Origin of the sequence: Rahnella sp. 2050, assembly GCF_040544515.1 — a bacterium.
Taxonomy (GTDB): Bacteria; Pseudomonadota; Gammaproteobacteria; order Enterobacterales; family Enterobacteriaceae; genus Rahnella; species Rahnella aceris.
In genome coordinates, this window is the sequence record NZ_JBEPKE010000010.1 from 57,672 (window position 1) to 115,342 (window position 57,671).

General features: G+C 52.1%; 54 protein-coding genes (2 of these 54 cut by a window edge). 25 read left to right on the plus strand and 29 right to left on the minus strand.

The features are described 5' to 3' along the window. The 3 genes in view from rfaC to rfaD are tightly spaced (at most 30 nt apart) and all read right to left on the minus strand, a layout consistent with a single transcriptional unit that may run on beyond the window. Nucleotides 1-262: the beginning of a lipopolysaccharide heptosyltransferase RfaC gene (rfaC, locus tag ABIC79_RS23420; protein WP_112152577.1), read on the minus strand. Its footprint begins 728 nt before the window's first position; the window shows 262 of its 990 coding nt (coding positions 1-262); the start codon lies at nt 260-262; its stop codon lies off the left edge, out of view. Further along, on the minus strand, nt 262-1,311 hold the full coding sequence (rfaF, locus tag ABIC79_RS23425; protein ID WP_112152576.1) for an ADP-heptose--LPS heptosyltransferase RfaF: 1,050 nt from the start codon (nt 1,309-1,311) through the stop codon (nt 262-264). Before rfaF ends, rfaC begins: the two co-directional genes overlap by 1 nt. A gap of 30 nt (nt 1,312-1,341) precedes the next feature. Next, nucleotides 1,342-2,274 (minus strand): ADP-glyceromanno-heptose 6-epimerase, encoded by a 933-nt coding sequence (gene rfaD / locus ABIC79_RS23430; RefSeq protein ID WP_013577612.1) that lies wholly within the window; start codon nt 2,272-2,274, stop codon nt 1,342-1,344. 242 nt (nt 2,275-2,516) lie between these two features. Here rfaD and kbl point away from each other — a divergent pair, with 242 nt between their 5' ends. Further along, nucleotides 2,517-3,713: a glycine C-acetyltransferase gene (kbl, locus tag ABIC79_RS23435; RefSeq protein WP_013577611.1), complete on the plus strand. Its 1,197-nt coding sequence runs from the start codon at nt 2,517-2,519 to the stop codon at nt 3,711-3,713. Between the two features lie 9 nt (nt 3,714-3,722). Then, entirely contained in the window at nt 3,723-4,745 is a 1,023-nt protein-coding gene (gene tdh, locus ABIC79_RS23440; protein WP_013577610.1) for an L-threonine 3-dehydrogenase, read from the plus strand. 67 nt (nt 4,746-4,812) lie between these two features. Here tdh and ABIC79_RS23445 read toward each other — a convergent pair whose 3' ends face one another. The 5 genes from ABIC79_RS23445 to gpmM all read right to left on the minus strand — a co-directional run bounded on the left by ABIC79_RS23445 (nt 4,813) and on the right by gpmM (nt 11,064). Continuing rightward, nucleotides 4,813-5,742: a hypothetical protein gene (locus tag ABIC79_RS23445; RefSeq protein WP_013577609.1), complete on the minus strand. Its 930-nt coding sequence runs from the start codon at nt 5,740-5,742 to the stop codon at nt 4,813-4,815. Between the two features lie 2 nt (nt 5,743-5,744). Beyond that, nucleotides 5,745-6,968, minus strand: coding sequence for a glycosyltransferase (locus tag ABIC79_RS23450; protein WP_037035334.1), 1,224 nt, complete (start codon nt 6,966-6,968; stop codon nt 5,745-5,747). Nucleotides 6,969-7,149: 181 nt separating this feature from the next. Further along, nucleotides 7,150-8,079 carry a divergent polysaccharide deacetylase family protein gene (locus ABIC79_RS23455; RefSeq protein WP_112152575.1) on the minus strand — a complete coding sequence of 310 codons (930 nt, stop codon included), beginning with the start codon at nt 8,077-8,079 and terminating at the stop codon, nt 7,150-7,152. Nucleotides 8,080-8,081: 2 nt separating this feature from the next. Then, nucleotides 8,082-9,374: a murein hydrolase activator EnvC gene (envC, locus tag ABIC79_RS23460; protein ID WP_015690600.1), complete on the minus strand. Its 1,293-nt coding sequence runs from the start codon at nt 9,372-9,374 to the stop codon at nt 8,082-8,084. Nucleotides 9,375-9,519: 145 nt separating this feature from the next. Next, nucleotides 9,520-11,064 carry a 2,3-bisphosphoglycerate-independent phosphoglycerate mutase gene (gene gpmM, locus ABIC79_RS23465; protein ID WP_013577605.1) on the minus strand — a complete coding sequence of 515 codons (1,545 nt, stop codon included), beginning with the start codon at nt 11,062-11,064 and terminating at the stop codon, nt 9,520-9,522. Nucleotides 11,065-11,368: 304 nt separating this feature from the next. Here gpmM and ABIC79_RS23470 point away from each other — a divergent pair, with 304 nt between their 5' ends. The 5 genes from ABIC79_RS23470 to cysE all read left to right on the plus strand — a co-directional run bounded on the left by ABIC79_RS23470 (nt 11,369) and on the right by cysE (nt 14,568). Next, nucleotides 11,369-11,800: a rhodanese-like domain-containing protein gene (locus tag ABIC79_RS23470; RefSeq protein WP_013577604.1), complete on the plus strand. Its 432-nt coding sequence runs from the start codon at nt 11,369-11,371 to the stop codon at nt 11,798-11,800. Nucleotides 11,801-11,853: 53 nt separating this feature from the next. Further along, the gene (gene grxC / locus ABIC79_RS23475) at nt 11,854-12,105 is read left to right on the plus strand and encodes a glutaredoxin 3 (protein WP_013577603.1); all 252 of its coding nucleotides are present in this window, start codon (nt 11,854-11,856) and stop codon (nt 12,103-12,105) included. A 64-nt stretch (nt 12,106-12,169) separates the two neighbouring features. Then, nucleotides 12,170-12,640, plus strand: a complete 471-nt coding sequence (gene secB, locus ABIC79_RS23480) for a protein-export chaperone SecB (RefSeq protein WP_013577602.1) — start codon at nt 12,170-12,172, stop codon at nt 12,638-12,640. Then, on the plus strand, nt 12,640-13,659 hold the full coding sequence (gene gpsA, locus ABIC79_RS23485; RefSeq protein WP_013577601.1) for an NAD(P)H-dependent glycerol-3-phosphate dehydrogenase: 1,020 nt from the start codon (nt 12,640-12,642) through the stop codon (nt 13,657-13,659). Before secB ends, gpsA begins: the two co-directional genes overlap by 1 nt. An 87-nt stretch (nt 13,660-13,746) precedes the next feature. After that, nucleotides 13,747-14,568, plus strand: coding sequence for a serine O-acetyltransferase (gene cysE, locus ABIC79_RS23490; protein ID WP_013577600.1), 822 nt, complete (start codon nt 13,747-13,749; stop codon nt 14,566-14,568). A gap of 52 nt (nt 14,569-14,620) precedes the next feature. Here cysE and trmL read toward each other — a convergent pair whose 3' ends face one another. The 3 genes from trmL to cpxR are packed head-to-tail and all read right to left on the minus strand — an operon-like array spanning nt 14,621 to nt 17,200. Then, complete coding sequence (trmL, locus tag ABIC79_RS23495; protein WP_013577599.1) at nt 14,621-15,094, minus strand: tRNA (uridine(34)/cytosine(34)/5-carboxymethylaminomethyluridine(34)-2'-O)-methyltransferase TrmL; 474 nt, start codon at nt 15,092-15,094, stop codon at nt 14,621-14,623. A gap of 37 nt (nt 15,095-15,131) precedes the next feature. Then, nucleotides 15,132-16,502, minus strand: a complete 1,371-nt coding sequence (cpxA, locus tag ABIC79_RS23500) for an envelope stress sensor histidine kinase CpxA (RefSeq protein ID WP_119262198.1) — start codon at nt 16,500-16,502, stop codon at nt 15,132-15,134. Next, complete coding sequence (gene cpxR, locus ABIC79_RS23505; protein ID WP_013577597.1) at nt 16,499-17,200, minus strand: envelope stress response regulator transcription factor CpxR; 702 nt, start codon at nt 17,198-17,200, stop codon at nt 16,499-16,501. Before cpxR ends, cpxA begins: the two co-directional genes overlap by 4 nt. Before the next feature lie 152 nt (nt 17,201-17,352). Between cpxR and cpxP the strand changes: the two genes are divergently transcribed. From cpxP to ABIC79_RS23520, 3 genes are all read left to right on the plus strand, one after another. After that, the gene (gene cpxP / locus ABIC79_RS23510) at nt 17,353-17,862 is read left to right on the plus strand and encodes a cell-envelope stress modulator CpxP (RefSeq protein WP_013577596.1); all 510 of its coding nucleotides are present in this window, start codon (nt 17,353-17,355) and stop codon (nt 17,860-17,862) included. Between the two features lie 347 nt (nt 17,863-18,209). Further along, nucleotides 18,210-19,196: a 6-phosphofructokinase gene (pfkA, locus tag ABIC79_RS23515; protein WP_013577595.1), complete on the plus strand. Its 987-nt coding sequence runs from the start codon at nt 18,210-18,212 to the stop codon at nt 19,194-19,196. 184 nt (nt 19,197-19,380) lie between these two features. Further along, nucleotides 19,381-20,370, plus strand: coding sequence for a sulfate ABC transporter substrate-binding protein (locus tag ABIC79_RS23520; protein WP_112197345.1), 990 nt, complete (start codon nt 19,381-19,383; stop codon nt 20,368-20,370). 69 nt (nt 20,371-20,439) lie between these two features. Here the strand turns inward: ABIC79_RS23520 and tpiA are convergent, their stop codons facing one another. Both tpiA and ABIC79_RS23530 read right to left on the minus strand, forming a co-directional pair. Continuing rightward, nucleotides 20,440-21,207 carry a triose-phosphate isomerase gene (tpiA, locus tag ABIC79_RS23525; protein WP_119262197.1) on the minus strand — a complete coding sequence of 256 codons (768 nt, stop codon included), beginning with the start codon at nt 21,205-21,207 and terminating at the stop codon, nt 20,440-20,442. Nucleotides 21,208-21,334: 127 nt separating this feature from the next. Next, nucleotides 21,335-21,943 (minus strand): DUF1454 family protein, encoded by a 609-nt coding sequence (locus ABIC79_RS23530; protein ID WP_013577592.1) that lies wholly within the window; start codon nt 21,941-21,943, stop codon nt 21,335-21,337. Between the two features lie 158 nt (nt 21,944-22,101). Here ABIC79_RS23530 and ABIC79_RS23535 point away from each other — a divergent pair, with 158 nt between their 5' ends. After that, complete coding sequence (locus ABIC79_RS23535) at nt 22,102-22,524, plus strand: DUF805 domain-containing protein (RefSeq protein WP_013577591.1); 423 nt, start codon at nt 22,102-22,104, stop codon at nt 22,522-22,524. Between the two features lie 16 nt (nt 22,525-22,540). Here ABIC79_RS23535 and fpr read toward each other — a convergent pair whose 3' ends face one another. Beyond that, nucleotides 22,541-23,287: a ferredoxin--NADP(+) reductase gene (fpr, locus tag ABIC79_RS23540; RefSeq protein ID WP_112152574.1), complete on the minus strand. Its 747-nt coding sequence runs from the start codon at nt 23,285-23,287 to the stop codon at nt 22,541-22,543. A 323-nt stretch (nt 23,288-23,610) separates the two neighbouring features. Here fpr and emrD point away from each other — a divergent pair, with 323 nt between their 5' ends. After that, on the plus strand, nt 23,611-24,804 hold the full coding sequence (gene emrD, locus ABIC79_RS23545) for a multidrug efflux MFS transporter EmrD (RefSeq protein WP_119262196.1): 1,194 nt from the start codon (nt 23,611-23,613) through the stop codon (nt 24,802-24,804). A 56-nt stretch (nt 24,805-24,860) separates the two neighbouring features. Here the strand turns inward: emrD and glpX are convergent, their stop codons facing one another. The 3 genes from glpX to ABIC79_RS23560 form a co-directional block, all read right to left on the minus strand. Beyond that, nucleotides 24,861-25,871, minus strand: coding sequence for a class II fructose-bisphosphatase (gene glpX, locus ABIC79_RS23550; protein WP_013577588.1), 1,011 nt, complete (start codon nt 25,869-25,871; stop codon nt 24,861-24,863). 143 nt (nt 25,872-26,014) lie between these two features. Beyond that, nucleotides 26,015-27,538: a glycerol kinase GlpK gene (gene glpK, locus ABIC79_RS23555; RefSeq protein ID WP_013577587.1), complete on the minus strand. Its 1,524-nt coding sequence runs from the start codon at nt 27,536-27,538 to the stop codon at nt 26,015-26,017. 45 nt (nt 27,539-27,583) lie between these two features. After that, the gene (locus tag ABIC79_RS23560; protein WP_013577586.1) at nt 27,584-28,432 is read right to left on the minus strand and encodes an MIP/aquaporin family protein; all 849 of its coding nucleotides are present in this window, start codon (nt 28,430-28,432) and stop codon (nt 27,584-27,586) included. A 577-nt stretch (nt 28,433-29,009) separates the two neighbouring features. Here ABIC79_RS23560 and zapB point away from each other — a divergent pair. After that, nucleotides 29,010-29,249, plus strand: a complete 240-nt coding sequence (gene zapB, locus ABIC79_RS23565) for a septal ring assembly protein ZapB (protein WP_013577585.1) — start codon at nt 29,010-29,012, stop codon at nt 29,247-29,249. A 64-nt stretch (nt 29,250-29,313) separates the two neighbouring features. Here the strand turns inward: zapB and rraA are convergent, their stop codons facing one another. The 7 genes from rraA to priA all read right to left on the minus strand — a co-directional run bounded on the left by rraA (nt 29,314) and on the right by priA (nt 37,402). Further along, nucleotides 29,314-29,799 (minus strand): ribonuclease E activity regulator RraA, encoded by a 486-nt coding sequence (gene rraA / locus ABIC79_RS23570; protein WP_013577584.1) that lies wholly within the window; start codon nt 29,797-29,799, stop codon nt 29,314-29,316. Nucleotides 29,800-29,919: 120 nt separating this feature from the next. Then, entirely contained in the window at nt 29,920-30,846 is a 927-nt protein-coding gene (locus tag ABIC79_RS23575; RefSeq protein ID WP_013577583.1) for a 1,4-dihydroxy-2-naphthoate polyprenyltransferase, read from the minus strand. A 94-nt stretch (nt 30,847-30,940) separates the two neighbouring features. Next, nucleotides 30,941-32,275 (minus strand): ATP-dependent protease ATPase subunit HslU, encoded by a 1,335-nt coding sequence (gene hslU, locus ABIC79_RS23580; RefSeq protein ID WP_013577582.1) that lies wholly within the window; start codon nt 32,273-32,275, stop codon nt 30,941-30,943. A gap of 12 nt (nt 32,276-32,287) precedes the next feature. Continuing rightward, a complete protein-coding gene (gene hslV, locus ABIC79_RS23585; protein WP_015690599.1) occupies nt 32,288-32,818 on the minus strand; it encodes an ATP-dependent protease subunit HslV in 531 nt (176 codons plus the stop codon). A 115-nt stretch (nt 32,819-32,933) separates the two neighbouring features. Further along, entirely contained in the window at nt 32,934-33,875 is a 942-nt protein-coding gene (ftsN, locus tag ABIC79_RS23590) for a cell division protein FtsN (RefSeq protein WP_071823634.1), read from the minus strand. Between the two features lie 99 nt (nt 33,876-33,974). After that, on the minus strand, nt 33,975-35,003 hold the full coding sequence (cytR, locus tag ABIC79_RS23595; protein WP_015690598.1) for a DNA-binding transcriptional regulator CytR: 1,029 nt from the start codon (nt 35,001-35,003) through the stop codon (nt 33,975-33,977). Nucleotides 35,004-35,206: 203 nt separating this feature from the next. Then, on the minus strand, nt 35,207-37,402 hold the full coding sequence (gene priA / locus ABIC79_RS23600; protein ID WP_015690597.1) for a primosomal protein N': 2,196 nt from the start codon (nt 37,400-37,402) through the stop codon (nt 35,207-35,209). Nucleotides 37,403-37,603: 201 nt separating this feature from the next. Here priA and rpmE point away from each other — a divergent pair, with 201 nt between their 5' ends. Then, nucleotides 37,604-37,816: a 50S ribosomal protein L31 gene (gene rpmE, locus ABIC79_RS23605; RefSeq protein ID WP_013577577.1), complete on the plus strand. Its 213-nt coding sequence runs from the start codon at nt 37,604-37,606 to the stop codon at nt 37,814-37,816. A gap of 170 nt (nt 37,817-37,986) precedes the next feature. Here the strand turns inward: rpmE and metJ are convergent, their stop codons facing one another. Then, nucleotides 37,987-38,304 carry a met regulon transcriptional regulator MetJ gene (metJ, locus tag ABIC79_RS23610; RefSeq protein WP_004392248.1) on the minus strand — a complete coding sequence of 106 codons (318 nt, stop codon included), beginning with the start codon at nt 38,302-38,304 and terminating at the stop codon, nt 37,987-37,989. Between the two features lie 330 nt (nt 38,305-38,634). On the opposite strand from metJ, the gene metB reads away from it, so the two are divergent. The 3 genes from metB (at nt 38,635) to metF (ending at nt 43,389) form a co-directional block, all read left to right on the plus strand. After that, nucleotides 38,635-39,795, plus strand: a complete 1,161-nt coding sequence (metB, locus tag ABIC79_RS23615; protein ID WP_013577576.1) for a cystathionine gamma-synthase — start codon at nt 38,635-38,637, stop codon at nt 39,793-39,795. Nucleotides 39,796-39,797: 2 nt separating this feature from the next. Beyond that, nucleotides 39,798-42,233, plus strand: coding sequence for a bifunctional aspartate kinase/homoserine dehydrogenase II (locus tag ABIC79_RS23620; protein ID WP_013577575.1), 2,436 nt, complete (start codon nt 39,798-39,800; stop codon nt 42,231-42,233). A gap of 247 nt (nt 42,234-42,480) precedes the next feature. Next, complete coding sequence (metF, locus tag ABIC79_RS23625) at nt 42,481-43,389, plus strand: methylenetetrahydrofolate reductase (protein WP_013577574.1); 909 nt, start codon at nt 42,481-42,483, stop codon at nt 43,387-43,389. A gap of 72 nt (nt 43,390-43,461) precedes the next feature. Here metF and ppc read toward each other — a convergent pair whose 3' ends face one another. Together ppc and argE are read right to left on the minus strand one after the other, a co-directional pair. Continuing rightward, complete coding sequence (gene ppc / locus ABIC79_RS23630; RefSeq protein WP_013577573.1) at nt 43,462-46,107, minus strand: phosphoenolpyruvate carboxylase; 2,646 nt, start codon at nt 46,105-46,107, stop codon at nt 43,462-43,464. A 290-nt stretch (nt 46,108-46,397) separates the two neighbouring features. Beyond that, nucleotides 46,398-47,549, minus strand: coding sequence for an acetylornithine deacetylase (argE, locus tag ABIC79_RS23635; protein WP_041673179.1), 1,152 nt, complete (start codon nt 47,547-47,549; stop codon nt 46,398-46,400). Nucleotides 47,550-47,687: 138 nt separating this feature from the next. Between argE and argC the strand changes: the two genes are divergently transcribed. The 3 genes from argC to argH all read left to right on the plus strand — a co-directional run bounded on the left by argC (nt 47,688) and on the right by argH (nt 51,054). Next, nucleotides 47,688-48,692 carry an N-acetyl-gamma-glutamyl-phosphate reductase gene (argC, locus tag ABIC79_RS23640; protein ID WP_015690596.1) on the plus strand — a complete coding sequence of 335 codons (1,005 nt, stop codon included), beginning with the start codon at nt 47,688-47,690 and terminating at the stop codon, nt 48,690-48,692. A gap of 131 nt (nt 48,693-48,823) precedes the next feature. Then, nucleotides 48,824-49,597: an acetylglutamate kinase gene (gene argB, locus ABIC79_RS23645; RefSeq protein WP_013577570.1), complete on the plus strand. Its 774-nt coding sequence runs from the start codon at nt 48,824-48,826 to the stop codon at nt 49,595-49,597. 83 nt (nt 49,598-49,680) lie between these two features. Then, nucleotides 49,681-51,054, plus strand: a complete 1,374-nt coding sequence (gene argH / locus ABIC79_RS23650) for an argininosuccinate lyase (RefSeq protein ID WP_013577569.1) — start codon at nt 49,681-49,683, stop codon at nt 51,052-51,054. A gap of 54 nt (nt 51,055-51,108) precedes the next feature. Here the strand turns inward: argH and ABIC79_RS23655 are convergent, their stop codons facing one another. Then, the gene (locus ABIC79_RS23655; protein ID WP_013577568.1) at nt 51,109-51,870 is read right to left on the minus strand and encodes a glutathione peroxidase; all 762 of its coding nucleotides are present in this window, start codon (nt 51,868-51,870) and stop codon (nt 51,109-51,111) included. A 160-nt stretch (nt 51,871-52,030) separates the two neighbouring features. On the opposite strand from ABIC79_RS23655, the gene oxyR reads away from it, so the two are divergent. Next, nucleotides 52,031-52,954 (plus strand): DNA-binding transcriptional regulator OxyR, encoded by a 924-nt coding sequence (gene oxyR, locus ABIC79_RS23660; protein WP_013577567.1) that lies wholly within the window; start codon nt 52,031-52,033, stop codon nt 52,952-52,954. Here oxyR and sthA read toward each other — a convergent pair. Further along, entirely contained in the window at nt 52,937-54,337 is a 1,401-nt protein-coding gene (sthA, locus tag ABIC79_RS23665; protein WP_013577566.1) for a Si-specific NAD(P)(+) transhydrogenase, read from the minus strand. The genes oxyR and sthA overlap by 18 nt on opposite strands. Nucleotides 54,338-54,549: 212 nt before the next feature. Between sthA and fabR the strand changes: the two genes are divergently transcribed. The 4 genes from fabR to bglB form a co-directional block, all read left to right on the plus strand. Then, nucleotides 54,550-55,230 (plus strand): HTH-type transcriptional repressor FabR, encoded by a 681-nt coding sequence (gene fabR, locus ABIC79_RS23670; protein ID WP_013577565.1) that lies wholly within the window; start codon nt 54,550-54,552, stop codon nt 55,228-55,230. Continuing rightward, entirely contained in the window at nt 55,205-55,564 is a 360-nt protein-coding gene (locus ABIC79_RS23675; protein ID WP_013577564.1) for a YijD family membrane protein, read from the plus strand. Before fabR ends, ABIC79_RS23675 begins: the two co-directional genes overlap by 26 nt. A gap of 274 nt (nt 55,565-55,838) precedes the next feature. Continuing rightward, nucleotides 55,839-57,425 carry an MFS transporter gene (locus tag ABIC79_RS23680; protein WP_013577562.1) on the plus strand — a complete coding sequence of 529 codons (1,587 nt, stop codon included), beginning with the start codon at nt 55,839-55,841 and terminating at the stop codon, nt 57,423-57,425. A 24-nt stretch (nt 57,426-57,449) separates the two neighbouring features. Beyond that, nucleotides 57,450-57,671, plus strand: partial view of a beta-galactosidase BglB gene (gene bglB, locus ABIC79_RS23685; protein ID WP_112152604.1) — the beginning only. It continues 918 nt past the right edge of the window; only the first 222 of its 1,140 coding nucleotides appear in the window; it begins with the start codon at nt 57,450-57,452; its stop codon lies beyond the right edge, outside the window.

The window sequence follows — 57,671 nt, forward strand, 5'->3', positions numbered from 1 at the left end:
CATAGGTTTGAGACTGAACTTCGCGTTTGAAGTCGCAGCGTTGCTGACGGGTTTCAGAGCCGAACCAGTTTTTACGCCAGCGGCGGATGGCGACAGGTATCACGCGATCAACGGCAGGATGCCAGCCGGGGATCTGGCTAAATCCTTCTTCCACGACCCAGTCAAAGCGGATCCCGGCAATGGCCTGCATAGCATCCGTCAACGCCGGAAGGGTATGCAGAACGTCGCCCATGGACGACGTTTTGACAATGAGAACCCGCATTAAAGCTCCTTCCTTGCGCTCAGCAACTGGGTGAGTTCCTGATAAACTTGTCCGGGTTGAATATCAATTAAACTTTGGTGATAGCCTTCTTCAGCATCGCCTTTACGGACTTTATGATAGCCAGTGATCAGACGTATAACTTTTGCCTGATGGCTGAGGGGCGGTGTGAAGTCCGGGCTGCTGGGCCCGTAAAGTGCTATCAGCGGTTTATCCAGCGCGGCGGCAACGTGCATCAGGCCTGAATCATTACTGACGACCGCATGACAGGCGGCAATCATCACCACCGCCTGATCCAATGAGGTTTTCCCCGCCAGATTGAGACAGAAAGGTTGCGCGTTTTCTGTCAGTGCCAGGCGGATTTGTTCACCTGCTGCGTTATCTTTTGCAGAGCCAAAGAGCACCACCTGATAGCCTTCGCTGATCAGTTTTTCAGCCAACACCGCGTAGTGATAATGAGGCCAGCGCTTTGCCGGACCAAACTCTGCGCCAGGGCAGAAACCAATCAGCGGCCGGGTGTTATCCACAGAGAATGAGGTTTTAACCGCGGTGACTTCAGCGTCGCCGACCTCTAATTTAGGCCAGAGAATGGGTTGTGGAAGATCAGCGGCAGTTTTGATTTGCCGGGCATCGTAGCCCAGAGCAGCATAACGCTGAACCATCAGTGGAAAAGCGGGTTTATCCAGCACCCGCAAATCATTGAGCAGACCATAGCGCATTTCGCCACGCCAGCCGGTGCGTTGCGGAATACGGGCAAAGAAAGGAACCAGCGCCGATTTAAACGAGTTAGGCAGAACGAATGCACGCTGATATTTCTCATTGCGCAATGAAATACCCAGACGACGACGTTCGCCCAATTCCAGCGCACCGTGGCCCAGCGGCATGGCCAGCGCCTGATGTACTTCCGGCATGCGATCAAGTAAAGGACGGCACCATGCAGGTGCCATCACGTCAATCTGAGCGTCGGGGTGCGCAGCTTTCAGGGTGCGATAAAGACTTTGTGACATCATCATGTCACCGACCCATGACGGCCCAATTACCAGTATTTTCATACCGTTAATCCATTCCTCAATGTGCAGGGCTTAAACTGTGCGGTTAAGCCAGCTCATGTATTCCGTAACACCTTCGGCAACCGTTTTGAACGGTTTGTCGTAACCGGCGTTACGCAGGGCTGTCATGTCGGCCTGTGTGAAGGACTGGTAACGGCCTTTGAGTTTTTCCGGGAATGGAATGTATTCGATATCGCCCGACTTGTGGTATGCCACGACAGCATCTGCCACAGCCTGGAAGGATTCCGAACGTCCGGTACCGCAGTTAAAAATGCCCGAAACACCGTTTTGCCAGAACCACAGGTTCACGGCTGCCACATCACCCACGTAGATAAAATCGCGTTTGAAGCCTTCGCTGCCCGAGAACAGTTTTGGGTTCTCCCCGGCCTTGATCTGATTATTCAGATGGAACGCTACGCTCGCCATGCTGCCTTTATGGCCTTCACGCGGTCCGTAAACGTTGAAATAACGGAAACCACAAATTTGAGATTCAGCGTGCGGCAGAATTTCGCGAACATACTGGTCAAACAGGAACTTAGAGTAACCATAGACGTTCAGCGGTTGCTCGTATTTACGCTCTTCAACAAAGCTGGTGCTCTGGCTACCATAAGTGGCTGCGGAAGACGCATAAAGGAAGGGAATGCTGCGATCTAAACAATAATGCAGGACATCTTTAGAGTACTGATAGTTGTTATCCATCATGTACTTGCCGTCCCACTCGGTAGTGGAAGAGCATGCGCCTTCGTGGAAAATGGCGTCGATATCACCCAGATCGTCGCCAGCCACGATACTGGCGATAAAATCTTCTTTGTCGCAATAATCCGCAATATCCAGATCCACCAGATTGACGAACTTGGTGCCATCTTTCAGATTATCCACCACCAGAATATCGCGGTATCCCATATCATTGAGCGATTTAATAATATTGCTGCCGATAAAACCAGCGCCGCCAGTGACGATTATCATGGGATTCACCTTTAATCATTTGAAGAACTGCGCACCATGCACAGCCTGTATATTGGGTAATATCATAACACTTCATTATGAAGCTCACATTGGGAAGGTGTCCGATAACAGGGATTCTTATGTTTCAGAGCGTAAGGCGTGAACTATGCTGCAAAACAAAGATATTGTGAGCACTTCCATCGTTATTTTATATGCAGATTAGTAAGGTATTCCGTGAATGAGTCATTTCAGGAGAATACTGTATGTCTGTTTCGTTTTATCGCCAGCTGGAAGATCAGCTGGAGCAGGCCCGGGTTGAAGGGCTGTTTAAAGAAGAACGCATTCTCACCACGCCCCAGCAGGCTGAAGTCTCCGTCGCTGGCGGCCGTCCGGTCATCAATTTTTGCGCCAACAACTACCTTGGCCTGGCGAATCATCCCGAACTGATCCGTGCTGCAAAAGCCGGTCTCGACAGCCACGGTTTCGGCATGGCTTCGGTCCGCTTTATCTGCGGCACACAAGATACGCACAAAGAACTTGAACATCGTCTGGCTGACTTTCTCGGTATGGACGATGCGATCCTCTATTCCTCCTGCTTTGATGCCAACGGTGGGTTATTTGAAACACTGCTGGGTGAAGAAGACGCCATCATTTCGGATGCGCTGAATCATGCCTCAATAATCGATGGTGTTCGCTTATGCAAAGCGAAACGCTATCGGTATGCCAACAACGATATGTCTGAACTGGAAACCCGTTTGCAGCAGGCAAAAGATGAGGGTGCCCGTCATATTCTGGTGGCAACTGACGGCGTATTTTCAATGGATGGCGTGATAGCCAACCTGAAGGGCGTGTGCGACCTGGCCGAACGGTTCGACGCGCTGGTGATGGTCGATGATTCCCATGCGGTAGGTTTTGTCGGTGCCGAAGGGCGGGGAACGCACGAATATTGCGATGTGATGGGGCGCGTGGACATCATCACTGGCACGCTTGGCAAAGCGCTGGGCGGGGCTTCCGGCGGTTATACCGCTGCGCGTCAGGAAGTGATCGACTGGTTGCGTCAGCGTTCGCGGCCCTATCTCTTCTCTAATTCCCTGGCACCGTCGATTGTTTCTGCCTCCCTGAAAGTGCTTTCCATGCTCGAAGAAGGCAGCGAACTGCGTGAGCGTTTGCTCAGCAATTCAAAATTGTTCCGCGAGAAAATGACCGCCGCGGGTTTCACGCTGGCGGGGGCTGATCACGCCATTATCCCGGTGATGCTTGGCGAGGCTCGTCTGGCTCAGGAGTTTGCGTCGCTTTTGCAGCAGGAAGGGATTTACGTCACCGGCTTCTTTTACCCGGTGGTGCCTCAGGGGCAGGCGCGCATCCGTACTCAAATGTCAGCAGCGCACAGCACGGAACAAATCGAAAAGGCCGTTGAAGCCTTCACCCGTATTGGCAAAAAACTTGGCGTGATCGCCTGAGGAATGTCGATGAAAGCTTTAGCAAAACTCAAACGTGAAGAAGGCATCTGGATGACGGATGTGGCCGTGCCGGAATTAGGGCACAACGATTTGCTGATCAAAATCCGTAAAACCGCCATTTGCGGAACCGATGTGCACATCTACAACTGGGACGAATGGTCACAAAAAACCATTCCCGTACCAATGGTGGTCGGACACGAATATGTCGGCGAAGTGGTGGGCATCGGGCAGGAAGTTAAAGGTTTCAGTATCGGTGACCGGGTGTCGGGCGAGGGGCATATTACCTGCGGACACTGCCGTAATTGCCGGGGAGGACGTACGCATTTGTGCCGCAACGCACAGGGCGTGGGGGTAAACCGTCCGGGCGCTTTTGCTGAGTATCTGGTATTACCTGCTTTTAATGCGTTTAAAATCCCAGACAATATTTCTGATGATCTGGCTGCCATTTTTGATCCCTTTGGTAATGCTGTGCATACCGCATTGTCGTTTGATCTGGTCGGCGAGGATGTTCTGATCAGCGGTGCCGGGCCGATTGGCATCATGGCGGCAGCCATCTGCAAACATGTTGGTGCCCGCCATGTGGTGATCACGGATATGAACGAATACCGTCTGGAACTCGCGCGCAAAATGGGTGTGACGCGGGCGGTGAATGTCAGCCAGCAAAGCTTGCAGAATGTGATGGATGAGCTGGGCATGACGGAAGGGTTTGACGTCGGGCTGGAAATGTCAGGTGCACCTGCGGCATTTCGCAGCATGCTTAACGCCATGAATCATGGCGGCCGGATTGCGATGCTGGGCATTCCATCGACCGAGATGGCAATCGACTGGAATCAGGTGATTTTCAAAGGACTGTTTATTAAAGGGATTTACGGAAGGGAAATGTTCGAAACCTGGTACAAAATGGCCGCCCTGATCCAGTCAGGATTAGATCTTACACCTCTGATTACGCACCATTTTCCGATTGATGAATTCCAGAAAGGGTTTGATGCGATGCGCTCCGGGCATTCCGGCAAAGTGATACTTAACTGGTAATCTGGCGCTCTGAAAATGCAAAAGCCCGCTGAAAATAGCGGGCTTTTGCTGATAGCGGGCGCAGTCTTTACGCCGCAGGACCGGCCATTTGTTTCTCGTCATCCGTCAGATAACGCACTTTACGGGTGTAATCCTGACCTTTGAATAACAGTTCATTATCCGGTGAAGCCAGATACTTTTGCCATTCTGTCAGCGGGAAGCCGCCATGAGCGCCGATCACTTCTTTAGGGATAACCGACGGTGTGCCGCCAATTTTTTTCGATACCGGCCAGTTCATCCAGTCGCCCAGATTGACGCTTTTGATGTCCAGCGTATCCAGCATGGCCGCCAGAGGCAGTTGATCTGTCGGGGGCTGGTTGTCTGGCAGAATGTTCCATGTATCGATGAAAAACATAATCCACAGCGGGCACAAACGCTCCCAGGTTTTACGCGTGGCGGCTAAAAAAGCGCCGTTCACGTGATCGACAATATAAGGACGCACGCTGTTTTTGTAATACGCCGGGATGATCTCAGGATCACAACCGTCCAGTTTGGCAATCATCTTGCCCTGACGGAAACTTGAATAAATATGATTTTCATGTAACTGAATTTCCGGCATTTTAAGCAAATTAAGATCGGAATCGATCATCAAAATACCGTCAGTTCTGGCCTGCAAAGGCGCCATCAGTTTGATCAGGCGGCTGAGATAAATTTGTTTATAACGATAATCACCGGATTTGGTTTCAGGGTGAAGCGTGACGATCCGGACTTTCTCCGGTAACGGGCGAAACTGGCTGGCAGCCTGATCGGTAACAATCACGATTTCCTGTAATGCGGTCGCAAATTTATCGGCAAACTCTGCACACAGACAAGCTTCTTCAATATAGTCAGCCCCCGCGGAAGGGATCACCACAGACGTCACGCTGTTCTTTGGTTTTCCTGCCATGACGGTCCCGTCATACGGCAAATTATGGCGTGAAAGAATGTGACGATATTTTGGATTTAGAAATTTGAACATATTCAGCCTTGTTTCTTTTTCACACTGCTTAAAACGGTTTCAACGCCTGAGACATATTTTTCAATTGCAAATTTTTCGCGAACAGTCAGATTTGCCTGCTCTGCAATTTCATTTCTCAGATGGGCATTGAGATACAGTGTTTTCATATGATTAAAGAGCATATCAATATCGCCATACTCAAATAACATGCCGGTTTCTGCATTTTTAATCAGTTCGGCTGTACCGGTGACATTCGAACCAATCACCGGCGTTTTCAGCAGCATGGATTCCAACACGACCCGCGGAAGCCCTTCACTTTTTGAGCCTAATATAAAGGCATCAAACGCGGACAGATATTCCAGCGCATTGCTCTGGAAGCCTGTAAATACCACTTTATCCATCATATTCAGAGCCGAAGTTTGCTGAATGAGACGGCGTAAATTCGGGCCTTCACCCACAAACACCATTTTCCATTTGGCTTCCGGAAATGCGCGATTAAATTTGTCTAGTGCCAGTAATGTGAAGTGATGAGCTTTGCGGTTAATCAGAGAACCTATACTGCCAAAGATGAACGTGTCGTTGTCGGCTGCTAATTCTTCCCGGATTTTTGTGCCTTCGGGCAATGGCTGATGGATATCAATGCCATTAAAAACGGTAAAACATAACTCTTTGCGTACACCACGTTTGAGCAGTTGTTCCTGAACGCCTTGAGAAACAGAGATAATGCTGTGGCAGAACCGGTTAACGATGCGCACAACCTCCCGGTTGAGCACCGGTTCAATGCGACAATGCTGTACGATTTCTGTGGGTAAACCGGCAGTAGAATAATAGCCTTCGACGTTAGAGCTGGGCTGATTATTCATATAGAGAATGTCAAACTGACCGAGTTCAAGCAGGGAGTGAATTTTGCGGATATTGGGATTAATACGCCAGATTTTGTCGATAGAGTAAATGGCTTTCTGACGCAAATTACTGCTAAAGAAAAACAGCGTTCTTAATACTTCTTTAGCTATTTTCGCCCAGGCAGGTTGCTTAACCTGCGGAATAAAAAATACCGGTACATTCAGTGAGTTTAAAATCTGACTGATAGTTTCGCCGTTGTCCCGGGCGTAATCGTTGTAAAAGCAGCAGCTGATTTCAAATTTTTCACGATCGATTCTTTTCAGCAGTTCTAACATGCTGTTAGTCCCGCCTCCCCATTCCTTGCCACTATCCAGTAGCAGAATTTTAGATCGATCTTGTCCCATCGGTTAGCGCCCTTGCTCAGTCCGGTCAAAAAAATATACAGCGCCCATTATATGAGGCAAAACCCAGAAGCTCTACTTTTTAGTTTGGCTATGAAATCAATTGATATCAATAAGTTAGTTGGTGATGCCAAATATATGCGTACCACCAATATAATCAGGAAACCGCCAATGAGTGCGATTTCTACTTTTTAGTAAAAGTTGTTATCACAGAATACTGCCGTTCAACAAATGCCGCAGCGGGTGAAGATTTCAGGCTTTCCCCGAGAATTTTAAACATGCTGTCGGCATAAATCTGCGGGAGAGGTTGCCTGAGGTGGCAGACGCTGATGCCTTTACGTGATGATTTTACGAGCGCAATCGTGACCTTACCGGCGGGTATGCTGCGCTGGGGTTCGTTCAGCAGATCACTTGGCCTGACCAGAACGATATCGGAAGGTAGATTCGGCAACATTTGCTGCAGCACTTTCACTGTCGTCGGATGCGGGTGTCCTATCGCGATGGCATATCCATTCTTGCGTGCGAGCTGAATTGCGCGTTCAAACTGACGGCGGATTTCCGCTTCATTCTGCACATCATCTAAAAAGACATTGCGCTTAATGACTTTCACCCGGGTGCCCTGAGCCGCTTTGACTGACTGAGTGTTACCAATGGTCATGCTGTCGAGGAAAAACAGGTTGTGGGCATTCATTGCCTGCATGACATTTTCCATCCCGGTCAGGCTGGAGGTCATAGCACTACCCATATGGTTATTGATGCCAATCGCGTAAGGGATATTGCTGATCGCCTGATCGACAATACGTTTCACTTCTGCGGCGCTCATGGAGGGTGTCAGCGTGTCTTTTTCCAGCGGTTGCTTACTAAGTGGCGCCATCGGCAGATGGATCAGAATTTCACGCCCCTGCTGGTGAGCCTTGTTCATCATCATCTGCGAATCGGGTGCGTTGGGAAAAATCGCGACCGATACCGCTTTTGGCATCTGAAGTACCTGGTTTTCCTCATGCTGGCGATAACCAAAGTCATCGATCAGGATGGATAATTTCGCTGCCTGAACCTGACAAGCAAAAAACGCAGTACCACAAAGGGCAGCTAAAACGGACTTGTTATATCGCAATGCTATCTTCCCAACCACGGCTGTGGATTAACGGCCTGGCCCTGACGACGAATTTCAAAATACAGCGATGGCTGGCCTTGTCCGCCGCTGTTCCCAACTTTAGCAATGGCCTGGCCCGTTCTGACCTGGTCGCCTACGCTGACCAGTGCATCCTGGTTGTAACCGTACAGACTCATATCGCCTTTGCCGTGATCGATAACCACAACCAAACCGTATCCCTGTAACCAGTCCGCCAGAATGACGCGTCCGTCAGCAATCGCCCGGACATCACTGCCTTCTCTTGCTGAGATAACAATCCCTTTCCAGCGTAGTTCACCCTGCAGCTGTTCGCCGAAGCGATGTATCAACGAACCATTAACAGGCCACATATTTTGACCTGATGGTCTGCCCAGACCGCCGGTACGGGCCATCAGAGATTGCTCGCTTTGGGTCGGTTTGTAGGTGGAACCGGATTTCTTCGCCTGCTGTTCTTTCGCTCTGACTGCCGCAGCTTCGCGGGCTTCTTTTTCTGCGCGTGCTTTGGCAGCACGTTCGGCAGCGGCAATTTTGTTTTGCAGGCTGGATTCGTTAGCGCGCAGTTCGGTCAGGCTCTGCTCATCTTTTTGCAATGAAGACTCCAGTGCCGTGAGCGTTTGCTTACGGGCGGCACGAGCCTGTTCGAGTTTCTGCTGCTGGGTTTGTTGTTCACTCAGCAGGCTTTTTTGCTGGGTTTGTTTCGATTGCAAAGAAACACGCTGTTCAGCCAGCGTGGCTCGGGTCTGTTTCAGGTCCTCAATGGTTTTCTGTCGCGCTTCATTCAGATAACCAAAATAAGCCAGGATCCTCTCGCTGCGTGCGCTCTCTTCGCTGCTCAGCAGTAATTGCAGGCCTTTATGCTGCCCGATCCGGAATGCGGCATCGAGCTGCTTTGCCAGAATAGCTTCCTGCGTCTTTTGCTGTTTTTGCAATTTATCAATGGACGCATTCAGCCCGGAAATGTCTTTTCCCAACGTGGCGAGGGTTGACTGAGTGCTGCGTAACTGACTGCTGGCTGAGGCGATGGTTTTTTCCTGCGCCTGCAATTGCTGCAATAACGTGCCGCGTTGCTGTTTCTGCTGTTTTACGCTTTTCTCTTTTTCCGCGATGTTTTGCTGAATGGTTTTGAGCTGATCTTTATTGTCGTCAGCATGCACACTCACAGAAAGAGACAGCAGGGAAACGCAAAGTAGTAAGGCTGGAGATGGGAAGGCAGATACGGCCTTGTCCTGAGCGGAAAGGCGGGTTCTCATCAGGCTGAAATGATTGAATTTGCTCAAACTTTTTTCCGCTTGTCGACCGTGGATGATAGACAATATGGCTGTCCCTTTTCGTATCGTAACACTAATCAACCCGCTGATGCACAAACAAAAAAGGCGTACCAACGGGTGTCAGTACGCCTTTTTTGACGGTTTTTAACAGAAATTAACGCGCGATAAACAGCGGCTTGCCGCTCATTTCCGGCGGAATTTCCATGCCCATCAGTGAAAGCATAGTTGGCGCGATATCAGATAATTTACCGCCTTCAACCGCTTGTGCATTTCCGCCGATATAAATCAGCGGAACCGGCAGGCTGGTGTGTGCAGTGTGTGCCTGACCGGTCGCCGGGTCACGCATTTGTTCTGCATTACCGTGGTCGGCGGTAATCAGCAACTGACCACCCACGGCTTTCACTGCGTCCACAACCTGAGCAACACATTTATCGAGTGCTTCAACGGCACTCACTGCTGCGTCGTAAACGCCGGTATGACCGACCATGTCGCCATTCGGATAGTTACAAATGATGGTGTCGTACTTACCACTGCTGATTGCGCCGAGCAGCTTTTCCGTCAGTTCAGCAGAGCTCATTTCCGGTTGCAGGTCATAAGTCGCCACGTTTGGTGATTTCACCAGAATACGGTCTTCGCCTTCAAACGAATCTTCCATGCCCCCGTTAAAGAAGAAGGTGACATGGGCATATTTCTCAGTTTCGGAAATACGCAACTGCGTTTTGCCGTGCGCCATCAGCCATTCACCCAGCGTGTTTTTCAGTGATGCCGGTGGATAGGCGCAGGCTGCGTTGATGTCTGCAGCATATTCGGTCAGCATGATGAAATCGCCGAAGTTGATGACTTTTTCGCGGGCAAAACCATCGAAATCCGGACTGATAAAGGCGCGGGTGATTTCGCGGGCCCGGTCTGCGCGGAAGTTCATGAAGACCAGTGCATCGCCGTCATTGATGGCCGCGGATTCTTCACCAGCTGCCTGCAATACGGTTGGCTTCACGAATTCATCATTTTCATCACGGGCATAAGCGGCCTGCAGACCAGCCAGCGCATTATCGGCAGTAAATGCGCCTTTTGCCTGTGACATCAAATCATAGGCCAGTTGCACGCGATCCCAGCGGTTATCGCGATCCATGGCGTAATAACGGCCCACGATTGACGCAATACGACCCGTACCGATTTGTGCGAATTTCTCTGAGAAGCGTTTCAGCGCCGCTTCAGCGCTGCGTGGTGGTGTATCGCGACCATCCAGGAAGGCATGCAGATAAATGGCTTTCGCGCCACGGCGTTGCGCCAGTTCGACCATCGCCATGATGTGGTCTTCGTGGCTGTGAACGCCGCCCGCAGACAACAGTCCCATAATGTGAACCGCTTTGCCTGCGGCGATTGCGCGATCAACAGCGCCAGTCAGTACGCTATTATTAAAGAAGTCGCCTTCTTTAATTTCTTTGTCCAGACGGGTGAGATCCTGATACACGATGCGGCCGGCACCTAAATTGACATGGCCTACTTCGGAGTTTCCCATCTGACCATCAGGCAGACCGACGTCCAGCCCGGATGCGGCGATAAGGGTATGCGGGTGAGTGGCCCACAGATTATCCATGACGGGGGTTTTGGCATTCAGAATTGCGTTATCTTGTTGTTCTTCACGATGCCCGTAGCCATCCAGAATCACCAGAACCATCGGTTTTTTGTTGCTCGACATGTCAATTGACCTCAGTTTAAAAGATGAAATGCTCAATAGGCTCGCCAGTTGCAACGGCATGAACAGGCGCGGCTAAATGCACTCAGGCGGGCTGATTTTACCCCAGCGCCGTGTGTGAATAGCCCGAGGAGATCAAAGATGAGGCGGGGTGAGGGTTAACTTTCGGCATAAAGCCGTGTTAATTTTCCAGGATGTGCCGCAGATTGTGGCATTCACCCGCGCTTACTGGCTGTATTTGCTCCGACGCGCAGGTATACTCTGAAGCCTTGAATTTTCCCCCAACTGACGGGAGTTGCTACACCCCATGCAAGATATTATGCCATTCATCAGTGCGCATCCGGTTCTCAGCCTGGCGTGGGTTGCGTTACTGATTGCAGTAATTGTGACCACCTTTAAAACACGTTTTTCTAAAGTGAAAGAGATCACCCGTGGCGAAGCAACCCGCCTGATTAACAAAGAAGATGCCATCGTTGTCGATGTTCGCGCGCGTGAAGAATTCCGCAAAGGCCACATCGCTGAATCACAGAATGTGTTGTCTGCTGACATCAAGAACAACAACCTGGGTGAGCTGACCAAACATAAAGCACAGCCTGTTATCGTGGTTTGTGCCACAGGACAAACTTCCCGCACTGCGGCTGAAGGCCTTATTGCTGCTGGTTTTGAGCGTGTGTTTACACTCAAAGAAGGTATCAGCGGCTGGAGCAGTGAAAACCTGCCTTTAGTGCGCGGTAAATAAGACATTAAGCCAACTGCTACGGCACTCAATTTTACGACTCTGAGGTGGAACCCATGGCAAAAATTGAAATCTACACCAAGGCAACCTGCCCTTATTGCCATCGTGCGAAAGCTCTGCTTAATAGCAAAGGAGCTTCATTCGATGAAATCGCTATCGACGGCGATGCAGATAAACGTGAAAAAATGATCGCCCGCAGCGGTCGTTCAACCGTTCCTCAGATCTTTATCGACGGGCAGCATGTCGGCGGTTGTGATGATTTACATGCACTTGATGCACGCGGTGGCCTTGACCCAATGCTGGGTTAATAAAGGCGGCGGCTGTTTTTCATTAAGTGTTTAAAAGGACTATTAACCCGAGGGTACTACTCACATGTCAGAACAAAATAACACCGAGATGGCTTTCCAGATCCAACGTATCTACACCAAAGACATCTCTTTTGAAGCGCCAAATGCGCCTCAGGTTTTCCAGCAAGACTGGCAGCCAGAAGTTAAACTGGATCTTGATACCGCTTCCAGCCAGCTGGCTGAAGGCGTATATGAAGTCGTCTTGCGTGTGACGGTAACTTCTTCACTGGGCGACGAAACTGCGTTCCTGTGCGAAGTTCAGCAGGGTGGTATCTTCACTATCTCCGGTATTGATGGCAACCAGATGGCGCACTGCCTGGGTGCATATTGCCCGAACATTCTGTTCCCGTATGCCCGTGAGTGCATCACCAGCCTGGTTTCCCGCGGTACCTTCCCGCAACTGAACCTTGCACCTGTTAACTTTGACGCTCTGTTCATGAACTATCTGCAACAGCAAGCTGAAGGCGAAGGTGCTGAACCGCATCAGGATGCCTGATGAAAACCGTCAATGCGTCAATGACAGTGATCGGTGCCGGCTCGTACGGCACCGCTTTAGCGATTACTCTTGCCAGAAATGGCCATCCCGTTGTGCTGTGGGGACATAATCCCGACCACATCAACGCATTACAACGTGCCCGTTGTAATCAGGAATTCCTTCCTGATGTTCCGTTCCCCGATAATCTGTTGCTCGAAACCAATCTGTCTGTCGCGTTAGCGGCCAGCCGTAATGTGCTGGTTGTGGTACCCAGCCATGTATTTGGTGACGTTTTGCGTCAGCTGAAACCCCATTTGCGCCCTGATGCGCGTGTGGTATGGGCGACGAAAGGGCTGGAAGCAGAAACCGGCCGTCTGTTGCAGGATGTCGCACGCGAAGAACTCGGTGATGCCATTCCGTTAGCGGTGGTTTCCGGGCCGACATTCGCCAAAGAACTGGCGGCAGGTATGCCAACGGCAATCTCACTGGCCGCCACTGATGCCAGTTTTGCCGAAGATCTGCAGCAATTGCTGCACTGTGGCAAAAGCTTCCGTGTTTACAGCAATCCCGATTTTATCGGGGTTCAGTTGGGCGGTGCGATCAAAAACGTTATCGCGATTGGTGCCGGAATGTCCGATGGTATCGGCTTTGGGGCTAATGCAAGAACCGCGCTGATTACCCGTGGTCTGGCTGAAATGACCCGCCTGGGTTCCGCTTTAGGCGCTGATCCGGCCACATTTATGGGCATGGCAGGCTTGGGTGATTTGGTGTTAACCTGCACAGATAACCAGTCCCGTAACCGTCGCTTTGGCATTATGCTGGGGCAAGGCAAGGATGTTCAGACTGCTCAGGACACCATCGGTCAGGTTGTTGAAGGCTATCGCAATACGAAAGAAGTACGGGCTCTGGCGCAGCGTAATAACGTTGAAATGCCAATCACTGAACAGATTTACCAGGTCTTGTACTGCGGTAAAGATGCGCGTGAAGCGGCGATCAGTTTGCTTGCCCGTGCGAGCAAGGATGAAAAACACAGCCACTGAAAGGCATCTGCAGAATAGCCACCTTGTTGGTATTCCCGACAGGGCGGCTTTTTATTACCCGAACTTGCAAAGTCGTAAGGAAAAGTGATGTCGCTAGAAGAATTAGAACTGGTCTGGAATAACATTAAATCAGAGGCGAGAGCGCTGGCTGAGTGTGAACCGATGCTGGCCAGTTTTTTCCATGCGACGTTGCTAAAACATGAAACGCTGGGCGGCGCGTTGAGCTACATTCTGGCCAACAAGTTGGGCAATCCGATTATGCCTGCGATGGCGATCCGTGAAGTTGTCGAAGAAGCCTATCGCAACGACGAACAAATGATCCTCTCTGCTGCCCGTGACATTCTGGCTGTGCATCAGCGTGATGCGGCAGTCGACAAATATTCCACCCCGTTACTCTATCTGAAAGGATTCCACGCGCTGCAGGCATACCGTATCGGTAACTGGCTGTGGAAGCAGGATCGTAAAGCGCTGGCGATTTATTTCCAAAATCAGATTTCAGTGTCATTCGGCGTAGATATTCACCCGGCGGCGCGTATTGGCTGCGGCATCATGTTTGACCACGCCACCGGGATTGTCATCGGTGAAACGGCCGTGGTTGAGAATGACGTATCGATTCTGCAATCTGTGACGCTTGGTGGTACAGGAAAAACCTGCGGTGACCGCCACCCTAAAATCCGTGAAGGCGTCATGATTGGTGCCGGTGCGAAAATCCTCGGCAATATTGAAGTGGGTGCTGGTGCGAAAATCGGTGCGGGCTCAGTCGTGTTGCAATCAGTTCCTCCGCACACCACGGCTGCAGGCGTTCCGGCGCGAATTGTCGGGCGTCCGGAAAGCGAGCGTCCTTCCATGGATATGGATCAGCATTTCAACGGTATTGCGCAGGGTTTTGAATTCGGCGACGGTATCTGACGGGCTTTCAGATGGCATGAATTTGCATGCCATCTTCTTCACTTCCATTCCGCTATTCTTTCAGCAATGCGCCCGGATATCCCAGTTGACGCCAGGCTTCATAAACCACCACAGAAACAGCATTCGACAAGTTCATGCTGCGACTTTCTGCGCGCATAGGAATGCGAATTTTCTGCTGTGCGGGCAGATTATCCAGAATAGACGCCGGTAAGCCGCGAGTTTCAGGGCCAAACAGCAGGAAATCATTATCCTGATAGCTCACGGCGCTATGCGCTGGCGTGCCTTTGGTTGTCAGGGCAAAAAGACGTTGTGGATTTTCGCTGCTGAGGAAAGCGTCATAATTAGCGTGATGCTTTATATGGGCGAATTCATGGTAATCGAGCCCGGCACGGCGCAGACGTTTATCGTCCCATCCAAAGCCCAAAGGTTCGATGAGGTGAAGCTGACATCCGGTGTTGGCACACAGGCGGATAATGTTGCCGGTGTTGGGCGGGATTTCTGGTTCAAATAAAACAATGTTAAGCATGCGTCCCCCTGATAGAGGGACGCAGAATAGCAGAATCTTAACGCTGGTGCAGCGGCAGCCAGATAATCAAACGAAGGCCGCCCAGCGGGCTGTCTTCGGCTTTTACCTTGCCTCTGTGCTGCTGAACCGCGGTATCCACGATCGCCAGCCCAAGGCCGGTGCCGCCGGATTCCCGATCACGCGCTTCATCAGTGCGGTAGAACGGACGGAAAATCTGTTCACGATCTTCTTCACTCACACCAGGGCCATCGTCATCAACGGTGATAGTGATCCCTTCACTGTCGTGGGCGAAGTTCAGGACAATGTGATGATGCGAATAACGCAGGGCGTTACGGATGATGTTTTCCAGCGCACTGTCGAGAGCCGCAGCATTACCGATCAGTTTCCATGGGCCAGGTGGCGACGTGACCTCAAGGTTTTTACCCATCTGTTCGGCTTCAAACTGTGCATCATCAATCACACCCGCCCACAATTCGCTGGCCTTCAGGGTTTCGCGCGATAATTCATTTTTATGCTGGCTGCGTGATAACACCAGCAGGTCATTGATCATGCCATCAAGGCGCTGAGCCTCATTTTCGATACGTTGCAGCTCTTTACCCTCACCATGACGACGTCTCATCAACGCGGTGGCCAGTTGCAGGCGCGTCAGTGGGGTACGTAGCTCGTGTGAGATATCCGAAATCAGCCGTTGCTGTGCTGTTACCATTCGTTCGAGTGCGCTGACCATCTGGTTGAAACTGGCACCTGTCGCAAGGAATTCCTGCGGTCCGGCTTCGAGTTCCGGATGCTGCTTGAGATTGCCGCGTGCAACGTCGTCTGCGGCGTTTTTCAGCTTACGTGCAGGTTTTGCCAGGCTCCACGCCAGCCAGAGCAACAGCGGGGCGCTGATCAGCATGGTGACGATTAGCAGCAATAGCGGACGGTCGAACATCAGGTTGATAAAATCAGACTGAGAACTGCTGGCGGGGCGCATCAGGTAAAGCTGGTAGTTGTCTTCGCCATCACGAACGGAGAAAGGCCCCACCATTTCGACGCGACCATATTTTTTCTTCTTTGGACGATCTGAGTTATCCGACTGGCCGATAAAGTTACGTACGATCTGCATTTCATTGCGCTGAGCGCCAATAACGCGCCCTTCGCTGGTCACCAGCAACAAGCGTTGACCCGGCGGTGCCCATTTGTCGATGGCACGGAACAACCGGCGCCACCACATCAGGTCATTGGCAGGATCGGTCGCCAGTTCAGCTTCAACGTGTTGTTCAATCATCAGGCCTTGCCGCTGCTCGTTATCAAGCAACGGCGTAATCTGGCGTGAATCGAGTTTCGGCACCATTAATACCAGCATCAGCACTAAGGCTAATGTGAACCAGAAAATGGCAAAAATACGTGCCGTAAGACTGTTTATCATGAAGCAGAAACCATCAGATAACCGCGTCCACGCAGGGTTTTAAACCATGGATGTCCGTCCTGACGATCGGGTAATTTACGGCGTAAATTGGAGATGTGCATATCAATAGCACGGTCAAACGGCGTCAGACGTTTACCCAGCACTTCCTGACTCAGATGTTCGCGGGAAACGACCTGTCCGAGATGTTTTGCCAGTAAGTACAACAGGGTGAATTCAGTGCCGGTTAAATCCAGCGCTTCACCGTTAAAGCTGGCTTCCTGACGGCCGGGGTTCAGTTGTAAGCCATCGACTTCAAGCGTCGGTGAACCGTTGTTCTCATTGGTTTGCTGCTGTTCGCTCCAGTTAGAACGCCGCAACATGGCCCGGATACGTGCCACAAGCTCACGGTCGTTAAACGGTTTTGGCAGATAGTCATCGGCACCCAGTTCGAGGCCGAGGACACGGTCTAATTCACTGCCACGAGCAGTTAACATAATCACTGGCGTCTGATGGCGCTGGCGTAATTCTTTAAGGGTTTCAATGCCGTTTTTCTTCGGCATCATCACGTCAAGTAACAGAAGATCGATGGTATTATCGATTTTCTCTAATGCCTGCTCACCGTCGTAAGCCACTACAACATTAAAGCCTTCCATTTCGAGCAATTCTTTCAAAAGTGAAGTCAGTTCACGGTCGTCATCAACTAACAAAATTTTATTCATTGTATTTACCTCTAGACGCAAAATACGTCATCAATTGCCGCTATTCCATGACTTTACGTACTTTTACAAGCACTGACGCTTGTTTGCAGCAGCAGGTTTAGACTGCTTTTCAATGATTCGCGATGAAGCGATAAAGACTTTAGGAGTATGTGATGTTTAAGGCAGCTTCATTCGGTTTGGCCACGCTTCTGACGCTGAGTTCAGGTGTCGTTTTAGCAGATGGTGCGAAACCAGTGTCGGCGATGCCAGCAGAACATGATAGCACGATGTTGGATAAGCCTCAGGAACGCAACACCATGTTTGATGGTGTAAATCTTACTGAGCAACAGCGCCAGCAAATGCGTGACCTGATGCACCAGGCTCGTAAAGATCTACCCCATGTAAATGTAGAACAGATAGAAACGATGCACAGGCTGGTTACCGCCGAAAAGTTTGATCAGGCCGCCGTGCGAGCACAAGCTGAATTAATGGCTCAGGAGCAGGTGGATCGTCAGGTCGAAATGGCCCGCATCCGCAACCAGATGTTTAATCTGCTGACCCCTGAGCAAAAAGATGTATTGAACCAGAAACATGAGCAGCGCATGAAACAGATGCAAATGCAGTTATCTGGATTACAGCCCTCTTCTGCCCAGAAGACGAGTAGTACCAGCACGACCGAGTAAGATCCCTGTTTTTCCTTGCCATAGACACCATCCCTGTCTTCCCCCATCGAAAGGTGGGGTTTTTTTTGTCCTCAATTTGGGTTGGATTTGCAGAACAGGAAATTAACAAGGTGGAAATGTGATCGTAACGAACTGGAAATATCTTGTAAAAGCCGTATGAATCAGTAAATTGCGATGTACCGAGCGGTGTATGCGTATTCTTGCTGACTTGAATCAATTCAGCACCGGTGTTTTGTTATACTATAGGCTCAAACGCTAATAAGCCCTTTTGGCTGCATAAAAAAAATTCGCCCAACAGGCTGGCTCAAGATTCTTAAGAAATTGCATCTACAAGTTCAGAGGTAGTCATGATCAAAAAAATTGGTGTACTGACAAGTGGTGGCGATGCCCCAGGCATGAATGCTGCGATCCGTGGCGTTGTCCGCGCCGCTTTATCTGCAGATTTGGAAGTCTACGGTATTGAAGATGGCTACCTCGGCATGTATGAAAACCGCATGCGCAAACTGGATCGCTACAGCGTCTCCGATATGATCAACCGTGGCGGTACTTTCCTGGGTTCAGCACGTTTCCCGGAATTCCGTGATCCAGAAATGCGTAAAGTTGCGCTGCAGAATATGAAAGACCGTGGTATCGATGGCCTTGTGGTTATCGGCGGTGACGGTTCATATGCCGGTGCAGACCTGCTGACCAAAGAAGGTGGCATCCGTTGCATCGGCCTGCCAGGCACAATCGATAACGACGTTGCGGGCACTGACTACACTATCGGTTTCTTCACGGCGCTGGGCACAGTGGTTGAAGCCATTGACCGTTTACGTGATACCTCCTCTTCACACCAGCGTATCTCTATTGTTGAGGTGATGGGCCGTTATTGCGGTGATTTGACCTTAGCAGCAGCGATTGCCGGGGGTTGCGAATTTATCGCTATCCCTGAAGTTGAATTCAAACGTGATGATCTGGTTGCTGAAATCAAAGCCGGTATCGCGAAAGGCAAAAAACATGCCATCGTTGCCATCACCGAGAAGTTAGATGACATTGAAGAACTGGCTAAATACATCGAGAAAGAAACCTGTCGTGAAACGCGTGGCACGGTATTAGGTCATATTCAGCGTGGCGGCGCACCTGTCGCTTATGACCGTATCCTGGCTTCCCGCATGGGTGCGTATGCTGTTGACCTGTTGCTGGAAGAAGATCGTGACTATTCTCAGGGCGGTTTCTGCGTGGGTGTTGAAAACGAGAAAATGGTTCACGAACTCATCTCGATTTGTATCGCGCCAGAGAACAAGAAAAGCAAATTTAAAGAAGACTGGTACGACACGGCGAAAAAACTTTTCTGATTCAGCTTATTGCGTGTTTAAAAGAACCTCCTTTGCGGGAGGTTTTTTTTCGCCACTCTTTTTGTTTATTCCATAAAGTAATAGAAAAAAACCTTTTATTCTTTATGTGTTTCGTTTTTATCTGGCACGCTCTCTTTAACGAACAAATAAATGAAATCCATAGAAACTATTTCGGGAGAGTACGATGCGTAAATGGGCTGCAGGTTTGGGATTGCTGTTGGTGGCAACCGGAGCAATTGCCAAAGATATTCAGATTCTGAACGTGTCATACGATCCAACCCGCGAATTCTATGAACAATATAACAAGGCATTCAGTAAATACTGGCAGGGCAAAACCGGTGATACCGTCACCGTACGCCAGTCGCATGGTGGCTCAGGCAAACAGGCTACGTCAGTAATTAATGGCATTGAAGCGGATGTGGTAACACTGGCGCTGGCTTATGACGTTGATGCTATTGCAGAACGCGGCCGTATCGATAAAAACTGGATCACCCGCCTGCCGGACAACTCTGCGCCTTACACGTCCACCATTGTGTTCCTGGTGCGCAAAGGCAACCCGAAACAAATTCATGACTGGAATGATTTGATCAAACCGGGTGTATCGGTGATTACGCCGAACCCTAAAACGTCTGGCGGCGCACGCTGGAACTATCTGGCAGCCTGGGGTTACGCGTTGCATCACAACAACAATGACAAAGCGAAGGCTCAGGATTTCGTGAAAGCATTGTATAAAAACGTCGAAGTGCTGGACTCCGGTGCACGTGGCGCAACGAATACTTTCGTTGAACGTGGTATCGGTGATGTGCTGATTGCCTGGGAAAACGAAGCGTTGCTGGCAACAAAAGAAGTCGGCAAAGATAAGTTCGAAATCGTCACGCCAAGCGAATCGATTCTGGCGGAGCCAACGGTTTCTGTGGTTGATAAAGTCGTGGATAAGCGTGATACCCGTACAGTGGCGGATGCTTACCTGAAATACCTGTACTCGCCGGAAGGCCAGACTATCGCGGCAGAAAATTATTACCGTCCGCGTGATCCGGAAGTGGAGAAGAAATTCGCGGCTGAATTCCCGAAACTGAAACTGTTCACCATTGATCAGGTTGCAGGTACCTGGGCTGAGGCGCAGAAAGACCATTTTGCGACAGACGGAATTTTCGACCAAATCTCGAGGCGTTAATCGCCATGTTACAGGCAATAAAAAAAACCCGGCATGCCGGGGTTTTTTTTATGCGCAGAAGAAACAGGCTTACGCTTGTTTAGCTTCAGCAGCGGCTTTCACGATCACAGCGAAAGCGTCTGCTTTCAGTGATGCGCCGCCAACCAGTGCGCCATCGATGTCTGGCTGGGTGAACAGTTCAGCAGCATTTGCAGCGTTAACAGAACCGCCGTACTGGATGATAACTTGTTCAGCAACCGCAGCATCTTGTTTCGCGATGTGGTCACGGATGAATTTGTGAACAGCCTGAGCCTGAGCCGGGGTGGCAGATTTGCCGGTACCGATCGCCCAAACAGGTTCGTAAGCGATGACTGCGCCTTCGAATGCTTTCGCACCCAGAGTGCTCAGAACCGCGTCCAGTTGTTTAGCGCAAACGGCTTCAGTTTTGCCTGCTTCGTTTTCTGCTTCGGTTTCACCGATGCACAGAACAGGAGTCAGGCCCGCTTCTTTCAGCACGCCGAATTTTTTCGCGATGAACTCATCACTTTCTTTGTGGTAAGTACGGCGTTCTGAGTGACCGATGATGATGTATTGCGCACCGATGTCTTTCAGCATGTCGGCAGAGATTTCACCGGTGAATGCGCCAGACAGGTTAGCATCAACGTTCTGAGCACCCAGCGTAATACGGCTGCCAGCCAGAGCGTGTTTAGCCTGTGACAGGTAAACTTCTGGTGGAGCAATTGCAACGCCACAACCTACAACTGTGCTCAGTTCAGTACGCAGAGCAGCAATCAGTTCGTTAACCATGTGGGTGCTGCCGTTAAGCTTCCAGTTACCCATCACTAATGGATGTCGCATGTTTTTTCCTCCAAAAGGGGACGCGAGTGTCGATTAAAATTTCTGCCAAATAAGCAGATTACCTGTGCAACAGTATAGAGATCATTGGTCATAAAGGCTTTGCTTTTTGTCATTAAAAACCGTCATCTCACGGCTCAGCAAGCGCCAGCTTGACCGGCTCAACGGCGAATGTCAGTCCTTTTTCGCCATTGTCTGAAATGACAAAACGCACCGCGCCTACCTCCTGCTTATAAAACTGCTGACCTTTTCCTTTTTCGATCAGAGAAGCGACTCTTGCCACGCTTTGCTCGGTGGATAATGTGGCGTCGAACTGACGCATCAGGTTAGCCATATAGCTTATCGCCAGCGTGCGTGCGGCCTTTTCTTCAGCCCCCTGAATCGGCAGATAGGTGATTTGCAGCGTTTTGATTTTACCGGTGCCTTTTTCCAGTGCGGTCGAGGCATACAGGTTTTCATTAATCTTGCTGGCAGCGCGGGTCAGGGAACTGTTTGGAGATTTATCACTGATCGACCGGAACTCGCCAATCTGCTGGGTCGGATTGGCTTCATTGTATTTGGCGCGAAAATTGATCAGCGTCGTTTCAAAGGTGGGTGCGCCAGCAAGCAGGTAAGGGGCTTTTGGCATCTCCTCTGCGCCAGAGTGATCGACCGGCGGATCGGCGAGTGCACTATTCTGGCAAGCGAGCATAAGCAGCGCGGGCAGCGCCAGTCGTAATAAGGATTGAGCAACAGTCATAGGGCGTTTCTTATTTTGTTTCAACAGTCCGATTAAAGCGGGGAACGGGGGGTAATGTCAAAAGGAGTGCGTAAAGATTCTCGTCATCGCTGCCCGTGAGTTACACTCCGCCTGTTTTAATATTTTACTCCTCTTGTACTTTACGGAACGGACTGCCAATGACGTTACAGCATGCACTGTTTTCTTTTAACGGCCGCCTGGGCCGCCGCGATTTCTGGCTCTGGATGGTTAGCTGGTTGATTCTGATGGTGGTTGATTTCTTTTTTGCCGCACAGGAATGGATTACCTATCAGTCCGCCGGATTCGCGCTGGTGGTTTTACTGTGGCCGACTGCCGCAGTGTTGGTGAAAAGATTGCATGACCGCAATAAATCGGCCTGGTGGGCGCTGCTGTTTGTGCTGGCGTGGATGCTGGTGGCGGGTAACTGGGCAGCGGCGATGCCGCAGACGTGGAGCTGGGTTCTGGGCCGGCTCGCGCCATCAGTGATTTTCATCATGTTGCTGATCGACTGCGGCGGTTTTACCGGCACACCGGGCGCAAATCGCTTTGGCCCGGAACCGGACGACGTTAAATTCCGCTAGTTTCGCGGTAACAGACTTACCAGTAATGCTCGCTGGTCATATGGCCAGGCTTACGTTTGAGATGTTTGCGCATACCCCGCGTGTCTTTCAGTACTTGCTGGGTATCGCGAACCATCTGCGGATTGCCGCACAACATCACGTGGCTGTCCTCTGCCAGCATCTTAAGGCCGACAGCCGCTTCCAGTGCACCACTTTCAATCAGCGCAGGCACGCGACCGGTCAGCGAACCGGAAATCTCCTCGCGACTGACCACGGTCTGGATATGGAGTTTGCCCTCATAACGGCGTTGCAGTTGCTGCATTAATGGCAGATAGCTGAGATCTGCTGCAAAGCGTGCCGCGTGAACCAGAACAATATTCTTGAACCGCTCCAGTCCGATACCTTCCTGCAAAATAGACAGATACGGCCCGATAGCGGTACCGGTTGCCAGCATCCACAGGGTCGCGCATTCAGGCACTTCTTCAACCACGAAAAATCCGGCGGCTTCTTTGGTGATGTTGATTTCGTCACCGGGCTGCATCACGTGAAGCCGCGGGCTGAGTTTTCCTTCCGGCACATTCACCAGATAAAACTCCAGTTCGCCGCTGGAGGGTGGGTTTACATAGGAATACGCGCGCTGCACCCGCTCGCCGTCAATATCCAGCGAAAGTTTGGCGAACTGGCCAGCGGTAAAAGGATCGATGGGCGCATTGACCGTGATGCTGAACAAATTGTCTGTCCAGTGCTCAACTTTTTTGACTTTTCCTGTCACCCAATCAGCCATAAAAAACTCCCGTGGTTTCTGATTTCTTCATGTAGTGAGAAATATGAATTGCAAAATTATGTCCTGATTTTATTTCAAATTTTCCGAATCCCGTATCGGTTAAATGTTATCAGCCTGTTCATCACCCGTTAGCCAATATCGATTTTCGTACACCCTGCGTTACACATGTGGTTCCCGCTGCTGCCAGTACAGGTTGAGAAGAGTTTCCTACAACACTCGCTTATTCATATTAATTTGTTAACTTATGCGCCGCTGTAGTCTGGCTGAATTTACTGGTTATTTGTTCTGCACTTTTCCAATCTTATTTGATAATGAACTGAAAAATGAAAAATCTGGAAAATATCCACCTGCTTATCATGCTCATTTTGCTGGTGGCTGTCGGGCAAATGGCACAAACCATTTATGTGCCGAATATCGCGGACATGGCCACCAGTCTGGCCGTGAAACCGGGCGCGGTACAGCGGGTGATGGCAGCCTATCTGCTGACATACGGCGGCTCGCAACTGGTTTACGGCCCGCTTTCCGATAATATTGGCCGTAAACCGGTGATCCTCACCGGCCTGATGATTTTCCTGATTGGTGCGGCGGGCGCGATGATGTCAACGAGCCTGAATATGCTGATCGCCTTTGCAGCCATTCAGGGGTTGGGCACCGGTGTGGCGGGCGTAATGGCGAGAACCATGCCGCGTGATCTCTACAGTGGCGGCGCGTTGCGCCATGCCAACAGCCTGCTGAACATGGGCATTCTGATCAGCCCGCTGCTGGCGCCGGTGATTGGTGGCGCACTGTCAGCGTGGTTAGGCTGGCGGGCCAGTTTTGGTTTCCTGCTGATTCTGTGCGCCGGTGTGGCGTTTTCGATGTACCGCTGGTTGCCGGAAACTCGTCCGGAATTCACTGCCGACCATCCGCCGCGCAACATGCTGGGCAGCCTGCGTTTATTGCTGGCCGACGCCAATTTCAGCCGCTATCTGGTGATGCTGGTCGGTGCACTGGCCGGTGTGGCGGTGTTTGAAGCCAGTTGCGGTGTGCTGATGGGCGGTGTCCTCGGGCTGAGCGGTGTGATGGTCAGCGTACTGTTTATCCTGCCGATCCCTGCTGCCTTCTTTGGTGCCTGGTATGCCGGGCGGGCGGAGAAAAGTTTCCAGCAACTGATGTGGCATTCGGTCATCAGTTGTCTGCTGGCCGGTCTGGCGATGTGGATCCCTGGCTGGCTGGGTATCATGAATATCTGGACGCTGGTGGTGCCGGCTTCGCTGTTTTTCTTTGGCGCTGGCATGTTGTTCCCGCTGGCGACCACCGGTGCAATGGAGCCTTTCCCGTATCTGGCGGGCGCGGCCGGTGCGCTGGTTGGCGGATTGCAGAATATGGGGTCAGGGCTGGTAGCATGGATGTCGGCGATGTTGCCGCAAACCGGTCAGTTCAGCCTCGGGTTACTGATGTTTACGATGGCATTGCTGATTTTACTGTGCTGGTGGCCGATGTCGAACCGTAGCCAGCATGAAGGACATACTGCCTGATGGTGCAAAAGCAGGGCGCTGATGGCCCTGCTTTTTGATGACCGGAAGGAAGTTGATCAGATAATAAATTCGTGCAGCGCAGCGTCTTTTCGGTCGAGGTAATGGGTCGAGCGGATACGGCGGATGGTGCGGGATTTTCCGCGGATCAGCAGCGTCTCGGTGGTCGCCATGTTTCCCTGACGGCTGATGCCTTCCAGCAGGTCGCCTTTGGTAATACCGGTCGCGGAGAAAATCACGTTATCGTTACGCGCCATATCATCCAGCAGCAGCACTTTACCGGCCTCGATCCCCATCGCTTTACAGCGCGCCAGCTCTTCTTCGCCGATACGACGGTTTTCCGGTGTATCGCCTTTCACATCATGACGCGCCAGCAAACGGCCCTGCATATCGCCATCCAGCGCACGGATCACCGCAGCGGAAATCACGCCTTCCGGCGCACCGCCGATGCCATACAGCACATCCACTTCACTTTCCGGCATGCAGGTCAGGATTGTCGCCGCCACATCGCCGTCCGGGAATGCGAACACACGCACGCCTGACGCCAGCATTTCGCGGATGGCGTCGTCGTGACGGGGTTTTGCCAGAACAGCGACGGTCAGTTCGGTCAGCGGTTTATCCAGCGCTTTAGCAATATTGGCCAGATTCTCTGCCAGCGTCAGTTCGAGATTAATTGCGCCTTTTGCGCCCGGCCCGACGGCGATCTTTTCCATGTACATGTCGGGTGCATTGAGGAACGAACCTTTGTCGCCAACTGCCAGCACAGCCAGTGCATTGGACTGGCCCATGGCGGTCATGCGTGTACCTTCAATGGGATCGACCGCGATATCCACCGCGTCGCCGTTGCCGGTACCGACTTTTTCACCGATATACAGCATCGGCGCTTCATCAATTTCCCCTTCGCCAATCACGATAGTACCGTCGATATCGACTTTATTGAGCATGATGCGCATGGACTGAACGGCAGCGTTATCGGCAAGGTTTTTATCGCCACGACCCAGCCATTTGTAACCGGCGAGCGCGGCAGCTTCGGTCACGCGGGAGAACTCGATTGCTAATTCACGTTTCATTGGAAAGCCTGTAGAAAGAAAAAAAGAGGTCGGTGAGGCGAGGCTCATCTGTGGCGCAGATTTTAGCACAACGGGAAAGGTGCATAAAAAAACTCCCCGGATGGGGAGTTTCAGAAAGGGGTGTTGGCGATAATATCTGGCGATTACTCGTCGTGATCTTCCCACGAACGAACGCGTGCCACCGCTTTTTGCCAGCCTTTATAGCGGACATTACGTTCCGTCGTTTCAATGCTTGGGCGGAATTCACGTTCGATGGTCGCTTTGCTGCGCACTTCTTCCAGGTCGTTCCAGAAGCCGACGGCCAGACCTGCCAGGAAAGCAGAACCCAGCGCGGTGACTTCCAGCACCTCAGGGCGCTCAACGCGGGTGCCAAGAATGTCTGACTGGAATTGCATCAGGAAGTTGTTGGCCACCGCACCGCCGTCCACACGCAGTGCCTGCAGACGAGCGCCCGAGTCTGCCTGCATGGCATCCAGTACGTCGCGGGTCTGGTAAGCGATAGATTCCAGCGTCGCGCGGATGATGTGGTTGCTGTTCGCACCACGGCTCAGACCGAAGATTGCGCCGCGGGCATACGGATCCCAGTAAGGGGCGCCGAGGCCGGTAAAGGCGGGCACTACGTAAACGCCGTTCGTGTCTTTCACTTTCATGGCGAAATATTCGGAGTCAGTTGCGTCGCTGATCAGTTTCAGTTCGTCACGCAGCCACTGAATGGACGCACCGCCGACAAACACGGCCCCTTCCAGCGCGTAGTTCACTTCGCCGCGCGGGCCGCAGGCGATGGTGGTCAGCAGGCCATTTTTAGAGGCGACCGCTTCAGTACCGGTATTCATCAGCAGGAAGCAACCAGTGCCGTAGGTGTTTTTCGCCATACCAGGTTGTACACACAGCTGACCATAGAGCGCCGCCTGCTGGTCACCTGCGATGCCAGCGATAGGAATACGCGTACCGCCTTTACCACCAATGTTGGTCTGGCCGTAAATCTCAGAAGAAGAGCGAACTTCCGGCAGCATTTCACGCGGAATATCCAGCACTTCCAGCATGCGCTCATCCCATTGCAGATCATGGATGTTGAACAGCATGGTACGCGAAGCGTTGGTGTAATCCGTCACGTGAACACGTCCCTGCGTCATTTTCCAGACCAACCAGGTGTCGACGGTGCCGAACAGCAGTTCGCCGCGTTTAGCGCGTTCGCGAGAACCTTCAACGTTGTCGAGGATCCACTTCAGTTTGGTGCCGGAGAAGTAAGGGTCGATAACCAGGCCGGTGTTATGGCGAATGTATTCTTCCAGACCGTCTTTTTTCAGTTTTTCGCAGATGTCAGCAGTTCGGCGACATTGCCAGACAATCGCGTTATAGATTGGCTTGCCAGTTTCTTTTTCCCACACGATGGTGGTTTCGCGCTGGTTGGTGATACCGATACCGGCAATCTGATCGGAGTTAATGTCGGCTTTCGCCAGTACTTCCACCAGCACCGAGCTTTGCGATGACCAGATTTCCATCGGGTCGTGCTCAACCCAGCCTGACTTAGGGTAGATCTGGGTGAATTCGCGTTGTGACACGCTGACGATATTGGCATCGTGATCCAGCACTACCGCGCGTGAACTGGTTGTACCCTGGTCGAGTGCAACAATGTATTTTTTTTCGTGAGTCGTATCTGCTGACATAATATTCATCCTGCGAATGAGTAAGCTGTGGAACAGTTTAGCCGATCAGGCCTTACGCTGTTTGGATGGCTGAGGTGCTTTTTCTTCTGCCGGCTCATTAATCTGATTTGGCAAATGGCGGCCGATCAGCGCTTTATACGCGATGGCACCCAGAGAAGCACCGAGCAGCGGGCCAAAAATCGGCACCAGGAAATAAGGAATATCGCGCGCGCCGGTGAAGGCAACCTTGCCCCAGCCAGCGAAGTAGGCGAAGACTTTCGGACCAAAGTCACGTGCCGGGTTCAGGGCGAATCCGGTCAGTGGCCCCATGGAGGCACCGATAACCGCGATCAGGATACCGATCAGCAATGGCGCCAGCGGACCACGTGGAATGCCGTTGCCGTCATCGGTCAGGCCGAGGATCAGCGCCATCAGAATGGCCGTAATCACCGTTTCTACCAGAAACGCCTGCAATACGCTGATGTGCGGGTTTGGATAGGTAGAGAAAATACCGGCCAGATCCAGACTTTCGACGCTGCCGCGCACCATGTTGTGGCTTTGCTCAAAATCGAAGAACAGGTTGTAGTAAAGGCCGTAGACCAGTGCGGCGGCGCAGAAAGCTCCCGCGACTTGCGCAATGATGTAAGGCAGAACTTTGCGTCCTTCAAAGTTTGCAAACAAACAAAGTGCGACGGTCACCGCCGGATTCAGGTGTGCGCCGGAGATGGCGGCAGTCAGGTAGATGGCCATTGCCACACCCAGACCCCAGATAATACTGATTTCCCACTGACCAAAGGTTGCCCCGGCAAGTTTCATTGCTGCGACACAGCCCGCACCAAAGAAAATGATAAGCCCGGTACCCAGAAACTCAGCGATGCACTGACCTTTTAATGTGGAACTCATGGTTTGGCTCATAGTTTGATCCTGCTAAGGATGATGTTAATGGTTAGTTATAATTTTTCTGTTATGTCGTTTGTGAACGTAATCGGATTTTGGCGTTCATCATTAAATGAGAACGTAATGTGAATTTATCGTTAACGAGCATAAACGAGAAATAGCGAAATCAAATTTTGTGTGTCGTGTCATAAAAATGAGCGATTTCGCGTATTGCTGGAACTTGATGCAGCGCAAAAAGTCCATGATTTAACATTTTCAGCCGCCATTTGTGACAAACGAACATCAGCGTGCCTTCCCGCGCAGCGGCTAAGGTTATTCGGCATTAAACGGTATTTCTGGTGTGTGACGCTGCTTTTTAAGCATTTCCTGATACCCGGCGCTGTTAAATTGCAACAGACTGCGTGGATAAAGGGGTTGCGGGTAGACAGAACAAAGCTGGCTACATACAATCACCCGTTAAGACACACGCTGGTTTTGCGCAATTCTCTGATGAATTCGTTATAAAAATCGACGGAGTGCAGGAATTTTTGAGCCGTGTCCGGACGATGCGGCAGAACATAAGATGTGCGCCTTGCGAACATAAGGGGACCGAAAAATGTCATTTGAAGTATTTGAGAAATTAGAAGCTAAAGTTCAGCAAGCGATTGATACCATTACTCTGTTGCAGATGGAAATCGAAGAACTGAAAGAGCAGAACAACACCCTGTCTCAGGAAGTTCAGCAAGCCAGCGGCAACCATGAGTCTCTGGTGCGTGAAAATGCGCAGCTGAAAGAAGAACAACACGTATGGCAGGATCGTCTGCGTGCATTGTTGGGAAAAATGGAAGAAGTTTAATTACTTCATATTCCAAATAAAAAAGGACGCCTTGGCGTCCTTTTTTGTTGTGCTCAGAAGGAAATCACTCAATATCGAGCGGGTCTTCGGACAGCACGATACCGGTATTATCGGCATAAAGATGGTCGCCGGAGAAGAAGGTGACGCCGCCGAAATTGACACGAATGTCGCTTTCGCCAATCCCTTCACTGCCTGCGCCAGCCGGGATAGCCGCCATCGCCTGGATACCCAGATCCAGCTCTTCGAGATCATCAACCTGACGGACTGCACCGTAAATCACGATGCCTTCCCATTCGTTTTGCAATGCAAGGCGTGCCAGTCCGGCATCCAGCAGTGCGCGACGAACAGAACCGCCACCATCGATCACTAATACACGGCCACGGCCATTTTCTTCCAGCAGGTCATAAAGCAAGCCATTATCTTCGAAGCATTTCACGGTGGTGATTTGCCCGCCAAATGAAGTACGGCCGCCAAAGTTGGAGAACAAGGGTTCAACGACATTCACTTCTTCATGGTAGATGTCGCAAAGTTCGGAAGTATCGTATTTCATAGGATTTCATCTGGTTGCTGCATGAGTGTTCAGTATATCCCTTTCCGGCGGATGTTGGCAAAATCATCAATTGTTAAATGTGAAAAGTGACCTGATAAACGCACATCAGGCCAACTTTACTCAATTGAGCAACAGACCCACTGCAAACAAGACGTTAGTCAGCAACGCGGTTTTTACCATATGTTCCAGCAACGGGCGGACTTCAGTGGATGTTGTCGATTTCATCACCCGCATCAGATGTTTTGCCAGCATTGGGAGCGCCAGAATAAACAGCCAGCCGGTCCAGTGAGGCAGGTGCAGGGCGGAGAAAATCACCAGACACAGCACGGCGGCGGTCAGAATGATGGCGTGATAGCGTCGTGCGTTAACCGGCCCGAGGCGAACCGCCAGGGTATTCTTGCCGTTGGCGCTGTCGGTTTCGATATCGCGCAAATTATTGATATTGAGTACCGCGGTGGACAGCAAACCTGTCGCTGTCGCCGGAAGCATTACGATCCAGTCGAAATAGCCTGCCTGTAAATAAAACGTCCCTGCGACACTGATCCAGCCGAAGAAGATCAGCACGGAAATATCGCCAAGCCCCATGTAGCCATAAGGCCGCGTACCGACGGTATAGGTAATGGCGGCGCCAATCGACAGCAAGCCGAGGATCAGAAACCCGACCACGTCACTAGGCTTATGACAGGCCACGGCAATAAGCGCAGTACCGCAGATAAGGGTCAGCGCGATGGTCAGGATAATCGCGCGCTTCATCTGCCCGGCGGTAATCAGGCCCTTTTGCATGCCGCGTAAGGGCCCGACGCGTTCCGGCGTGTCACTGCCTTTCTCGGCATCGCCATAGTCATTCGCCAGATTTGACAAAATTTGCAAACAGCCCGCAGTCAGCAGCGCCAGTAGTGCAATGAGCGGATGGAAAACGCCTTGCAGGCTGGCAATGGCAGAACCCATAACGATAGAAGCAAACGCCAGTGGCAAGGTTTTCGGGCGCAGGCTTTCGAGCCAGGCGCGGGCGGGGGTTGTCGGAGTGAAAGGCGTGATTGTGCTCATAGGTGATTTCTCAGGTGAAGAATCAGTCCGAAATCTAAAAAAATCAGGGAGGCAAACGCCTCCCTGAAGATCACTTTCGGAACGTATGAGCAAATTATAAGATAAAACGGCTCAGATCTTCATCAGCTACCAGCTGGTCAAGGTGGCTTCTAACATAATCTGCATCAATGTTTATGGAGATACCGTTGCTTTCGCTGGCATCGTAAGAGATATCTTCCATCAGACGCTCCAGAACGGTATGCAGACGACGCGCACCTATGTTCTCGGTGGTTTCGTTCACCTGCCATGCGGCTTCCGCAATACGGCGGATACCGTCAGCGGTGAAATCAATGGTTACGCCTTCGGTCGCCATCAATGCTTTGTACTGATGAGTCAGCGAAGCACTTGGCTCGGTCAGTATGCGTTCGAAGTCTTCAGTCGACAGCGCCTGCAGTTCCACACGAATAGGCAGACGACCCTGCAACTCAGGGATCAGGTCTGACGGGCTGGCCGTCTGGAATGCGCCGGAAGCGATAAACAGAATGTGATCGGTTTTCACCATGCCGTGCTTGGTAGACACCGTACAGCCTTCCACCAGAGGCAGCAGGTCACGCTGAACACCTTCGCGGGAGACGTCCGGGCCTGAACTCTGGCCGCCACGTTTACAGATTTTGTCGATCTCATCGATAAACACGATGCCGTGTTGCTCAACGGCCTCGATTGCCTGTTCTTTCAGATCTTCCGGGTTCACCAGTTTCGCGGCTTCTTCTTCGATCAGCAGCTTCAGCGCTTCTTTGATTTTCAGTTTGCGCGGTTTCTGTTTCTGAGCACCCATGCTCTGGAACATCGACTGCAACTGATTGGTCATTTCTTCCATACCCGGAGGGGACATGATTTCCACGCCCATCGGGCCGGATGCCAGGCTGATTTCAATCTCTTTGTCGTCGAGCTGGCCTTCACGCAGTTTTTTGCGGAAGTTCTGGCGTGCAGCAGAAGGTTCCTGCGCTTCGTCAGGTTGTCCCCAGTTGTTTTTCGCTGGCGGGATCAGCACATCCAGAATACGTTCTTCGGCCAGTTCTTCAGCACGATAACGGTTTTTCTCAATAGATTGCAGGCGCACCATTTTTACGGCGGAATCGGTCAGGTCGCGGATAATGGAATCCACTTCTTTACCGACGTAACCGACTTCCGTGAATTTAGTCGCTTCTACTTTGATGAACGGCGCGTTAGCCAGCTTCGCCAGACGGCGGGCAATTTCGGTTTTACCGACACCGGTCGGACCGATCATCAGAATATTTTTCGGGGTGACTTCGTGGCGCAGCGCTTCATCAAGCTGCATCCGGCGCCAGCGGTTACGCAAAGCAATAGCCACGGCGCGTTTCGCTTTATCCTGGCCAATGATGTAACTGTCTAACTCGCTGACGATCTCGCGCGGGGTCATCTCAGACATAATTTTCGATCCTTACGCTTTAGAAGACAATTCTTCGATAGTGTGGAATTGGTTGGTGTAGATGCAGATGTCACCGGCGATGCTCAGCGATTTTTCGACGATGTCGCGCGCTTCAAGCTCGGAGTTTTCCAGCAACGCGCGTGCAGCAGCCTGGGCATACGGGCCACCGGAACCAATGGCAATCAGATCGTTTTCAGGCTGGATAACGTCACCGTTACCGCTGATGATAAGCGAGGCGTTTTCATCGGCCACGGCCAGAAGGGCTTCCAGACGGCGTAACATGCGGTCGGTACGCCAGTCTTTTGCCAGTTCAACGGCGGCTTTCACCAGATGACCCTGGTGCATTTCCAGTTTGCGTTCGAACAGCTCAAACAGCGTGAAGGCATCAGCCGTGCCGCCAGCAAAGCCCGCGATCACTTTGTCGTTATACAGGCGACGTACTTTTTTGACGTTGCCCTTCATGACGGTATTTCCCAATGTGGCCTGGCCATCACCACCGATAACGACCTTGCCGTTGCGGCGTACACTTACAATTGTTGTCACGAGCGGTTCCTCGTTGCAGACGGAAAAGATCCCCGCAGGTTTGCGGGACACTGAACGTGTCTCACAAACTTACGGGGCATATTGAAAGTATAGATTGGGGAAGGATTACGGGTTTTCAACCCCCGGTTGCGACGGGAATGCAACCGGAGATGCCAGCGCCTTTGAGGCGCGATAGTGTGCTGTCAGCACCAGAACGGCTGTTGTACGGGCCGATGACGACGCGACTCCAGCCACCGCCGGTGGTGATCCGGCCTTCAAAACCTTCGAATGCCAGCTTGGCGCGCTGGGATTCCGCCTGCTCAGATCCTTTGAACGAACCGCACTGAACCACAAAGCGCTGGGTTTTTTCCTGTGCTTTCGGTTTTTCCGGCTCAGCCTGGGTAATGGTGGCTGGCTGTTGCGGTTTCGGTGCTTCTTTCACCGGCTCTTTCACTTGCGGCTTCGGTTTTGGCTGAACGGGTTGCGTTTGCACCTGGGCCTGAGGCGCACGTACCGGCTGCGTTTGCGGCGTATACGTTGGCTGTGGCTGAACCTGGCGCGGCTGAGTTACCGGTTGCTGCTGCGCGTACGTCGGCTGCTGTTGCTGAACCTGACGCTGAGTATGCGCCGGTGCCTGCGTGGCCTGATTCGGGTCGTTATACGGCACTTCAGACAACTGTGTTGGTGTCTGGCGCATATCGGCCTGCATCTGTTCGAGAAGCTGGCGCTGTTCAGGCGTCAGTTGTGTTTTGGATTCGACCTGTCCGCCCGCCGTCGGTTCTGTCGGCGTGGTGACGCCCATCTGGCGGTTTTCCAGTTCTTTAATGTAGCGCCAGCGTTCTTCTGGCTTAGGTGGCAATCCATTACCCGGACGGACAGCGTGCGTCGGCAACACTGTCGCTTCTTCATGTTTATTGTGCGCAATAAAATAGAGGCCACCGACAAACACCACCAGTACCGCAACGGCTAACACCACCATGGTTTTGGAGATCGTTGTGGAACTGCGTTTTTTACTCCGGCTGGTACTTTTCCGCCGCGCTCCTGAGCGCCCACGGCTTACATAGTCTCTTTGTGCCACTATCGTTTCGCTGTGTCGTGATGAATGAAGAAGTGCGTCATGTTACTCAACCCTGAACATTTACTGAAATTAAAACTGTTGAACAGCATAAAATCGGACTCACGCTTTTGGGGCCGCAGTGCTTTCCCGCACCACCAGCTCGCTATCAAGCAGCAGCGAACCGTTTTGTACCGGATTTCCCTGTAACTGCTCAAGTAATAATAACATGGCCTGACGGCCAAGCTGGAATCTCGGCTGCGCAACGGTCGTCAGCGGAGGATCGGTATACTGGCTGGCCTTGATGTCATCGAAGCCGACAACCGACAAATCCTGCGGAATGCGCAGACCCATTTTTTTCGCCTGGAACATGGCACCAATCGCCATCACATCGTTGTGGCAGAAAATCGCCGTCGGTGGCACGGGCAGGGCCATCAACTCGGTGACGGCTTGCGCCCCCGATTCATAGCTGAAATCGCCATGAATGGTCAGCTTGCTCTCGACGCTCAGTCCGTTGCGGCGCAGCGCCTGCACATAACCTTGTGAACGGTACTGGCACAATGGCATATGCTTTGGCCCGGCGATGCAGGCAATACGCTGATGCCCCAGCTTGAGAAGATAATGCACAGCTTCGAACGCGGCCGTCAGGTTATCAATGTGGACTGTCGGCAGTTCAAGTTCCGGCGCAAATTCATTCGCCATCACCATCGGCGGCAGATTGCGTTGTTCTTCTTTGCTGGCATCGAAAGGTAAATCAGAGCCGAGCAGCAGCATACCGTCAATTTGCTTGGTAATGATCAGATTGATAAAGGTTTTCTCTTGCTGATTTTGCTGAGCACAATCACCGATCAACACCAGATAACCGCTTTCGGCGGCCGTGCGCTCGATCCCCTGGATCAGATCGGCGAAAAACGGATCGCAGATGTCGGGGACGATCACCAAAATAGTGCGTGATTCATTACGCTTCAGGTTGCGGGCCAGGGCATGAGGAGAATAACCGACGGCCATGACGGCCTGATCAACTTTCTGGCGAGTCGCGGCGGAGACTTTCTCCGGATTCATTAATGCACGGGATACGGTTGCTGTTGAAACGCCTGCCTGTTCAGCCACATCTTTCATTGTTGCGGCGGGTAATTCTTTCTTGTGCTCCAACGTCTCTCTCCTTGCAACAGCATCAAACTGAGACAACAACATCAACATTCCTCACCTGGCTACGCATGATGTGTAGCTCATCACATTCTAAACAGAATGTGAGTAGGATTTGTTACCTAATTTGCATTAAAAGTGTGACCCAGATGCTTTTTTCGATGCATCACGCAAAAAACCTGACTATTCACGCAAATTCGCTTTTGGAATCAGCTGTCAATCGGATCGACATCCAGTGTCCATTTCACTTTTTTGGCTTGCGGCAGACTTGAAATCAGCGGCTGAGAGCTTTTGATCAGATGCTGCAAAACGCGCCGTGAAGGATGCTGCAATAAAAGCTGCCAGCGGAAACGTCCGCTGCGTTTGGCTTGTAAGGCAGGAACCGGCCCCAGGATCCACAGCGAATCATCTTTCAGCGGACTGGATTCGAGCAGATTACGTAACTGCTGAAGGAACAGCGCAGATTGCTGATTATCGTGGTCTTCCGAGCGGATCATAATGTGGCTGGTATAAGGAGGAAGGAAGACGCTTTTGCGCTCCGCCAGGGTCTGTCTGGCGAACTCGTCGTAGCCCTGCTGCAACAGCACCTGTAACAGCGGATGTTCGGGATGGTGAGTTTGCAATACGACTTCACCCTGTTTGCCTGCACGTCCGGCGCGGCCTGAAACCTGCGTATAAAGCTGGGCAAAGCGCTCGGCAGAACGGAAATCTGCCGAGAACAGCGCGCCGTCGACATCCAGCAATGACACCAGCGTAACGTCAGGGAAGTGGTGCCCTTTTGCCAGCATTTGTGTGCCGATAAGAATACGTGCGCCGCCACGATGGACTTCATTCAGATGCTGTTCCAGCGAACCTTTCCGGCTGGTGGTATCGCGGTCAATGCGCGTGATTGGCGTATCCGGGAACAACGGCGCCAGTTCGTTTTCCAGCTGTTCTGTACCGACGCCGACCGAGACCAGTTGTGTTGAGCCGCAATGCGGACACTGATGCGGCACGGCGCGCTGACTGTCACAATGGTGGCAGCGTAACTGACGCTGATTCTGGTGCAGAGTGTAATAGTGGTCACAGCGCTGACATTCGGCTATCCAGCCACACTCATGGCAAAGCAGGGCAGGCGCATAGCCGCGGCGGTTGAGGAACAGCATGACCTGATTATCGGCTTTCAGATGTTCCTGCATTTTCTGGATCAGCGGTTGAGACAGCCCGACTTTCAGCTGCAACCCTTTTAAATCCAGCAAATTCTGACGGGCGAGTTTGGCATTTCCGGCACGTTTGGTCAGTTTGAGCTGACGATATTTCCCCAGTTCAACATTGTGCAGCGTTTCCAGCGCCGGGGTTGCCGAGCCCATAATAATCGGGATATTTTCAGCGTGAGCGCGGTACACCGCCAGATCGCGGGCGTGATAGCGCCAGCCTTCCTGCTGCTTATAAGAACTGTCGTGTTCTTCATCAATGATAATGACGCCGAGGCGCGCAAACGGCGTAAACAGCGATGAACGGGTGCCAATGACGATGCCCGCTTCGCCATTGCGCGCCCGCAGCCAGACGGCGAGGCGTTCGCTGTCGTTCAGGCCGGAGTGCAGAACATCCACCGGCGCACTGAAACGTTCGCGAAAACGTGCGATGGTTTGCGGCGTCAGGCCGATTTCCGGCACCATCACCAGCGCCTGCCGACCCTGCGCCAGAATGTTTTCCAGCACGCTCAGATACACTTCGGTTTTACCTGAGCCGGTTACACCGGCCAGCAACCAGGCGGAAAATTGCTGATCTTCACTGCGGATCGCGCCGACGGCGGTGGCCTGCTCGGTATTGAGTCGTAAACGTTCGCCGATCACCGAGAAATCCTGGCGCCAGTCGTGCGTGGCGGGCGCGATACTGCGTAAATCCGTCAGCCCTTTGGCTCGTAATGCCTGCAGGGCCGTATCGGTAAGATCAAGATCGGCAACCTGATGACGATACAATGGTTTTTGCATCAGTGCTGCCATCGCCTGCTGTTGTTTTGGCGCACGTTTGAGACTGTCGAGCGGCGTAGCGCGCCCCTCCTCGGTGGCGAACCATTGCCACAGCGGTGTAAGCTCAGCGGCTTTCCCCTGACGTAACAATACCGGCAGCGCATGGAACAGCACCTCGCCGATCGGGTAATGGTAATAGTCGGCGGCCCAAAACAAGATGCGCCACAGATCAGGGGTAAACAGGCTGGAACTGTCGAGGACTTCCCGCACCGGTTTCAGTTTCTCCAGGCCAAATTCGCTGAAGTCGCTGACCTGAGTGACGATGCCAATGGCGTCGCGTTTTCCGAAAGGCACACTGACCCGGCAACCCTTTGAAACCTGCATATCAGGCGGCAACAAATAGTCGAAAGTACGGGCGAGCGGGACGGGTAAAGCAACGTGGGCAACAGGCATTGGGGGTCCAGACTATAAAAAAATGACGAGATAGTGTACACTGTGTCCTTCGAAATGCATGAACATGATTGCGCGGTTGTCAGAGATTCTGTATGATTCGCCGCCTTTGGTGCATTTCGTACTCAAAGCCTATCATCCACTACGCGTGGTGTCTGACAGAACAGGGTTGGATAGCGACGCGGCCTTAAGAAGAGGTTTTCCATGAAACAAGGTATTCACCCTAAATATGTAGAAGTTACTGCAACTTGCTCATGCGGTAACGTTATCAAAACTCACTCAACTGTGGGTCACGATCTGAACCTGGACGTTTGTGGCGAATGCCACCCGTTCTACACTGGTAAGCAACGTGAAGTGGCTACCGGTGGCCGCGTTGACCGCTTCAACAAGCGTTTCAGCGTTCCAGGCAGCAAATAAGCTTCGCTTGAGAGCAAAAAAAGGCGCCTTTGGCGCCTTTTTTGTTACCTGTCGTTTGACGTCCCGCCAGATAAAATGCCCGTTCCCGCACTCTCTTTCTTCGCGCAGATACTGAAAAAACGCGCGACGGGAGCCGCACGGTCTTTCAGCACATCTTTGCGATGTTGCGATCAGTATTCCCAGGTATCAGGATCCACACCCAGTTCACGCATCAGGATCTTCGCCGCTTCCGGTATTTCGTCACTGCGTTCTTTACGCAGGTCTTCGTCATTCGGCAAAGGCTGACCGGTGAAGGCGTGCAGAAAAGCCTCACACAATAATTCACTGTTGGTCGCGTGACGCAGGTTGTTTACCTGGCGACGGGTGCGTTCATCGGTGAGAATTTTGAGGACTTTCAGCGGAATGGATACCGTGATTTTCTTAACTTGTTCGCTTTTCTTACCGTGTTCAGCGTAAGGGCTGACATATTCGCCGTTCCACTCAGCCATGGGACACCTTAAATTTATCAAAAAATAAAATTCTGAAAACCGCGTGATTATGCCCGATTTTCACTGTTCTCACTAAGTAAATGTCGGAATTTAACAGGGACATTTCACGTTTTTCCCTGCGGCACTGTTCATTTTGTTACCTTGAGCTTACGTCTCCCGGCACGACAGATCTGCCTGACATCTTCATTAACGCCATAATTTTAGCGGGTATTGCGCTGTTGCTCAATCTATACGCAAAGAAGTTTAGATGTCCAGATGTATTGACGTCTATAAATCCGGACGTTACTCTTTATATCCTCATCCTTCGCAATTCGTCAGGAAGAAACGATTATGACGCACAAGCAAGCCACCATTGCCGTGGGCAGTGGCCTGAACAATGATCAGCAATATGGTTGTGTAGTTCCGCCAATCTACCTTTCCAGTACCTATAACTTTGAAGATTTCAATCAGCCAAGAGCCCATGACTATTCACGTCGCGGCAATCCGTCACGGGATGTTGTCCAGCGTGCGCTGGCTGATCTGGAAGGCGGCGCCGGTGCGGTTCTGACCAGCAGCGGTATGTCAGCCATTCATCTGGTGTGTACGGTCTTTCTGAAACCTGGCGATTTACTGGTTGCGCCGCACGACTGCTACGGCGGCAGTTACCGTTTGTTCGACAGCCTGAGCAAACGTGGCGCGTATCGCGTGCTGTTTGTGGATCAGGGTGATCCACAGGCGCTGGCCGATGCGCTGAAAGAAAAGCCGAAGCTGGTGCTGATTGAAACGCCGAGCAATCCTTTGCTGCGTGTGGTGGATATTCAGGCGATTTGCGACGCGTCCCGCGCCGCCGGTGCCCTGACAGTGGTGGACAACACCTTCCTGAGTCCGGCGTTGCAAAATCCATTGCAGCTTGGTGCGGATTTAGTCGTCCATTCATGTACTAAATATCTGAACGGGCATTCTGATGTGGTCGCCGGTACGGTAATATCTAAGACCGCAGAACATGCGACAGAACTCGCCTGGTGGGCGAACAACATTGGCGTTACCGCTGCGGCCTTTGACAGCTATCTGTTATTGCGCGGTTTGCGCACGTTAACGGTTCGCGTGAAACAGCAACAGGAAAATGCACTGGCAATTGTTGCTTATTTACAAAAACAATTGCAGGTCAAAAAGCTGTATCATCCGTCGCTGCCGGAAAACCAGGGACATGAAATTGCCTGCCGCCAGCAACGTGGCTTTGGTGCCATGATCAGTTTTGAATTTAACGGAGATGAAGCTCAGTTGCGCCATTTCCTGAAAGAATTGAAGTTATTTACCCTCGCAGAATCACTGGGAGGCGTCGAAAGCCTGATTTCTCATACCGCGACCATGACACATGCTGGCATGGCGCCGGAAGCGCGCAAAGCCGCCGGGATTTCTGACAGCTTGCTCCGTATTTCTGTAGGTCTTGAAGACAGCGAAGATTTGATTGCTGATCTGGAAAATGCATTCCAGTCAGTGGCAACGAGGTAAGTATGAATGCAATAGCGGTTGCAGCGCCGGCGGGAAGTCGTCAGTTGCACAAATTTGGTGGTAGCAGTCTGGCCGACGTGAAGTGTTATCTGCGTGTCGCTGGCATTATGGCCGAGTATGCGAAGCCGGGTGACATGATGGTGGTGTCGGCGGCTGGCAGCACAACCAACCAGCTGATCAGCTGGCTGAAGCTCAGCCAGACAGACAGAATTTCTGCGCATCAGGTTCAGCAGGCTTTGCGCCGTTATCAGAGTGATTTGATAACTGGTCTGTTGCCGCCGGAAATGGCCGAACCGCTTATTGCTTCTTTTATTCATGATCTCGAACGTCTGGCTGTTTTGCTTGACGGCAAAATGACCGATGCAATTTATGCTGAAGTCGTCGGGCACGGCGAAGTCTGGTCTGCACGCCTGATGTCTGCAGTGCTGTGTAAGCTGGAATTACCGGCCGCCTGGCTGGATGCCCGTGAATTCCTGCGGGCTGAACGCGCTGCGCAACCTCAGGTTGATGAAGGCCGTTCGTATCCGCTGCTGCAACAACTTCTCGCGCAGCATCCTCAGCAATATCTGGTGGTGACCGGCTTTATCGCCCGCAGTGACGCGGGTGAAACCGTACTGCTTGGCCGTAACGGCAGTGACTATTCCGCCACCCAGATTGGCGCACTGGCTAATGCCAGCCGTGTGACCATCTGGAGTGATGTGGCCGGTGTCTACAGCGCCGACCCGCGCAAAGTGAAAGATGCCTGCCTGCTGCCGTTATTGCGTCTCGATGAAGCCAGTGAACTTGCGCGTCTGGCGGCACCGGTTCTGCACACCCGTACCCTTCAGCCGGTTTCCGGCAGCGATATTGATTTGCAACTGCGTTGCAGTTACCAGCCGGAGCAGGGCTCAACGCGTATTGAACGCGTGCTGGCTTCCGGTACCGGCGCGAAAATTGTCACCAGCCATGATGATATTTGTCTGATCGAAATGGTCATTCCTTCCGGCCACGATTTTGGTCTGGCACAAAAAGATGTTGAGCTGCTGCTTAAACGTGCGCAGATCAAACCGCTGTGTACCGGCATTCATCCTGACCGTAATCTGCTGCAACTTTGCTACACCTCTGAAGTGGCGGGTAGCGCGTTGCAGGTTCTCGAAGAGGCAGCCCTTCCGGCGCGTCTGACCCTGCGTGAAGGGCTGGCGCTGGTGGCGCTGGTCGGGGCGGGCGTGTGCAAGAATCCGCTGCACAGCCACCGTTTTTATCAGGAAATGAAAGATCAGCCAGTGGAGTTTATCTGGCAGGCCGAAGACGGTATCAGTCTGGTGGCTGTACTGCGTATCGGCCCGACCGCGCACCTGATTCAGGGGCTGCACAAAACGTTGTTCCGTGCTGAAAAGCAAATCGGTCTGATGCTGTTTGGTAAAGGCAATATCGGTTCACGCTGGCTGGAACTGTTCGCCCGTGAACAAAAGAATATTTCTGCCCGCAGCGGTTTCGAGTTTGTGCTGGCCGGTGTGGTCGACAGCAAGCGCAGTCTGCTCAATTATGAAGGGCTGGACGCCAGCCGTGCGCTGGCCTTCTTTGATGATGAATCGCAGGCGCATGACGAAGAATCGCTGTTCCTGTGGATGCGCGCGCATCCTTATGACGATTTAGTGGTTCTGGATGTCACCGCCAGCGCTGAACTGGCCGATCAGTATCTGGATTTCGCCAGCTACGGTTTCCATGTCATCAGTGCCAACAAACAGGCAGGCGCGTCGGACACGAATAAATACCGTCAGATCCGCGACGCGTTTTCAAAAACCGGCAGCCACTGGTTGTATAACGCCACTGTCGGCGCTGGTTTGCCGGTTAACCATACGGTGCGTGATTTACGCGAAAGCGGCGACAGCATTCTGGCCATCAGCGGCATTTTCTCGGGAACATTGTCCTGGCTGTTCCTGCAATTTGACGGCACGCTGCCGTTCACCGAACTGGTGGATTTAGCCTGGCAGCAGGGGCTGACTGAGCCGGATCCGCGCGATGATTTATCCGGTCAGGACGTCATGCGCAAGCTGGTGATCCTGGCGCGCGAAGCGGGGTATGACATCGAACCGACGCAGGTTCGCGTGGAATCTCTGGTGCCGGAAAGTTGCGCGAACGGTTCCGTAGATCAGTTTTTTGAAGACGGTGAGGCGCTGAACCAGCAAATGCTGCAACGTCTGGAAGCCGCCCGTGAAATGGGCCTGGTGCTGCGCTACGTGGCCCGTTTCGATGCCAATGGCAAAGCCCGTGTGGGTGTTGAAGCGGTGCGTGACGACCATCCTCTGGCCGCATTACTGCCGTGCGATAACGTGTTCGCTATCGAAAGTCGCTGGTATCGCGATAATCCGCTGGTGATCCGCGGGCCGGGTGCAGGGCGTGACGTGACCGCAGGTGCGTTGCAATCTGATCTTAATCGTCTGACGCAACTTCTGTAATTCCTTACGCCTTCCCCTCTCATGAGGGGAAGGCGTAAAAAACCTCTAACTTTCCTCAGCTTCCCCTCAGCCGCATTTTCGCAACGTGAAATTCTTTCAGTTTGCGTGAAGATTAATCATCCCCTGCCATCATTTTAACGTTGACACTTTGTTCTCTTTCCGTCATTTTCTATCTATACGTTTAGACGTCCAAACGTCCATTATAACGAACCATAATCAAAACGCAGTGATCCATGAGGTAGTGTTTATGAGCTTTTTCCACGCAAACCAGCGCGAAGCGCTGAACCAGAATCTGGCTGAATTACAGGGTCAGATTAACGTTTCTTTCGAATTTTTCCCGCCTCGTACCAGCGAGATGGAAGATACGTTGTGGAGCTCTATTGATCGTCTCAGCAGCCTCAAGCCTAAGTTTGTCTCTGTGACTTACGGCGCGAACTCCGGCGAGCGTGATCGTACGCACAGCATCATCAAAGGCATTAAAGAACGTACCGGTCTGGAAGCGGCACCTCACCTGACCTGTATCGATGCCAGCCGCGATGAACTGCGTCAGATCGCACGGGATTACTGGGACAGTGGCATCCGCCACATTGTGGCTCTGCGTGGCGATTTGCCGGCAGGCGGCGGCAAGCCGGAAATGTACGCCACCGATCTGGTGCATCTGCTGAAAGAAGTGGGCGACTTTGATATTTCCGTCGCGGCCTATCCGGAAGTGCATCCTGAGGCCAAAAGCGCGCAGTCAGATCTGATTAACCTGAAACGTAAAATCGATGCCGGTGCGAACCGCGCCATCACGCAGTTCTTCTTTGATGTGGAAAGTTACCTGCGTTTCCGCGACCGCTGCGCCGGTCAGGGGATTGACGTGGAAATCGTGCCTGGCATCCTGCCGGTGTCTAACTTCAAACAGCTGACCCGCTTTGCGACGATGACCAATGTGCGTGTACCGCACTGGATGAACAGCCAGTTTGAAGGGCTGGATGACGACGCCGAAACCCGCAAAATGGTCGGTGCCAATATCGCGATGGACATGGTGAAAATCCTCAGCCGCGAAGGCGTGAAGGACTTCCATTTCTACACCCTGAACCGTGCAGAAATGAGTTACGCGATTTGCCACACGCTGGGTGTGCGTCCAGACATCGCCGTGCCGGTTCGCGCTTAATCTTTTTGCCCGATACTGAATACAAAAAACCCGCGAATTCGCGGGTTTTTCTTGGGCTGATGTCAGCGAAAACTAGCCGGTATTACGCATACCCGCTGCCACACCGGCAATCGTCACCATCAGCGCCTGTTCGACGTTGGCATCCTGCTTGCCGTCTTTTTCCAGCTCGCGGGAACGGTGCAGCAATTCAGCCTGCAAGACGTTCAGCGGGTCAGTGTAGACGTTTCGCAGTGCGATGGATTCTGCAATCCACGGCAAATCTTCCATCAGATGATCGTCGTTAGAAATCGCCAGAATGACTTTGATGTCGCTTGCCAGCTGATCGCGCAACTGCTGACCGAGCGGCCACAATTCTTTCCCGACCAGACGATGATCGTAGTATTCCGCCAGCCACAGGTCAGCTTTCGCAAACACCATTTCCAGCATACCGATACGCGTGGAGAAGAACGGCCAGTCGCGGCACATGGTTTCCAGCTCGTCGCGTTTTCCGTCATCAACCACAGCCTGCAAACCGGCACCGGCACCCAGCCAGGCTGGCAGCATCAGGCGGTTTTGCGTCCAGGCGAAAATCCACGGGATGGCACGAAGGCTTTCGACGCCACCACTGGCTTTACGTTTCGCCGGGCGTGAACCCAGAGGCAGTTTGGCCAGTTCCTGTTCCGGCGTTGCGGCGCGGAAGTAAGGCACGAAGTCTTTATTTTCGCGAACGTAGCCACGGTACATTTTGCAGGACACGTCAGACAGTTGTTCCATGATATCCACCCAGGCTTGTTTCGGCTCAGGCGGTGGCAACAGGTTGGCTTCCAGAATTGCAGAGGTGTACAGCGCCAGACTGCTGATGGTGACTTCCGGCAGACCGAATTTGAAGCGGATCATCTCGCCTTGTTCGGTAACGCGCAGGCCACCTTTCAGGCTGCCCGGAGGCTGAGACAATAACGCTGCCTGTGCCGGTGCGCCGCCACGGCCGATAGAACCGCCACGTCCGTGGAACAGAGTCAGGGCAATTCCGGCTTTCTCGCAGGTTTTGATCAGAGCATCCTGCGCACGATATTGCGCCCACGATGCGGCCATCACGCCCGCGTCTTTTGCGGAGTCGGAATAGCCAATCATCACCATCTGTTTGCCCTGAATGAAACCGCGATACCAGTCGATGCTCAGCAATTGCTTCATGACATCGTCGGCATTGTTCAGGTCGTCGAGCGTTTCGAACAGCGGCGCAACGGGCATCGGGAACGGACAACCGGCTTCTTTGAGCAGCAGGTGTACGGCCAGCACATCAGACGGCGTGCGCGCCATCGAGATGACATACGCTGCAATCGAGCCTTCCGGCGCTTCGGCAATCACCTGACAGGTATCGAGCACTTCTTTGGTGTTGGCGCTCGGTTCCCAGTGACGTGGCACCAGCGGACGTTTTGAGTTCAGTTCGCGGATCAGGAAAGCCTGTTTGTCGGATTCTGACCAGCTTTCGTAATCGCCAAGACCCAGATAACGGGTAATTTCTGCGATAGCGTCGGTGTGGCGGGTGCTTTCCTGACGCACGTCGATACGCACCAGCGGCACGCCGAAGCAGCGCACGCGGCGCAGGGTATCCAGCAACTGGCCGTTGGCAATAATGCCCATGTTGCAGGCCTGCAATGACTGGTAGCAGGCGTAAAGCGGCGCCCACAGTTGGTCATTTTTCACCAGCAAATCATGAGGACGTGCAACACGCTCGCCTTTCAGACGGGCTTCCAGATACACCTGAGTATTGGTCAGCTGCGAACGGAGCTGTTTCATGATTTCGCGGTAAGGTTCGATGATGTCCGCACCGCCGGCCAGCTCACGCAGTTCCGGTGTGCATTCGGTCATCGACAGTTCTGACACCAGCACCGCGATATCACGCAGGAACAGATCAGTCGCTTTCCAGCGGCTCAGCAACAGCACGTGACGGGTGATATCGGCGGTTACGTTCGGGTTACCGTCGCGGTCGCCACCCATCCAGGAGGTGAAGCGAACCGGCACGGCTTCCACTGGCATTTTGTAATCCAGTGAGGTTTCCAGCTGTTCGTTCAGTTCGCGCAGAAAAGCCGGCACGCCTTCCCACAGGCTGTTTTCGACTACCGCAAAACCCCATTTGGCTTCATCCACCGGAGAAGGGCGGTTTTTGCGGATTTCATCGGTATGCCATGACTGCGCGATTAACTGACGCAGGCGGCGCATGATTTGTTTGCGCTCGTAATCGGCCAGATCGTTATGGTCGAGCTGCTTGAGGCAGTTATTCACTTCCACCAGTTTGTGGATCAGCGTGCGACGGGCGATTTCTGTCGGGTGCGCGGTCAGCACCAGTTCGATAGAAAGCTGGTCAACGGCATCCCGTAACTGCTGCTCAGAGAGGTTTTTGGATTTCAGACGATCGAACAATTGCGCCAGCGCTTCAGGATTGCTGGCCGCTTCGCCGTGCGGCGAAATGCTGTGATATTGTTCAGCCACGTTGGCTAAATTCAGAAACTGGCTAAAAGCACGGGCAACAGGCAACAGCTCATCGTTTGAGAGGTTTTGCAACGTTGACAGTAACTCCTGTCGATCCGCGTCATTTCCGGCACGGGAGGATTTCGACAGCTTACGGATTTTCTCAACACGATCCAGGATATGCTCTCCCAACGTATCTTTGATCGTGTCGCCCAGCAATTTACCTAAAGTACTGACATTACTTCGCATTGCGGAATATTGTTCGTTCATATTACCTCTGACCCGTTCTCTCGTTTAATTTTTATATTCTGTAAATAACTTTCACCCGTCAGGCATTCTTGCCCCGTTCACCCTGCCAACCTGGCCATACTTTTTAAATGCAGCACATGTTTTAACCCAAAAACCCCTGAACACTCACGTGAAAAATGGTCTTTTTGGCGATGTCGCTGAAATTTAATTACAACAGCGGCGATATCAGTTTGGCTAATCCACCTTTTGTACAGTATCAAAGGGCGCCCGTGAGCGCCCTGATTGTTTCTTCATCAATCCTTCATTCAGTATCAGTGATAACAGAAATGATGAACAACCTGAGAAATCAGCTCACGAGTCGGTTTAATGAACGCAGTATCAATATATTCATCTGGCTGATGCGCCTGATCGATAGAACCTGGTCCGAGCACCAGCGTCGGGCACAGTTCCTGAATAAACGGCGCTTCGGTGCAGTAGTTAACGATTTCCGTCTCCACGCCCAGTAATTTCTCGACCACCTGCACCAGCGGGTGATCCGGCGGACATTCATAGCCCGGGATCGGTGGATGCAGTTCTTCAATCACAATACGTCCCGGCCAGCGTTCGCTGACGGGGGCCAGTGCCTCGTTCAACAGACCATCAATGTCGGTCAGCGTCAGACCCGGCAGCGGGCGGATATCCATGTGCATTTCACAACAGGCACAAATACGGTTTGGTGCGTCGCCGCCGTTGATATAACCAAAGTTCATGGTCGGGTACGGGATCACGAAACCACTGTGGTTGTAACGGCTTTTCAGCGTATTGCGCAGCGTCATTAAATGGGTAATCGATTCGTGCATCAGTTCAATAGCGTTCACGCCGCGGGACGGATCACTGGAATGGCCGGACTGACCGGTGATGCGGATTGCATTCGACAGATGCCCCTTATGCGCACGAACCGGCTTGAGCGACGTGGGTTCACCGATGATCGCGCAGTCAGGGCGAATTTTGGCATTTTTAGAGAAATAGCTGGCACCGGCCATGGTGGTTTCTTCATCGGCGGTCGCCAAAATATACAGCGGTTTAGTCAGTTTGGTCAGATCGACATCACGCAATGAATCGAGGATGAACGCGAAGAAACCTTTCATATCGGCAGTCCCTAAACCATAGAGCTTATTTTCATGCTCGGTCAGGGTGAAAGGATCACGTGTCCAGCGGCCGTCATCGAACGGAACGGTATCGGTATGACCCGCCAGCAGCAACCCGCCTGCACCTTCACCGGTACTGGCTAACATGTTGAATTTATGGCGTGTTCCTGGCACGGGTTGCACTTCGACTTTGAAGCCTAAATCACCGAACCAGCCTGCCAGTAGATTGATTAACGTCTCATTGCTCTGGTCCAGTGCAGCGTCTGTGGCGCTGATGGAAGGGGTGGCGATTAACGCCCGGTAGAGCTCAATAAAAGGAGGTAATTTCATCTTCACTGTTGACAGCCTTTAGTTAGGGTAGTATTCATATTCATGCAATAATTGTGAATAAAAATACAATAAGCCAGCGCGTAAGGAAACCGGAAAAAAATTCATCCGGCCCCTACCCAAAAATTGAGAAGGTGAACAAGCCCTATGTTAAATACGCTGATTGTTGGTGCCACAGGTTATGCCGGAGCCGAACTCGCTGCTTACCTGAATCGCCACCCACATATGAACATAACCGGTTTAACGGTTTCAGCGCAAAGTGCAGATGCAGGAAAATTACTTTCTGATTTGCATCCTCAATTAAAAGGCATCGTCGATTTGCCTGTTTCGCCACTGACTGACGTGGCGGAAGCCGCGAAAGGTGTCGATGTGGTATTTCTGGCGACCGCGCATGAAGTCAGCCACGATTTAGCGCCACAGTTTCTGGCGGCGGGCTGCGTGGTGTTTGATCTATCCGGTGCTTTTCGCGTCAGCAAACCTGAGTTTTATACCGAATTCTACGGTTTTGAGCATCAGCATCTCGACCTGCTCGACCAAGCTGTGTACGGCCTGGCCGAATGGCAGGCTGACAAATTAAAAGACGCACAGCTGATCGCCGTTCCGGGCTGTTACCCGACCGCTTCGCAGCTGGCGCTTAAACCCCTTATCGAAAATGGTTTGCTCAATGACAGCCAGTGGCCGGTGATCAACGCCACCAGCGGTGTTAGTGGTGCAGGCCGTAAAGCCACGCTCGGCAACAGCTTCTGCGAAGTCAGCCTTCAGCCATACAAACTTTTCAGCCACCGTCATCAGCCAGAAATTGCCGAGCACCTTGGCGTGCCGGTGATTTTCACACCGCATCTGGGCAACTTCCCGCGCGGTATTCTGGCGACCATCACCTGCCGTCTGAACGCGGGTGTCACGGAGCAGGACGTGGCGGAAGCCTTCCATAATGCTTATCACGATAAACCGCTGGTGCGTTTGTACACCAAAGGCGTTCCGGCGCTGAAAGACGTGGTTGGCCTGCCGTTTTGCGATATCGGTTTTGCGGTGAAAGGCGAACATCTGATTGTGGTGGCGACGGAGGATAATGTGCTTAAAGGCGCGTCCGCGCAGGCGGTTCAGTGCATGAATATCCGTTTCGGCTTCCCGGAAACACAATCACTGCTTTAACACTTCGTCAGATTGTCAGCAAACAAAAAACAACCGCCCCTGAGCGTTTATTCAGACGCGCAGGGGTGTTAGATTAAATTAAATGTATTGTTATTAATTAACATTCTCAACCGGTCGGGGCGCGAACAGCTATGAATCCGTTAGTCATAAAATTAGGTGGTGTGTTGCTGGACAATGAAGAAGCGCTCGAGCGCCTGTTCATGGCGGTAGTGGCTTATCGTCAGGAATATCACCGCCCGCTGGTTATTGTTCACGGTGGCGGCTGCCTGGTTGACGAGCTGATGAAAAAGCTGAATCTGCCGGTGGTGAAAAAAGCCGGTCTGCGTGTGACTCCGGCTGATCAGATTGACATTATCACCGGCGCACTTGCTGGCAGCGCTAACAAAACCCTGCTGGCGTGGGCGGTTAAAAATCATATCAACGCCGTTGGCCTGTCTCTGGCAGACGGCGGTACTGTCAGCGTTACACAGCTGGATGAATCACTGGGCTTCGTCGGTAAAGCCGAAGCGGGTAACCCGGCGCTGATTAACACGCTGCACGGCGCAGGCTACCTGCCGATTGTCAGTTCTATCGGCATCACCGCAAACGGCGAGCTGATGAACGTTAACGCTGATCAGGCTGCGACTGCACTGGCGGCCACGCTGGGCGCGGATCTGATCCTGCTGTCTGATGTCAGTGGCATTCTTGACGGCAAAGGTCAGCGTATTCCGGAAATGAGCGCAGAGAAAGCCGAGCAGCTTATCGCGCAGGGTATTATCACCGATGGCATGATCGTCAAAGTTCACGCTGCGCTGGACGCCGCCCGTTCTCTGGGACGTCCGGTTGATATTGCCAGCTGGCGTCATGCCGAACAATTACCGGCACTGTTTAACGGCGTCGCCATCGGCACACGTATTCTGGCGTAACGCACCGGCGGCGCATTCGGTATACCCTTTTCAAGGGCGCAGCATAGTGCGCCCTTTTGCATAAAAAATTCAGGAGCAGGAAAATGGCACTTTGGGGCGGACGTTTTACTCAGGCAGCGGATCAGCGGTTTAAAGAACTCAATGACTCACTGCGTTTCGATTACCGGCTGGCAGAGCAGGACATCGTGGGCTCAGTAGCCTGGTCCAAAGCGCTGGTGACCGTCAACGTATTAACCGCTGACGAGCAAATCCAGCTGGAAGAGGCGCTGACCGTGCTGCTGGAAGAAGTCCGTGCCAATCCCCGCGCTATTTTAGCCAGCGACGCCGAAGATATTCATAGCTGGGTCGAAGGTAAACTGATCGACAAAGTCGGTAATCTTGGCAAGAAACTGCATACCGGCCGCAGCCGTAACGATCAGGTCGCGACCGACATCAAACTGTGGTGTAAAGCGCAGGTGGTTGAACTGGGCGATGCATTGCATCATTTACAGCAGGCGCTGGTCGCCACCGCCGAAGCCAATCAGGACGCGGTGATGCCGGGTTACACCCATCTGCAACGCGCTCAGCCTGTGACCTTTGCGCACTGGTGCATGGCGTATGTTGAAATGCTGGCGCGTGACGAAAGCCGTCTGAAAGATACCCTGACCCGTCTGGACGTCAGCCCGCTGGGCTGTGGCGCACTGGCCGGTACGGCATATCCGATGGATCGCGAACAGCTGGCGGGCTGGTTAGGTTTTGCTTCTGCGACCCGTAACAGCCTCGACAGCGTTTCTGACCGTGACCATGTTCTTGAACTGCTGTCCAACGCGGCCATCAGTATGGTTCACCTTTCCCGTTTTGCCGAAGACCTGATCTTCTTTAACACCGGCGAAGCGGCGTTTATTGATTTGTCCGATCGCGTAACGTCAGGTTCCTCCCTGATGCCGCAGAAGAAAAACCCGGATGCGCTGGAGCTGATCCGCGGCAAATGTGGCCGCGTACAAGGCGCACTGACTGGCATGATGATGACCATGAAGGGCCTGCCGCTGGCGTACAACAAAGACATGCAGGAAGACAAAGAAGGACTGTTCGATGCGCTCGACACCTGGATGGATTGCCTGAATATGGCGTCGCTGGTGCTGGACGGCATTCAGGTGAAACGCCCGCGTGCGAAAGAAGCTGCACAGCAAGGCTACGCTAATTCCACCGAACTGGCAGACTATCTGGTTGCCAAAGGCGTGCCGTTCCGCGAAGCACACCATATTGTGGGTGAAGCGGTGGTCGAAGCGATTAATCAGGGGAAGGCGCTGGAAGAATTGCCGCTGGCTGATTTGCAGAAATTCAGCAATGTGATTGGCGATGACGTTTACGCGATCCTTGAACTGCAATCCTGTCTCGACAAACGTGCCGCCAAAGGTGGCGTTTCTCCGCAGCAGGTCGCGCAGGCGATTGCCGATGCGAAAGCGCGTTTAGCGTAAAATAAAAAAGGCGGACCGAAGTCCGCCTGATTTTACTGTTTGGTTTCCCGACGCTTATTGTGCGACTTCGCACAACGCTTCTGTTTCTGAATGGAGGTAAACCTCCAGGTCGTCACTTCCCCCAATGTGGCGTCCACCGATAAAGACTTGCGGCACTGTCGCCCGCCCTGTCACGGCGCGCAGACTGACGGTGGTCGCGTCTTTACCTAATACAATTTCTTCGTACTGAATGCCGCGTTCCTGCAACATTTGTTTGGCTTTCGCACAGAACGGACAGCCCGGTTTGGTGAATACGGACACGGATTCTTGTACTTTAAATTCTGGTGCCAGATATTTGAGCATGGTGTCTGCATCAGACACTTCAAACGGGTCACCCGGTTTGTTTGGCTCAACGAACATTTTCTCGACTACACCATTGCGCACCAGCATGGAATAACGCCATGAACGCGGGCCGAAGCCTAAATCCGCTTTCTCAACCAGCATGTCCATGCCTTTGGTGAATTCACCGTTACCGTCCGGAATGAAAGTGATGTTGGACGCGTTTTGTTCGGCTTTCCAGGCGTTCATCACGAAGGTGTCATTCACGGAAACGCACAGAATGCTGTCGACGCCGTGGTTTTTAAAGACCGGAGCCAGTTCGTTGTAACGTGGAAGATGGCTTGAAGAGCAGGTCGGGGTGAAGGCTCCCGGTAATGAAAACACAATCACTGTTTTATTTTTAAACAGCTGCTCGCTGCTGAGATCTACCCACTGGTCGCCCTGTCGGGTGTGAAAAGTAACGTGCGGTACGTGTTTCCCTTCCTGGCTTGCAAACATGAATAACCTCTTAATTAATCAATAAAATACAAAATATTTTCGGCATTGCCGTTTCGCTGGGAGGCATTATTCACAATAATGGTTGATAGATATAATCGTTGATTGCTATCTTATCTATCGTTAACAGCTATCTCATTGCCTTTTAGGGACTGGAGGAAAAATGAACATTCGCGATCTAGAGTATCTGGTGGCGCTGGCGGAGTTCCGTCACTTTCGCCGCGCAGCAGATTCATGCCATGTCAGTCAGCCGACGTTAAGCGGTCAGATTCGTAAACTGGAAGATGAACTTGGCGTTATGTTGCTTGAAAGAACCAGCCGCAAAGTGTTGTTTACACAAGCCGGTTTGTTGCTGGTGGATCAGGCGCGCACGGTGTTACGTGAAGTGAAAGTTCTGAAAGAGATGGCAAGCCAACAGGGTGAAGCGATGTCCGGGCCGATGCATATCGGGCTGATCCCGACCGTCGGGCCTTATTTGCTGCCCCAGATTATTCCTTCGCTGCACAAAACCTTCCCGAAGCTGGAAATGTATCTGCACGAAGCGCAAACCCATCAGTTACTGGCTCAACTGGACAGCGGAAAACTCGACTGTGCCATTCTGGCGCTGGTGAAAGAGAGCGAAGCGTTTATTGAAGTGCCGCTGTTTGATGAGCCGATGAGGCTGGCGATCTACGACGATCATCCATGGGCATCTCGCGATCGTGTGGCGATGGCAGATCTGGCCGGTGAAAAACTGCTGATGCTGGAAGACGGGCACTGCCTGCGTGATCAGGCGCTCGGTTTCTGCTTCCAGGCAGGTGCGGATGAAGATACCCATTTCCGGGCAACCAGTCTGGAAACGCTGCGTAATATGGTGGCAGCGGGAAGCGGGATTACCTTGCTGCCATCACTGGCTGTGCCCAATGAGCGCAGCCGTGACGGCGTGACGTATCTGATGTGTGACAAACCGGAACCACGACGCACCATCGCGCTGGTATATCGTCCCGGTTCGCCACTGCGCGGGCGTTACGAGCAGCTGGCGGAAGCCATCAAAGAGCACATGCAGCCTTACATGGACCGAACTGCAGTCTTAAAACAGGCGGTTTAAGCCGTTCAGTGCCGCAACGCGATAGGCCTCTGCCATGGTCGGATAGTTGAAGGTGGTATTAACGAAATACTCGATAGTATTCCCTTCACCTTTCTGTTCCATGATGGCCTGACCGATGTGAATAATCTCGGCGGCGCGTTCACCAAAGCAGTGAATTCCCAGAATTTCTTTGGTCTCACGGTGGAACAGGAGCTTCAGACTACCCACGTTCATGCCTGCAATTTGTGCGCGTGCCAGATGTTTAAACTGTGCGCGGCCCACTTCGTAGGGCACTTTCATCGCTGTCAGTTCCTGTTCGGTTTTACCCACGGAACTGATTTCAGGAATGGTGTAAATACCCGTCGGAATGTTTTCTATAAGGTGGACTTTCGCTTCGCCCTGAATCATGGCCTGCGCGGCGATACGTCCCTGATCGTAAGCCGCTGATGCCAGGCTTGGATAGCCAATGACGTCACCGACCGCATAAATATGCGACAGCGCAGTCTGATACATGCTGTTCACTTTCAGCAGCCCGCGGCTGTCAGCTTCCAGACCAATGTTCTCCAGACCCAGTTTATCGGTGTTACCTGTGCGCCCGTTGGCATACAGCAGTGCATCAGCTTTCACTTTTTTACCGGATTTAAGATGCATGATCACACCGTCTTCCACGCCTTCGATCATCTCGAACTCTTCGTTGTGGCGGATAACCACACCGTTATTCCAGAAGTGATAGGACAGGGCGTCTGACATTTCCTGATCGAGGAAAGACAGCAAGCGGTCACGGGTGTTGATTAAGTCCACTTTGACGTTCAGACCACGGAAGATCGACGCATATTCGCAACCGATTACACCCGCTCCGTAGATAATCACGTGGCGTGGCTCATGGCTCAGTTCAAGAATGAGATCGCTGTCGTAAATCCGCGGATGGCCAAAATCGACATTGGCTGGCCGGTAAGGACGGGAGCCGCAGGCAATCACGATGTTATCAGCGGTAATTTGTTCGTGTGTGTTATCGGCATAGCGGATGCTGATGGTGTTGGCATCCACAAAACTGGCATCTCCGGAAAACAGCTGGCATTGGTTTCTCTCATAGAAACCCTGGCGCATACGTGTTTGCTGATTAATAACCGAATCGGCGTGACGCAGGATGTCCGGGAAACTCGAACTCATAGTGCGGGAGTTATCACTGTAGAGCGGGTTTTGGTTAAATTCGATGATTCTGCTGACGGCGTGGCGTAATGCTTTGGAAGGGATGGTTCCCCAGTGAGTACATCCGCCACCGACGTTGTTATAGCGTTCGATGACAGCAACCCGGGCGCCTTGTTTAACCAGTCCCATCGCGGCGCCTTCTCCGCCAGGGCCTGAGCCAATGATGATGGCATCAAAATGTGAGTGCTGTGGCATGGTTCGAAACCTATTTTTATACAAAATCACAACGAGAAAGTAACATATTACACCTATTTACCCCACATGCAGTTGTCATTTAATGGTAATGCAGCAACATTCTGACCCACTTTATGCTGTTGTATCTTTGGCTCCGGCCGTTAAAATTTTTGGTATAGTGAAGCGATATCGGGCGAATAATCAAAAAGAAGAATACTATCCGGATGAAGGTTATGGGCGTAAGAGCACAACAAAAAGAGCGCACGCGCCGCTCACTGATTGAGGCGGCTTTTAGCCAGCTTAGTGCCGAGCGTAGCTTTGCCAGTCTGAGTCTGCGTGAGGTTTCCCGCGAGGCAGGCATTGCGCCAACCTCCTTTTACCGGCACTTTCGCGATGTGGATGAACTGGGTCTGACAATGGTTGATGAAAGTGGTCTGATGCTGCGTCAGCTGATGCGTCAGGCACGCCAGCGCATTGCGAAAGGGGGCAGCGTGATCCGCACATCCGTCTCCACGTTTATGGAATTCATCGGTAACAATCCCAACGCATTCCGCCTGTTGTTGCGTGAACGCTCCGGTACGTCATCGGCATTTCGTGCCGCCGTCGCCCGTGAAATTCAGCATTTTATTGCGGAACTTGCCGACTATCTGCAACTCGAAAACCATATGCCGCGCAGTTTTACTGAAGCGCAGGCTGAAGCCATGGTGATCATCGTTTTCAACGCCGGGGCGGAAGCGCTGGATGTGGATATTGCACAGCGACGCCAGCTGGAGGAACGCCTGGTGTTGCAGCTGCGGATGATTTCCAAAGGCGCATATTACTGGTATCGCCGTCAGCAGGAACGGACGGCTGTGACCCCCCTCACTAATATGACCCGAGGTAAAGAAGATGACCGAACAACCGAACCAGGATAATGGCACTCTGGTTTTGGCTTTGATTGCCGGGCTGTCAATTAATGGCACTTTCGATGCGTTATTCAGTTCTGTCGTAACGTTTTCGATCTTCCCGATCATTTCTCTGGTGTTAGCGGTGTATTGCCTGCACGTTCGTTACCACCGCGGTGAAATGCCGAAAGGGTTACCGGTTCTGGCCGCAGCCTGCTTCCTGCTGGGTCTGTTACTGTACAGCACCATCGTGCGCGCAGAATACCCTGAACTGGGCTCAAACTTCCTGCCGTCGCTGATTTGTGTGGCACTGATCTTCTGGATAGGTCTGAAGCTGAAAAAACGTAAGTCTTCCGCTCAGTAGTCCTTCCTCATAAGCCAACGAGGCAATCTGCGGATTGCCTTTTTTTATATCCAGTCCATTTAATGAACTGTCATTTCATTAATATCAAACCTATGTTCAATATTTAGAGATTGATCGCCCACTTCTTCATTTCTTTGCCATAAAGTCCGTTTGAGTGGCAAAAACCAAAAGGTTTTCATTCCTGCTCCTCGTTAATTTGAATCATGGCCGGACGAAGTATTTTCGTTCGCATTCAGCCTACGCCTATAGGTGATTTAACAGAGGCAACACGGCAATGAAAACACGTAAAATCGGATTCTTTAATTACATCGCTTACGGGTCAGGCGATTTTCTCGGGGCGGGTACGACAGCTCTGACTGCGGCGTGGCTACTCTATTTTTACACCACGTTTTGCGGTCTTTCGCCCATTGAAGCGACCTTTATTTTTGCCACCGCGCGCGTAGCCGATGCGGTGCTGAGCCCGCTGATGGGGTATCTCACTGATAATTTCGGCAACACCTGGCTCGGCAAGCGTTTTGGCCGCCGCAAGTTCTTCATCCTGCTCGGTATTCCTTGTGTGTTCAGCTACAGCTTCATGTGGGTGGGAGACATGGGATATGTCTATTATCTGCTGACCTATCTGCTGTTCGATATCGTCTACACCATGATTCTGGTGCCGTATGAAACACTGGTGCCGGAAATGACCGATGATTTCAAACAGAAAACTAAATTTTCCGGCGCCCGTATCGCTCTGGCACAGTTGTCAGCGATTCTGGCGGCCTTCCTGCCGGGGATTCTGTTGCAGCATTTCGGCAAAGATAATGCCATTTCCTTCTTCTATTCGAGCCTGGTCTTTGCGGTAATTTGCGCATTCGTTCTGACACTGGTGTATTTCTTTACCTGGGAAAGACCGGAAGAGCTCAAATCTGAAGCCACGAAGAAAATTGAGCGCGAACGTCAGCAACTGACGCTGGCGCAAAGCCTGAAACGTCTGAAAGTGGAATTATCCTCGACGCTGCGCATCAAGATTTTCCGTCAACATCTGGGGTTATACCTTGGCGGGTATATCGCGCAGGACGTGTTTAATGCCGTCTTCACCTATTACGTCGTGTTCGTGCTGATGCAAAGTGCTGCAATTGCCTCCAACCTGATGGGCATGATGGCCATCCTGCAATTCGTGGCGGTAATTGGCATGATCCCGCTGTGTATCCGCTTTGGTCCTGCACCATCTTATCGTCTGGCTGTTTCCCTGTTCGGGCTGGCCGCTATCTCGTACGGCGTGCTGTATTACACCGGTATGAATGATTCGATGTCATTACTGCTGCTGATTTCCGCGCTGGCCGGTCTTGGCCGTGGCGGGATCAACTACGTGCCGTGGAATATCTACACCTATATCGCTGACGTTGATGAAACCATTACCGGTCAGCGCCGCGAAGGGATTTTCGCCGGCGTGATGACGCTGACCCGCAAAGCATCACAGGCCGGTGCGGTGATGCTGGTAGGGATTATCTTGCAACTTGCCGGGTTCGTTTCCGGGCAAAGTCAGCAGGTTCCGGCAGTCGGTCATACCATTCTTGGTGTACTGGTGATCGGGTCATTGCTGATGCTCAGTATCGGTTTCACCATCTCCCTGTTCTTCCGTCTTAATCAGAAAACGCACGGTGTGCTGACCCGCGAAACGCAGAAAATGCGTGATGCTAACCGTATCGTACCGGAGCAAATTACGCCGGAAGACCGGGCTACGGTCGAAATGCTGACAGGAATGAAATACGAATCTCTGTGGGGCAATAACAACATCGGTTATCTGCATCGCAATAACCCGCCTCCCGAAAAGCTGACCCGTGAAAATACCGCTGAAATGCCGGTCCAGGGACGTTTATAAATTTTGAATTCACAGGAGAACGCCATGAAAGTTTTTGAAGTTAAACACAGTGCCTTGCTGCGACAGCCGGAACATTTCATTTCTCGCGGGGAACTGAAATCGCTGATCCACAACGTGACCAACAATCTGGTGAATATCGAAGATAAAACCGGTGAATTCCTGCTGCGGTTGGACGATGGCCGCGTGATTGATACCAAAGGCTGGGCAGGCTGGGAGTGGACGCACGGTATCGGACTTTACGGGATT

Bases quoted from the DNA above. Each gene is read 5' to 3' on its own strand.
- rfaF (WP_112152576.1), bottom strand. From the start codon at position 1,311: ATGAAAATACTGGTAATTGGGCCGTCATGGGTCGGTGACATGATGATG.
- rfaD (WP_013577612.1), bottom strand. From the start codon at position 2,274: ATGATAATCGTCACTGGCGGCGCTGGTTTTATCGGCAGCAATATTATT.
- kbl (WP_013577611.1), top strand. From the start codon at position 2,517: ATGTCTGTTTCGTTTTATCGCCAGCTGGAAGATCAGCTGGAGCAGGCC.
- tdh (WP_013577610.1), top strand. From the start codon at position 3,723: ATGAAAGCTTTAGCAAAACTCAAACGTGAAGAAGGCATCTGGATGACG.
- ABIC79_RS23445 (WP_013577609.1), bottom strand. From the start codon at position 5,742: ATGTTCAAATTTCTAAATCCAAAATATCGTCACATTCTTTCACGCCAT.
- ABIC79_RS23450 (WP_037035334.1), bottom strand. From the start codon at position 6,968: ATGGGACAAGATCGATCTAAAATTCTGCTACTGGATAGTGGCAAGGAA.
- gpmM (WP_013577605.1), bottom strand. From the start codon at position 11,064: ATGTCGAGCAACAAAAAACCGATGGTTCTGGTGATTCTGGATGGCTAC.
- ABIC79_RS23470 (WP_013577604.1), top strand. From the start codon at position 11,369: ATGCAAGATATTATGCCATTCATCAGTGCGCATCCGGTTCTCAGCCTG.
- grxC (WP_013577603.1), top strand. From the start codon at position 11,854: ATGGCAAAAATTGAAATCTACACCAAGGCAACCTGCCCTTATTGCCAT.
- secB (WP_013577602.1), top strand. From the start codon at position 12,170: ATGTCAGAACAAAATAACACCGAGATGGCTTTCCAGATCCAACGTATC.
- gpsA (WP_013577601.1), top strand. From the start codon at position 12,640: ATGAAAACCGTCAATGCGTCAATGACAGTGATCGGTGCCGGCTCGTAC.
- cysE (WP_013577600.1), top strand. From the start codon at position 13,747: ATGTCGCTAGAAGAATTAGAACTGGTCTGGAATAACATTAAATCAGAG.
- trmL (WP_013577599.1), bottom strand. From the start codon at position 15,094: ATGCTTAACATTGTTTTATTTGAACCAGAAATCCCGCCCAACACCGGC.
- cpxA (WP_119262198.1), bottom strand. From the start codon at position 16,502: ATGATAAACAGTCTTACGGCACGTATTTTTGCCATTTTCTGGTTCACA.
- cpxR (WP_013577597.1), bottom strand. From the start codon at position 17,200: ATGAATAAAATTTTGTTAGTTGATGACGACCGTGAACTGACTTCACTT.
- cpxP (WP_013577596.1), top strand. From the start codon at position 17,353: ATGTTTAAGGCAGCTTCATTCGGTTTGGCCACGCTTCTGACGCTGAGT.
- pfkA (WP_013577595.1), top strand. From the start codon at position 18,210: ATGATCAAAAAAATTGGTGTACTGACAAGTGGTGGCGATGCCCCAGGC.
- ABIC79_RS23520 (WP_112197345.1), top strand. From the start codon at position 19,381: ATGCGTAAATGGGCTGCAGGTTTGGGATTGCTGTTGGTGGCAACCGGA.
- tpiA (WP_119262197.1), bottom strand. From the start codon at position 21,207: ATGCGACATCCATTAGTGATGGGTAACTGGAAGCTTAACGGCAGCACC.
- ABIC79_RS23530 (WP_013577592.1), bottom strand. From the start codon at position 21,943: ATGACTGTTGCTCAATCCTTATTACGACTGGCGCTGCCCGCGCTGCTT.
- ABIC79_RS23535 (WP_013577591.1), top strand. From the start codon at position 22,102: ATGACGTTACAGCATGCACTGTTTTCTTTTAACGGCCGCCTGGGCCGC.
- fpr (WP_112152574.1), bottom strand. From the start codon at position 23,287: ATGGCTGATTGGGTGACAGGAAAAGTCAAAAAAGTTGAGCACTGGACA.
- emrD (WP_119262196.1), top strand. From the start codon at position 23,611: ATGAAAAATCTGGAAAATATCCACCTGCTTATCATGCTCATTTTGCTG.
- glpX (WP_013577588.1), bottom strand. From the start codon at position 25,871: ATGAAACGTGAATTAGCAATCGAGTTCTCCCGCGTGACCGAAGCTGCC.
- glpK (WP_013577587.1), bottom strand. From the start codon at position 27,538: ATGTCAGCAGATACGACTCACGAAAAAAAATACATTGTTGCACTCGAC.
- ABIC79_RS23560 (WP_013577586.1), bottom strand. From the start codon at position 28,432: ATGAGCCAAACCATGAGTTCCACATTAAAAGGTCAGTGCATCGCTGAG.
- zapB (WP_013577585.1), top strand. From the start codon at position 29,010: ATGTCATTTGAAGTATTTGAGAAATTAGAAGCTAAAGTTCAGCAAGCG.
- rraA (WP_013577584.1), bottom strand. From the start codon at position 29,799: ATGAAATACGATACTTCCGAACTTTGCGACATCTACCATGAAGAAGTG.
- ABIC79_RS23575 (WP_013577583.1), bottom strand. From the start codon at position 30,846: ATGAGCACAATCACGCCTTTCACTCCGACAACCCCCGCCCGCGCCTGG.
- hslU (WP_013577582.1), bottom strand. From the start codon at position 32,275: ATGTCTGAGATGACCCCGCGCGAGATCGTCAGCGAGTTAGACAGTTAC.
- priA (WP_015690597.1), bottom strand. From the start codon at position 37,402: ATGCCTGTTGCCCACGTTGCTTTACCCGTCCCGCTCGCCCGTACTTTC.
- rpmE (WP_013577577.1), top strand. From the start codon at position 37,604: ATGAAACAAGGTATTCACCCTAAATATGTAGAAGTTACTGCAACTTGC.
- metJ (WP_004392248.1), bottom strand. From the start codon at position 38,304: ATGGCTGAGTGGAACGGCGAATATGTCAGCCCTTACGCTGAACACGGT.
- metB (WP_013577576.1), top strand. From the start codon at position 38,635: ATGACGCACAAGCAAGCCACCATTGCCGTGGGCAGTGGCCTGAACAAT.
- ABIC79_RS23620 (WP_013577575.1), top strand. From the start codon at position 39,798: ATGAATGCAATAGCGGTTGCAGCGCCGGCGGGAAGTCGTCAGTTGCAC.
- metF (WP_013577574.1), top strand. From the start codon at position 42,481: ATGAGCTTTTTCCACGCAAACCAGCGCGAAGCGCTGAACCAGAATCTG.
- ppc (WP_013577573.1), bottom strand. From the start codon at position 46,107: ATGAACGAACAATATTCCGCAATGCGAAGTAATGTCAGTACTTTAGGT.
- argC (WP_015690596.1), top strand. From the start codon at position 47,688: ATGTTAAATACGCTGATTGTTGGTGCCACAGGTTATGCCGGAGCCGAA.
- argB (WP_013577570.1), top strand. From the start codon at position 48,824: ATGAATCCGTTAGTCATAAAATTAGGTGGTGTGTTGCTGGACAATGAA.
- argH (WP_013577569.1), top strand. From the start codon at position 49,681: ATGGCACTTTGGGGCGGACGTTTTACTCAGGCAGCGGATCAGCGGTTT.
- ABIC79_RS23655 (WP_013577568.1), bottom strand. From the start codon at position 51,870: ATGTTTGCAAGCCAGGAAGGGAAACACGTACCGCACGTTACTTTTCAC.
- oxyR (WP_013577567.1), top strand. From the start codon at position 52,031: ATGAACATTCGCGATCTAGAGTATCTGGTGGCGCTGGCGGAGTTCCGT.
- sthA (WP_013577566.1), bottom strand. From the start codon at position 54,337: ATGCCACAGCACTCACATTTTGATGCCATCATCATTGGCTCAGGCCCT.
- fabR (WP_013577565.1), top strand. From the start codon at position 54,550: ATGGGCGTAAGAGCACAACAAAAAGAGCGCACGCGCCGCTCACTGATT.
- ABIC79_RS23675 (WP_013577564.1), top strand. From the start codon at position 55,205: ATGACCGAACAACCGAACCAGGATAATGGCACTCTGGTTTTGGCTTTG.
- ABIC79_RS23680 (WP_013577562.1), top strand. From the start codon at position 55,839: ATGAAAACACGTAAAATCGGATTCTTTAATTACATCGCTTACGGGTCA.